Annotated in this window: 50 protein-coding genes, 1 tRNA gene, 2 pseudogenes and 1 riboswitch (2 of these 54 cut by a window edge); of the genes and pseudogenes, 28 read left to right on the top strand and 25 right to left on the bottom strand. The window is 71.3% G+C overall.

The window, feature by feature from the left end; genetic code table 11:
- A protein-coding gene (locus AMYTH_RS0134335) for an amino acid permease (protein ID WP_027934023.1) crosses the window boundary here: on the bottom strand, nt 1-1,032 show its 5' portion. Its footprint begins 348 nt before the window's first position; the window shows 1,032 of its 1,380 coding nt (coding positions 1-1,032); the start codon lies at nt 1,030-1,032; its stop codon lies off the left edge, out of view.
- A 101-nt stretch (nt 1,033-1,133) separates the two neighbouring features.
- Between AMYTH_RS0134335 and AMYTH_RS0134330 the strand changes: the two genes are divergently transcribed.
- Both AMYTH_RS0134330 and AMYTH_RS0134325 read left to right on the top strand, forming a co-directional pair.
- Nucleotides 1,134-1,700 carry a PadR family transcriptional regulator gene (locus tag AMYTH_RS0134330; RefSeq protein WP_027934022.1) on the top strand — a complete coding sequence of 189 codons (567 nt, stop codon included), beginning with the start codon at nt 1,134-1,136 and terminating at the stop codon, nt 1,698-1,700.
- Between the two features lies 1 nt (nt 1,701).
- Nucleotides 1,702-2,643, top strand: coding sequence for a hypothetical protein (locus AMYTH_RS0134325; protein WP_027934021.1), 942 nt, complete (start codon nt 1,702-1,704; stop codon nt 2,641-2,643).
- Here AMYTH_RS0134325 and AMYTH_RS0134320 read toward each other — a convergent pair.
- From AMYTH_RS0134320 to AMYTH_RS0134310, 3 genes are all read right to left on the bottom strand, one after another.
- On the bottom strand, nt 2,633-3,844 hold the full coding sequence (locus AMYTH_RS0134320) for a cytochrome P450 (protein WP_027934020.1): 1,212 nt from the start codon (nt 3,842-3,844) through the stop codon (nt 2,633-2,635). The genes AMYTH_RS0134325 and AMYTH_RS0134320 overlap by 11 nt on opposite strands.
- Before the next feature lie 81 nt (nt 3,845-3,925).
- On the bottom strand, nt 3,926-4,282 hold the full coding sequence (locus AMYTH_RS46290; protein ID WP_037322911.1) for a DMT family transporter: 357 nt from the start codon (nt 4,280-4,282) through the stop codon (nt 3,926-3,928).
- A complete protein-coding gene (locus tag AMYTH_RS0134310; RefSeq protein ID WP_027934019.1) occupies nt 4,282-4,602 on the bottom strand; it encodes a DMT family transporter in 321 nt (106 codons plus the stop codon). The genes AMYTH_RS46290 and AMYTH_RS0134310 overlap by 1 nt, the downstream gene beginning before the upstream one ends.
- A gap of 105 nt (nt 4,603-4,707) precedes the next feature.
- On the opposite strand from AMYTH_RS0134310, the gene AMYTH_RS0134305 reads away from it, so the two are divergent.
- Entirely contained in the window at nt 4,708-5,067 is a 360-nt protein-coding gene (locus AMYTH_RS0134305) for a MerR family transcriptional regulator (protein ID WP_027934018.1), read from the top strand.
- Nucleotides 5,068-5,105: 38 nt separating this feature from the next.
- On the opposite strand, the gene AMYTH_RS0134300 is transcribed toward AMYTH_RS0134305, so the two are convergent.
- From AMYTH_RS0134300 to AMYTH_RS0134290, 3 genes are all read right to left on the bottom strand, one after another.
- Nucleotides 5,106-7,970: an AfsR/SARP family transcriptional regulator gene (locus AMYTH_RS0134300; protein ID WP_027934017.1), complete on the bottom strand. Its 2,865-nt coding sequence runs from the start codon at nt 7,968-7,970 to the stop codon at nt 5,106-5,108.
- 56 nt (nt 7,971-8,026) lie between these two features.
- A complete protein-coding gene (locus tag AMYTH_RS0134295) occupies nt 8,027-8,620 on the bottom strand; it encodes a TetR/AcrR family transcriptional regulator (RefSeq protein WP_017984892.1) in 594 nt (197 codons plus the stop codon).
- Between the two features lie 81 nt (nt 8,621-8,701).
- Nucleotides 8,702-9,628 (bottom strand): acyl-CoA desaturase, encoded by a 927-nt coding sequence (locus AMYTH_RS0134290; RefSeq protein WP_123684849.1) that lies wholly within the window; start codon nt 9,626-9,628, stop codon nt 8,702-8,704.
- A 183-nt stretch (nt 9,629-9,811) separates the two neighbouring features.
- On the opposite strand from AMYTH_RS0134290, the gene AMYTH_RS0134285 reads away from it, so the two are divergent.
- The 5 genes from AMYTH_RS0134285 (at nt 9,812) to AMYTH_RS0134265 (ending at nt 15,084) form a co-directional block, all read left to right on the top strand.
- Nucleotides 9,812-9,883, top strand: a tRNA-Gln gene (locus tag AMYTH_RS0134285).
- A gap of 139 nt (nt 9,884-10,022) precedes the next feature.
- On the top strand, nt 10,023-11,663 hold the full coding sequence (locus tag AMYTH_RS0134280; RefSeq protein ID WP_027934015.1) for a GGDEF domain-containing protein: 1,641 nt from the start codon (nt 10,023-10,025) through the stop codon (nt 11,661-11,663).
- 44 nt (nt 11,664-11,707) lie between these two features.
- Nucleotides 11,708-13,189: a bifunctional UDP-N-acetylglucosamine diphosphorylase/glucosamine-1-phosphate N-acetyltransferase GlmU gene (gene glmU / locus AMYTH_RS0134275; protein WP_027934014.1), complete on the top strand. Its 1,482-nt coding sequence runs from the start codon at nt 11,708-11,710 to the stop codon at nt 13,187-13,189.
- Nucleotides 13,179-14,159: a ribose-phosphate diphosphokinase gene (locus AMYTH_RS0134270; RefSeq protein ID WP_027934013.1), complete on the top strand. Its 981-nt coding sequence runs from the start codon at nt 13,179-13,181 to the stop codon at nt 14,157-14,159. Before glmU ends, AMYTH_RS0134270 begins: the two co-directional genes overlap by 11 nt.
- A 73-nt stretch (nt 14,160-14,232) precedes the next feature.
- A complete protein-coding gene (locus tag AMYTH_RS0134265; protein WP_027934012.1) occupies nt 14,233-15,084 on the top strand; it encodes a TIGR03621 family F420-dependent LLM class oxidoreductase in 852 nt (283 codons plus the stop codon).
- On the opposite strand, the gene AMYTH_RS0134260 is transcribed toward AMYTH_RS0134265, so the two are convergent.
- Nucleotides 15,073-16,062 carry a hypothetical protein gene (locus AMYTH_RS0134260; RefSeq protein ID WP_027934011.1) on the bottom strand — a complete coding sequence of 330 codons (990 nt, stop codon included), beginning with the start codon at nt 16,060-16,062 and terminating at the stop codon, nt 15,073-15,075. The genes AMYTH_RS0134265 and AMYTH_RS0134260 overlap by 12 nt on opposite strands.
- 897 nt (nt 16,063-16,959) lie before the next feature.
- Here AMYTH_RS0134260 and AMYTH_RS0134255 point away from each other — a divergent pair.
- From AMYTH_RS0134255 to AMYTH_RS0134245, 3 genes are all read left to right on the top strand, one after another.
- On the top strand, nt 16,960-17,562 hold the full coding sequence (locus tag AMYTH_RS0134255) for a 50S ribosomal protein L25/general stress protein Ctc (protein WP_027934010.1): 603 nt from the start codon (nt 16,960-16,962) through the stop codon (nt 17,560-17,562).
- The gene (pth, locus tag AMYTH_RS0134250; protein ID WP_027934009.1) at nt 17,563-18,156 is read left to right on the top strand and encodes an aminoacyl-tRNA hydrolase; all 594 of its coding nucleotides are present in this window, start codon (nt 17,563-17,565) and stop codon (nt 18,154-18,156) included.
- Between the two features lie 137 nt (nt 18,157-18,293).
- Entirely contained in the window at nt 18,294-18,653 is a 360-nt protein-coding gene (locus tag AMYTH_RS0134245; RefSeq protein WP_027934008.1) for a DivIVA domain-containing protein, read from the top strand.
- Nucleotides 18,654-18,832: 179 nt separating this feature from the next.
- On the opposite strand, the gene AMYTH_RS0134240 is transcribed toward AMYTH_RS0134245, so the two are convergent.
- Nucleotides 18,833-20,521, bottom strand: a complete 1,689-nt coding sequence (locus AMYTH_RS0134240; RefSeq protein ID WP_027934007.1) for a fatty acyl-AMP ligase — start codon at nt 20,519-20,521, stop codon at nt 18,833-18,835.
- A 111-nt stretch (nt 20,522-20,632) separates the two neighbouring features.
- On the opposite strand from AMYTH_RS0134240, the gene AMYTH_RS0134235 reads away from it, so the two are divergent.
- Nucleotides 20,633-21,001: a YciI family protein gene (locus tag AMYTH_RS0134235; protein WP_027934006.1), complete on the top strand. Its 369-nt coding sequence runs from the start codon at nt 20,633-20,635 to the stop codon at nt 20,999-21,001.
- Nucleotides 21,002-21,041: 40 nt separating this feature from the next.
- Here the strand turns inward: AMYTH_RS0134235 and AMYTH_RS0134230 are convergent, their stop codons facing one another.
- Nucleotides 21,042-21,671 (bottom strand): DUF5701 family protein, encoded by a 630-nt coding sequence (locus AMYTH_RS0134230; RefSeq protein ID WP_027934005.1) that lies wholly within the window; start codon nt 21,669-21,671, stop codon nt 21,042-21,044.
- A complete protein-coding gene (locus AMYTH_RS0134225; protein ID WP_027934004.1) occupies nt 21,668-22,312 on the bottom strand; it encodes a CatB-related O-acetyltransferase in 645 nt (214 codons plus the stop codon). Before AMYTH_RS0134225 ends, AMYTH_RS0134230 begins: the two co-directional genes overlap by 4 nt.
- A gap of 90 nt (nt 22,313-22,402) precedes the next feature.
- On the opposite strand from AMYTH_RS0134225, the gene AMYTH_RS0134220 reads away from it, so the two are divergent.
- A complete protein-coding gene (locus AMYTH_RS0134220) occupies nt 22,403-23,032 on the top strand; it encodes a TetR/AcrR family transcriptional regulator (RefSeq protein ID WP_027934003.1) in 630 nt (209 codons plus the stop codon).
- A gap of 597 nt (nt 23,033-23,629) precedes the next feature.
- Here AMYTH_RS0134220 and AMYTH_RS0134215 read toward each other — a convergent pair.
- The 3 genes from AMYTH_RS0134215 to AMYTH_RS0134205 are packed head-to-tail and all read right to left on the bottom strand — an operon-like array spanning nt 23,630 to nt 26,925.
- A complete protein-coding gene (locus AMYTH_RS0134215) occupies nt 23,630-25,384 on the bottom strand; it encodes an ABC-F family ATP-binding cassette domain-containing protein (RefSeq protein ID WP_027934002.1) in 1,755 nt (584 codons plus the stop codon).
- Nucleotides 25,384-26,346: a 4-(cytidine 5'-diphospho)-2-C-methyl-D-erythritol kinase gene (locus tag AMYTH_RS0134210; RefSeq protein ID WP_027934001.1), complete on the bottom strand. Its 963-nt coding sequence runs from the start codon at nt 26,344-26,346 to the stop codon at nt 25,384-25,386. Before AMYTH_RS0134210 ends, AMYTH_RS0134215 begins: the two co-directional genes overlap by 1 nt.
- 9 nt (nt 26,347-26,355) lie before the next feature.
- Complete coding sequence (locus AMYTH_RS0134205) at nt 26,356-26,925, bottom strand: TetR/AcrR family transcriptional regulator (RefSeq protein WP_027934000.1); 570 nt, start codon at nt 26,923-26,925, stop codon at nt 26,356-26,358.
- A 143-nt stretch (nt 26,926-27,068) separates the two neighbouring features.
- Here AMYTH_RS0134205 and AMYTH_RS0134200 point away from each other — a divergent pair, with 143 nt between their 5' ends.
- Nucleotides 27,069-28,484, top strand: coding sequence for a DHA2 family efflux MFS transporter permease subunit (locus tag AMYTH_RS0134200; RefSeq protein WP_228685070.1), 1,416 nt, complete (start codon nt 27,069-27,071; stop codon nt 28,482-28,484).
- Nucleotides 28,485-28,531: 47 nt separating this feature from the next.
- On the opposite strand, the gene AMYTH_RS0134195 is transcribed toward AMYTH_RS0134200, so the two are convergent.
- From AMYTH_RS0134195 to metG, 5 genes are all read right to left on the bottom strand, one after another.
- On the bottom strand, nt 28,532-29,545 hold the full coding sequence (locus AMYTH_RS0134195; RefSeq protein WP_027933998.1) for a methionine ABC transporter ATP-binding protein: 1,014 nt from the start codon (nt 29,543-29,545) through the stop codon (nt 28,532-28,534).
- Between the two features lie 187 nt (nt 29,546-29,732).
- Nucleotides 29,733-29,824: riboswitch (SAM riboswitch) on the bottom strand.
- A 65-nt stretch (nt 29,825-29,889) separates the two neighbouring features.
- Nucleotides 29,890-30,750: a 16S rRNA (adenine(1518)-N(6)/adenine(1519)-N(6))-dimethyltransferase RsmA gene (gene rsmA, locus AMYTH_RS0134190; protein WP_027933997.1), complete on the bottom strand. Its 861-nt coding sequence runs from the start codon at nt 30,748-30,750 to the stop codon at nt 29,890-29,892.
- 105 nt (nt 30,751-30,855) lie between these two features.
- Entirely contained in the window at nt 30,856-32,256 is a 1,401-nt protein-coding gene (locus tag AMYTH_RS0134185) for a resuscitation-promoting factor (protein WP_037322910.1), read from the bottom strand.
- 273 nt (nt 32,257-32,529) lie between these two features.
- Nucleotides 32,530-33,360 (bottom strand): TatD family hydrolase, encoded by an 831-nt coding sequence (locus AMYTH_RS0134180; protein WP_027933995.1) that lies wholly within the window; start codon nt 33,358-33,360, stop codon nt 32,530-32,532.
- On the bottom strand, nt 33,357-35,150 hold the full coding sequence (gene metG, locus AMYTH_RS0134175) for a methionine--tRNA ligase (protein ID WP_027933994.1): 1,794 nt from the start codon (nt 35,148-35,150) through the stop codon (nt 33,357-33,359). The genes AMYTH_RS0134180 and metG overlap by 4 nt, the downstream gene beginning before the upstream one ends.
- Before the next feature lie 62 nt (nt 35,151-35,212).
- On the opposite strand from metG, the gene AMYTH_RS0134170 reads away from it, so the two are divergent.
- The 3 genes from AMYTH_RS0134170 (at nt 35,213) to AMYTH_RS0134160 (ending at nt 37,646) form a co-directional block, all read left to right on the top strand.
- On the top strand, nt 35,213-35,818 hold the full coding sequence (locus AMYTH_RS0134170; protein ID WP_027933993.1) for a PadR family transcriptional regulator: 606 nt from the start codon (nt 35,213-35,215) through the stop codon (nt 35,816-35,818).
- 84 nt (nt 35,819-35,902) lie between these two features.
- Nucleotides 35,903-36,889 (top strand): daunorubicin resistance protein DrrA family ABC transporter ATP-binding protein, encoded by a 987-nt coding sequence (locus AMYTH_RS0134165; protein WP_027933992.1) that lies wholly within the window; start codon nt 35,903-35,905, stop codon nt 36,887-36,889.
- A complete protein-coding gene (locus AMYTH_RS0134160; RefSeq protein WP_017984917.1) occupies nt 36,879-37,646 on the top strand; it encodes an ABC transporter permease in 768 nt (255 codons plus the stop codon). Before AMYTH_RS0134165 ends, AMYTH_RS0134160 begins: the two co-directional genes overlap by 11 nt.
- A 14-nt stretch (nt 37,647-37,660) precedes the next feature.
- On the opposite strand, the pseudogene AMYTH_RS49695 reads toward AMYTH_RS0134160, so the two are convergent.
- Nucleotides 37,661-38,297: pseudogene (locus AMYTH_RS49695) on the bottom strand (endonuclease/exonuclease/phosphatase family protein); the annotation flags it as partial.
- A gap of 103 nt (nt 38,298-38,400) precedes the next feature.
- On the opposite strand from AMYTH_RS49695, the gene AMYTH_RS0134145 reads away from it, so the two are divergent.
- Complete coding sequence (locus AMYTH_RS0134145; protein WP_228685068.1) at nt 38,401-39,879, top strand: alpha/beta hydrolase domain-containing protein; 1,479 nt, start codon at nt 38,401-38,403, stop codon at nt 39,877-39,879.
- A gap of 8 nt (nt 39,880-39,887) precedes the next feature.
- Here AMYTH_RS0134145 and AMYTH_RS0134140 read toward each other — a convergent pair whose 3' ends face one another.
- The gene (locus AMYTH_RS0134140; RefSeq protein ID WP_228685314.1) at nt 39,888-41,327 is read right to left on the bottom strand and encodes an NF041680 family putative transposase; all 1,440 of its coding nucleotides are present in this window, start codon (nt 41,325-41,327) and stop codon (nt 39,888-39,890) included.
- Nucleotides 41,328-41,763: 436 nt separating this feature from the next.
- On the opposite strand from AMYTH_RS0134140, the gene AMYTH_RS49235 reads away from it, so the two are divergent.
- Both AMYTH_RS49235 and AMYTH_RS0134135 read left to right on the top strand, forming a co-directional pair.
- The gene (locus tag AMYTH_RS49235; RefSeq protein ID WP_157360708.1) at nt 41,764-42,300 is read left to right on the top strand and encodes a transposase; all 537 of its coding nucleotides are present in this window, start codon (nt 41,764-41,766) and stop codon (nt 42,298-42,300) included.
- 10 nt (nt 42,301-42,310) lie between these two features.
- On the top strand, nt 42,311-42,925 hold the full coding sequence (locus tag AMYTH_RS0134135) for a glycoside hydrolase family 25 protein (RefSeq protein ID WP_027933990.1): 615 nt from the start codon (nt 42,311-42,313) through the stop codon (nt 42,923-42,925).
- Here AMYTH_RS0134135 and AMYTH_RS0134130 read toward each other — a convergent pair.
- Nucleotides 42,914-43,897: a DUF4185 domain-containing protein gene (locus AMYTH_RS0134130; RefSeq protein ID WP_027933989.1), complete on the bottom strand. Its 984-nt coding sequence runs from the start codon at nt 43,895-43,897 to the stop codon at nt 42,914-42,916. The two genes, AMYTH_RS0134135 and AMYTH_RS0134130, sit on opposite strands and share 12 nt — an antisense overlap.
- A 76-nt stretch (nt 43,898-43,973) precedes the next feature.
- Here AMYTH_RS0134130 and AMYTH_RS0134125 point away from each other — a divergent pair, with 76 nt between their 5' ends.
- The gene (locus AMYTH_RS0134125; RefSeq protein WP_037322908.1) at nt 43,974-45,167 is read left to right on the top strand and encodes an aminodeoxychorismate synthase component I; all 1,194 of its coding nucleotides are present in this window, start codon (nt 43,974-43,976) and stop codon (nt 45,165-45,167) included.
- Entirely contained in the window at nt 45,125-45,739 is a 615-nt protein-coding gene (locus AMYTH_RS0134120; protein WP_051362904.1) for a GNAT family N-acetyltransferase, read from the top strand. The genes AMYTH_RS0134125 and AMYTH_RS0134120 overlap by 43 nt, the downstream gene beginning before the upstream one ends.
- 9 nt (nt 45,740-45,748) lie before the next feature.
- On the opposite strand, the gene rsmI is transcribed toward AMYTH_RS0134120, so the two are convergent.
- Nucleotides 45,749-46,576 (bottom strand): 16S rRNA (cytidine(1402)-2'-O)-methyltransferase, encoded by an 828-nt coding sequence (rsmI, locus tag AMYTH_RS0134115; RefSeq protein WP_037322906.1) that lies wholly within the window; start codon nt 46,574-46,576, stop codon nt 45,749-45,751.
- 64 nt (nt 46,577-46,640) lie between these two features.
- On the opposite strand from rsmI, the pseudogene AMYTH_RS46285 reads away from it, so the two are divergent.
- Both AMYTH_RS46285 and AMYTH_RS0134105 read left to right on the top strand, forming a co-directional pair.
- Nucleotides 46,641-48,180, top strand: a pseudogene (locus AMYTH_RS46285) (dolichyl-phosphate-mannose--protein mannosyltransferase).
- Complete coding sequence (locus AMYTH_RS0134105) at nt 48,177-48,824, top strand: class I SAM-dependent DNA methyltransferase (RefSeq protein ID WP_027933985.1); 648 nt, start codon at nt 48,177-48,179, stop codon at nt 48,822-48,824. The pseudogene AMYTH_RS46285 and the gene AMYTH_RS0134105 overlap by 4 nt, the downstream one beginning before the upstream one ends.
- 238 nt (nt 48,825-49,062) lie before the next feature.
- Here AMYTH_RS0134105 and AMYTH_RS0134100 read toward each other — a convergent pair whose 3' ends face one another.
- Both AMYTH_RS0134100 and AMYTH_RS0134095 read right to left on the bottom strand, forming a co-directional pair.
- On the bottom strand, nt 49,063-50,784 hold the full coding sequence (locus tag AMYTH_RS0134100) for a serine/threonine-protein kinase (RefSeq protein WP_027933984.1): 1,722 nt from the start codon (nt 50,782-50,784) through the stop codon (nt 49,063-49,065).
- A 110-nt stretch (nt 50,785-50,894) separates the two neighbouring features.
- Nucleotides 50,895-51,401, bottom strand: a complete 507-nt coding sequence (locus AMYTH_RS0134095; protein ID WP_051362903.1) for a hypothetical protein — start codon at nt 51,399-51,401, stop codon at nt 50,895-50,897.
- 90 nt (nt 51,402-51,491) lie between these two features.
- Between AMYTH_RS0134095 and AMYTH_RS46280 the strand changes: the two genes are divergently transcribed.
- From AMYTH_RS46280 to AMYTH_RS0134075, 4 genes are all read left to right on the top strand, one after another.
- Nucleotides 51,492-52,151, top strand: a complete 660-nt coding sequence (locus AMYTH_RS46280) for a hypothetical protein (RefSeq protein WP_228685066.1) — start codon at nt 51,492-51,494, stop codon at nt 52,149-52,151.
- A complete protein-coding gene (locus AMYTH_RS0134085) occupies nt 52,148-53,860 on the top strand; it encodes a hypothetical protein (protein ID WP_027933981.1) in 1,713 nt (570 codons plus the stop codon). Before AMYTH_RS46280 ends, AMYTH_RS0134085 begins: the two co-directional genes overlap by 4 nt.
- Nucleotides 53,861-53,864: 4 nt before the next feature.
- The gene (locus tag AMYTH_RS0134080; RefSeq protein WP_027933980.1) at nt 53,865-54,227 is read left to right on the top strand and encodes a hypothetical protein; all 363 of its coding nucleotides are present in this window, start codon (nt 53,865-53,867) and stop codon (nt 54,225-54,227) included.
- A gap of 933 nt (nt 54,228-55,160) precedes the next feature.
- Nucleotides 55,161-56,829, top strand: partial view of a propionyl-CoA synthetase gene (locus tag AMYTH_RS0134075; RefSeq protein ID WP_027933979.1) — the 5' portion only. 209 nt of this gene lie beyond the right edge of the window; 1,669 of the gene's 1,878 nt are visible here — the first part of the coding sequence; it begins with the start codon at nt 55,161-55,163; its stop codon lies off the right edge, out of view.

Below are 56,829 nucleotides of genomic sequence, written 5' to 3'. Positions count from 1 at the left end.
GACGATCGCCGACGCCGTGATGCTCGCCGCGGGCACCTGCCGCTTCGACAGTTTGCCGAACGCGGCGGGCGCCGACCGGTGCACGGCGAGGGTGCGCAGCATCCGGCCGGTCGAGTAGATGCCCGAGTTGCACGACGACAGCGCCGCGGTCAGCACGACGAACTGGATGATCCCGGCGGCACCGTGGATGCCGACCGCGTCAAAGGCCCGCACGAACGGGCTCTCGCCGTCGTGGAACTCGGTCCACGGCACCAGCGACAGCAGCACCACCAGCGCGCCGACGTAGAACACCCCGATCCGCACCATGACGCTGTTGATCGCCTTCGGCAGCACGACCCGCGGGTTCTCCGCCTCGCCCGCGGTCAGCCCGATCAGCTCGACGCCGAGGTAGGCGAACATGACGCTCTGCAGCGCAAGCAGCGCGCTGCCCGCGCCGTGTGGCAGGAACCCGCCGTCGCTGACCAGGTGCGCGAACGTCGCGTGCTCCCCGGCGGGCCCGATGCCGAACACGATGACCGCGAGGCCGAGCACGATCGCCCCGACGATCGTCACCACCTTGATCATCGAGAACCAGAACTCGAACTCGCCGAACACCTTGACCGAGATCAGGTTGGCCAGGAACAACAGCCCGAGCACAACCGCCGCGGTGACCCACTGCGGGATGTCCGGGAACCAGTACTGCACGTAGATCCCGGCCGCGGTGATCTCGGCCATCGCGGTGACCACCCACATCAGCCAGTAGACCCAGCCGGTGGCGAACCCGGCGAAGCGGCCGACGAACTCCTCGGCGTAGTCGACGAAACTGCGCGACACCGGCCGGTACATCAGCAGCTCGCCGAGCGCGCGCATGATCAGGAAGATGACCACGCCCGCGACGGCGTAGGAGGCGATCAGCGCCGGCCCGGACGTCTCGATCGCCGCACCCGCCCCGAGGAACAGGCCCGTCCCGATCGCGCCGCCGATCGCCATCATGCTGATCTGGCGGTTCTTCAGGCCCCTGGCGTAACCCTCGTCGGTTCCCTGGTCGCTCATACCCCTCCCGTCCACGGCTGGTCCAGACCCTAACGACGGGGTCCGCGGGCGGAAGCTTGGGGCGGTTTGGAATGGTCGAGTTCGGATGGTAGATTTCGACTATGCCACGTCGCGCACTGGAGAACCCGCTGGTCCTGGCGGTACTCGGCCTCCTGCTGGAGTCGCCGATGCACCCGTACCAGGTCTTCACGGAGTTGCGTGCCCGCAGCGCGAGCGCCATCAACCGGGGCACGCTGTACGACGTCGTGGAGGCGGTGGCCGCGGCGGAGTGGATCGCCCCGCAGGGCACCGAACGCAGCGGCAACCGCCCGGAACGGACCGTCTACGCGCTCACCGACTCCGGCCGCGACGAGCTGGTGCGCAGGCTGGACAGCCGGATCCGTGAGCCGAAGCGGGAGTTCCCCGAGTTCCTGGGTGCGATCGCGTACGTCGGGGCGCTCGGACCGGACGGCGCCGTCGCCGCACTGACCGAGCGCGCGCAGCGGTTGTCCGAACGCGCCGACGCCGACCAGGAGCGGCTGACCGCGGTGCTGGAGAGCGGCGTGCCGCGCCTGCACGTCATCGAAGCCGAGTACGCGCTCCACCAGACCCGCGCGGAGATCGCGTGGGTGGAAAGCCTCGTCGCCGAGATCCGTGGCGGCGCCCTGACCTGGCCCGGAAAGGACTGACATGCTCTTCGGCATCTACCCCGGCGGTGTCACCGGGACCGACTCCGGTGAACTGGCGGGCGGACCGCCCGACGACCCGGCGCGGATCCGGGAAGCGCTCACCGCACTGCAGGGCGAAGGCCCGTTCCTCGTCCGCGCCTACCTCGGGTTCGACGACTCCACTTCGGATTGTCCACACGAGACACTGGCGCCGGCGGACGCCGCGCAGTACACCGGCGACGGCCGCGTGCTGGACCTCGTCGCGCAGTACCAGTCCGCGAGCGGCGACGTGGACGGCTACCGCGCGTTCGTGCGGCGGCTGGTGGAGCAGTACGGCGCGGTGACCGGCACGCTGCAGATCGCGGAGGAGCCGAACGTGCCGGGCAACCCGACGCTCGACGGCTACTACCCGCGCGTGATCGAGGCGATCGTGGCCGGGGTCGCCGCGGCCAGGGAGCGGGCGGCCGAACTCGGGCACGATCTGCGGGTCGGCTTCAACACCACACCGCTGTTCGGGCCGGGCGCGTCGTTCATCGCGGACGTGGCGAAGGCGGGCGGCGCGGAGTTCGTGCGCCAGGTGGACTACGTGGGCCTGGACTTCTTCCCGGACGTCTTCCGGCCGGTCGCGGCGGCGGAGCTGCCCGCGGCGGTGGCCGGGCTGCTGCGCCACCACCGCGAGAACGTCCTCGCGCCGGCCGGGTTCGGCGATGTCCCGCTGCACATCACCGAGCACGGCTGGCCGACCGGCCCCGGGCGCTCCGCCGAGCGGCAGGCCGAAGTGGTGGAGGCCGTCGTCCGCGCCGCCGCGGACGCGGGCGTGAGCTGCTACACCCACTTCGCCCTGCGCGACGCGGACAGCGCGAACCCCGGCCTGTTCCACCAGTTCGGCCTGCTGCGGGACGACTACACCGCCAAGCCCGCCTTCGACACCTACCGGAAGCTGATCGCCGAGTTCACCAGGTGACCGGCAGTTCGTGCACGCCGTAGATGTTCATGTCGGTCCGCAGCCGCACCTCGTCCGCCGGGATGGCGAGCCGGAGGTCCGGGAAGCGGCGCAGCAGCCCGGCGAACCCGGCGCGCATCTCCAGCCGGGCCAGCTGCTGGCCGAGGCACTGGTGGACGCCGTGGCCGAAGGCCATGTGCCCGCGGGCGTTGCGGTGCACGTCCAGCGCGTCCGGCTCGTCGAAGCGCCGCGGGTCGCGGTTGGCGGACAGCAGCGAGACGACGACGGTGGACCCCTTGGGGATCGTTTCGCCGCCGACTTCGATGTCCTCGGTGGCGTAGCGGTAAAAGACGTCGGCGACGGTCAGGTAGCGCAGGAGTTCCTCGACCGCGCCCGGCACCAGCTCCGGGTTCGCACGCAGCTCGGCCATCTGCTCGGGGTGCTCCAGCAGCGCGAACGTGCCCAGCCCCAGCATGTTCGCCGTGGTCTCGTGCCCGGCGAGCAGCAGCAGGAAGGCGATCCCGGTCAGCTCCTCGATGCTGAGGTCGTCCTGGCGGGCCAGGTCGGACAGGATGTCCTCGCCCGGTTCGGCGCGCTTGCGGGTGACCAGCTCGGCCAGGTACCCGTTGAGCGCGCCGACGACGGCGATCTTCTCCTCCAGTTCGATGTCCTTGAGCATGAACCGCGCGGCGTTGTGCTGGAAGGTTTCCCGGTCCTCGTACGGGACGCCGAGCAGCTCGCAGATCACCAGCGACGGCACCGGCAGCGCGAACTCCTTGACCAGGTCGACCGGCGGGGTGAGCCGCGCCATCTCGGCCAGGTGCCGCTCGGCGATCTCGTTGATGTGCTCTTCGAGCTGCTTCATGCGCTTGACCGTGAAGGCGCCGGTGAGCCTGCGCCGCAGCCGCGTGTGGTCCGGCGGGTCCATCGAGATGAACAGGCCGGGCATCTGCGGGGACGGCTCGGTGGGGGCAGGCATGCCCGGGGTCAGGTACGGCACGTGGATGATGTCGAGGTCGAGGCGGGAGCTGAACCGGGTGTCGGCCAGCACCTGCCGGACCTCGTCGTAGCCGGTGACCAGCCGGCCCTCGTGGCCGTCGGGGAAGACCAGCGGGCAGACCGGGCGGGACTCGCGCAGCCGGGTGAACCCGGTGGGCGGGTCGAAGGGACCGGCGTCGCGGTCGGTGGGGAGTCCGTTCGGGATGGGAACCGTCTGAGTCACCGGAGATCCTTTCGTGGCGGTCGCTGGACCCACCATCACGGCCGGCGCTGACACCCGGCTGACACGGCTCTGACACGACCATCACGTGCGCGGGCGGTCGGCGAGCTTGAGCCACACGACGCCGGCGATGATCACCGCGAGCCATAGCGCCTTGGCCGGGGTGAGGGTCTCGTCGAAGAACACCGGACCGAGCACGGCGGCTCCGGCGGCGCCGATGCCGGCCCAGACCGCGTAACCGATGCCCACGTCGATGGTGCGCAGGGCGAGGCTGAGCGCGAAGAGCGTGAGCAGGAAGAAGACGACCGCGACGAGCGACCAGGAGAGCACGGTGAAGCCCCGGCTGCCGCCGACGGACAGGGCGTAGCCGACTTCGAAGGCGCCGGCGAGCAGGAGGACGGGCCAGGCGGCGGCGGGTGCGGTGGACGTGCGGCGCGCCATCACGCGGCTCCGCTCAGCTGGAGGCCGACGACGCCGGCGATGACGGCGGCGATGCCGAGCACCTTGCGCCAGTCGAGGCGCTGGCCGAACAGGACGACGCCGAGGACGACGATCCCGACGCCTGCGACGGAGGTCCAGATCGCGTAGCCGACACCGACGTCGAAGGTCAGCAGCGCCAGGCTGAGGAGGTAGGTGGCGATGCCCCCGCTGACCAGCGTGGCGGCGGTCCAGGCGGGCCGGGTGAAGCCCTGGGCCTTGCCAGCGGAGACGGCTACCGTGATCTCGAAGACGACGGCGATGCCGAGGTAGAGCCAATGCACGGAAGTCCCTTTCACGGAGTTTGGCTGGTGCACCGCACATCGTGAAACTTCACACCGGTGTCAATTGCAAGAATGGGGAGCGGCGGAGCGTCTGGAGGAGGGCTCATGCGCATCGGTGAGCTGGCGGAAGCCACCGGGGTCAGCACGCGGTCCCTGCGGTACTACGAGGAACAGGGGCTCATCCGATCGTCACGCACGCCCGGCGGGTGGCGCGACTTCGACAGCTCGATGGTCGAGCGGGTCGTCCTGATCCAGCACCTGTTCGCCGCCGGCCTGTGCAGCGCCACGATCAACGAACTGCTCCCCTGCCTGGAAGCCCCACCCGAGGAGCGCACGGGCGTGCTGGAGGAGCTGCTCGCCCAGCAAGCCGAGCGCCTGGAGGCCAAACGGCGCGACATCGAGCGCGAGCTGGACATCCTGCGGGCGCTGCGCAAGGAGACGTCCCTGCCCGGCCACGCCGCCTGATCAGCGGCTCGGCGTGCCGCCCCGCCCGCGCCACCCGATCAACGACCCGGCACCCCACACGCCGCCAAACCCGCACCCGCCCGCGCCCGTTCCACGTGATCACCGGACGTCCTGGCCAGCACCACCTCGAACTGCTCCCGCGCCGCCGACACGTCCGCGACCGCGAGCAGGCTCGCGCCCAGCCGGTTGCGGATCTCCAGCTCCAGCTGCGGCCGGGTCCGCTCGCTGACCAGCGCGAACGCGCGCCGCTGCAGTTCCAGCGCCGCCTCCGCGTTGCCGAGCCCGGACTCGGCCGCGCCCCACATCGACAGGCAGTCGGCGGTCAACGCGATGTCGCCGGCCTCCTCGGCGGCGCCGGCGGCCCGGCGCAGCGCGCCGACGGCGTCCGCGTACCGCCCGACCGCCAGGTGGAACTTCCCCAGGCTGCCCACCGCCATCGCCACCGCCCGCGGCCGCCCGATCTTCTCGCCGAACGCGACCCCCTGCTCCAGGCAGGCGCGGGCCTCGTCGAACCGGCCGAGCCGCAGGTGGGTCAGCCCGATGTTGGCGATCGCCATCCCGCACAGGAACGGGTCGTCCAGCCTGCGCCCCAGCTCGTGCGCCTCGTGCAGCAGGGCGAGCGCCTCGCCGGTGTCGCCGCACGCCACCGCTAGCGTGCCGAGGCCGCCGAGCGCGCGGGCCTCCTCCCGGCGGTCGCCGGCCTGCCTGCTGATCCGCAGCGCCTCGTGCAGCCACGGACGGCATCGCTCGTAGTGGCCCTGCATCCCCTCCGCGACCCCGAACCCGAACCGCAGCGCGGACCGCATCCGCCGGTCGGAGCACTGCTCGGCGGGCGGGAGCGCGATCTCCAGCGCCGCGCGGCACTCGTCGTAGCGGCCCTGCCGGACCAGGTACTCGACGAGCCCCTCGGCGATCCAGCACGCGTAGTCCGCTTCCCCGGATTCCGCCGCATAGCGGACGACGTCCGGCAGCTCGCCGCCTGCCGAGTCGAGCCAGCCCGCCGCGTCCGCCCAGCCGGTGAACGACACGTCGTCCACCGGCGGGCCGCTCGACGGGTCGTGAACGCCCCAGTCGCTCGCGATCCGCGCGGCGACCGCGTACAGCCGCAGCACTCCGGCCCTGGCCGCGGGCTCGTCCGCGCCCAGCCGCCGCGCGTACACCGCGACCAGGTCGTGCAAGCGGTAGCGGCCCGGGGCCGGCTGCTGCAGTAGGCTCGCGTCCACCAGGCGTTCCAGCGAATCCTCGACCATCGGTTCGGGGAGCCCGAGCATCGCGGCCACCGCCCGCGCGTCGAACTCGACCGTCGGCACCAGCCCGAGCACCCGGAACGTGCGCTGCTCCGCCGCCGCGAGCTGGTGAACGGACAACCGCAGCGCCGCCTCGACGCCGTGGTCCTCGGCGGTGAGCTCGCCCAGCCTGCGCTCGTCGTCGGCGAGCCGCCCCACCAGGTACTCGAAGGTCCACATCGGACGGTTCTGCATCCGGGCGCCCGCGATCCGCAGCGCCAGCGGCAACCCGCCACACAACCGGACCAGCTCGCGCACCGCGCCGGGCTCCCGGCCGACTCGCTCGGCGCCGACGACCAGGCGCAGGAGTTCTTCCGCGGCAACGGCGTCGAGCACGTCGAGCGACACCCGGCGGTCGGCGGGCAACCCGGTCAGCCGCTGCCTGCTCGTCACCAGCACCGTGCTGCCCGCGCCGGAAGGCAGCAGCGGCCGCACCTGCTCGGCGCTCTTCGCGTCGTCGAGCACCAGCAGCAGCCGCGACGACGCGGTCGCCGACCGCCAGGTCGCGGCGAGCTCGTCCACGTCCGGCCCGATCGGACCGGTGTCGACGCCGATCGCGCGCAGCAGCCGGGCCAGCGCGTGCGCCGGGCGCAGCGGCTCGTGCCCCTCGGTGTGCCCGTGCAGGTCCAGGTGCAGGCAGCCGTCCGGGAAGCCGGGGCGCAGCACGTGCGCGGCGCGGAGGGCGAGCGCGCTCTTGCCCGCGCCCGCGACGCCGTCGACCGCGATGACGGTCACCAGCTCCGGGTCGCCCGGTTCGACGAGCCGCGCCAGTTCTTCCGCACGCCCGGCGAGTTCGCCGCTGTCCGCGGGCAACTCGTTGCGGGGCGGGCGTTTGCGGGTGACACCGAGCGCGGCGTCATCACCCCGCAGCACCGCCTGCTGCACCCGGCGCGGTTCGGCGCCCGGCTCCACGCCGAGGTCGTCGACGAGGCGGCGGCGCAGCCCGGTGAACACGGCCAACGCGTCCGCCCGCCGCCCCGCCGCGTACAGCGCACGCATCAGCAGCGCGGCCAGCTCCTCGTGGTGCGGGTGGACCCCGGCGAGCGCGGACAGCTCGTCGATCACCTCGCCGTGCCGTCCCAGGCGCAGCTGCCACCCGGCCTTCCCGAGCTGCAGCGCGATGCGGCGTTCGGTGAGCCGCAGCCGGTGCCCGTCGAGGAAGGGGCCGGGCAACCCGGTGAGCGGCTCACCGTCGAACAGGTCCAGCGCGTCCGCGGCGGCGCGCACCGCGACGGCGAGGTCACCGGCGCGCGCGGCGGCCGCGGCCTCGGCCGCGATCCGGTCCAGGGGCCCGGCGTCCACCTCGGCGGCGGCGCCGACGAACCGGTAGCCGCTGCTGTCGCGGGCGATCACGGCGTCCGCGGGCTCGTCTTCACCCGCACGCAGGCACTTGCGCAACCGGTGGACGTAGACCGGCACCACGCGACGGCCGGTGCCCGGCGGTTCGAGGCCCCACACGTCGTCGAGGAGCTCACCGGCGCCGACCACCACGTCCGGGCGCAACACGAGCGCGGCGAGCAGGGCCTTCTGCCGGACCGGGCCCAGGTCGAGGGGCTGATCGCCGCGCCAGGCCCGGAGCGGGCCGAGCACACTCAGCCGGAGTCGGCCCCCACTCACCACACCGCCCCCAACGCCGTGCTGTCGACTCGTGGCGCAGTGTAGCGGGAATCCGGTCAGTTCAGGCGCAGTTTCGGCTTGTGCTCCAGGTGCGAGAGCCCGTTCCAAGCCAGGTTGACCAGGTGCGCGGCCACCTCGTCGCGCTTGGGGCGGCGGGCGTCGAGCCACCACTGCCCGGTCAGCGCGACCATCCCGACCAGCGCCTGGGCGTAGAGCGGCGCGAGCTTGTCGTCGTACCCGCGTGCGTCGAACTGCTGCGCGAGGATGTGCTCGACCTGCATCGCGATGTCGTTGAGCAGCGTGGAGAACGTCCCGGAGGCGCTGGCCACCGGCGAGTCGCGGACGAGGATGCGGAAGCCGTCGTGCGACTCCTCGACGTAGGCCAGCAGCGCGCTGGCCGCCTGCTCGAGCATCGCCCTGGGGTGCCCACCGTGCAAAGTGGACACCATTCGGTCGAGCAGGGACTGGGTCTCGCGGTCGACGACGACGGCGTAGATGCCTTCCTTGCCGCCGAAGTGCTCGTAGACCACGGGTTTGGAGACGTTCGCCCGGTGGGCGATCTCCTCGATGGAGGTGCCGTCGAAGCCCTTTTCGGCGAAGAGCTTGCGGGCGACGTCGAGCAGTTGCTGCCGGCGTTCCGCGCCCGTCATCCGGACGCGGGGCACCGGCCCCGGAGGCCGCACCCCGGTGGCCTCACGTTTCGCTCGACGTCGTCCCGCCACCCGGAGAGACTATTCGGACGTCAGTCGGGCGAGCCGCTGCGGGGTGGGCCAGCGCACGTTGTGCACCCACCCGAGCTTCTCGAACGCCCAGATCACGCGGGCCGAGATGTCGATCTGCCCGCGCTTGACACCGTGCCGCGCCGAGGTCGGGTCGGCGTGGTGCAGGTTGTGCCAGGACTCGCCGAAGGACAGGATCGCCAGCGGCCAGAAGTTGGCCGACTTGTCGCGCGCGGCGAACGGCCGCTCACCGATCATGTGGCACACCGAGTTGACCGACCACGTCACGTGGTGCAGCACGCAGACCCGGACCAGCCCGGCCCAGAAGAACGCGGTGACCGCGCCCCAGAACGACCAGGTGATCAGGCCGCCGAGCACGGCGGGCAGGACCAGGGTGAGCAGGGTCCACAGCCAGAACAGCTCGTCGACCTTCTTGATCGCCGGGTCCTTCAGCAGGTCCGGGGCGAACCGCTCGGCGTTGCTCTTGTCGCGCTCGAACAGCCAGCCCATGTGCGCGTGCCAGAAGCCCTTGGCGATGGCCAGCGGCGAGGTGCCGAACGCCCACGGCGAGTGCGGGTCGCCGTCGCGGTCGGAGAAGGCGTGGTGGCGCCGGTGGTCGGCGACCCAGGTGATGACCGGGCCCTGCACCGCGAAGCTGCCGGCGATGGCCAGCGCGACCCGCAGCCACGGCTTGGCCTTGAACGAGCCGTGCGTGAAGTACCGGTGGTACGAAACCGTGATCCCCAGACCGCTGATGACGTAGAAGCCGATGAACAGGCCGACGTCCACCCAGCTCAAGCCCCATCCCCAGGCGAACGGCACGGACACGATGAGCGCGAGCAGCGGCAGGATCACGCCCAGGTAGACGGAGAACTGGACGCCGGGCCCCCGCTGCCCGTCGATGACCGGCTTCGGTCCCTTGGCCTTGGGTGGTTCCATGACCTGAGTGGATGTCATGCGCAACACTTCTTCCTACCTGGGAAAACCTGACAAAGGTCTGCCTTACCTACGTTGCCGTAAGTTACGGTACAGGAGGTTTGCCCCGCTGGGGAGACGCTGAAACGCGGACACAACCCCTGCACTGGCGCGGTTTTTCGACGTCGCTATCCTGACCAGGCACGATCCGCCGTGGTGTAATTGGCAGCACCTCAGATTTTGGTTCTGATAGTTCAGGTTCGAGTCCTGGCGGCGGAGCTGCCGTGCCCTACCCCGACGTGCCCGAAGGGGGTGCGCCACGCTGCAAGGCGAGAGCAGACCGAAGACCAGGCGGCCGGCACTGGCCGAGCTCTCCGATGCCTGGCTGGCCGGGCGCGCCCGGGAACTGATCGCCGCCGTGCAGCACACGGAGCACGGCGAGCAGCTCGAGATCGTCCGGACGATGGACGAGCTACTCGACGAGGCCCAGCGCCGGGGTGAGCCGGTCCTGGTCTCCCAGCTCCTCCGCGCGGCGTCGCTGGGCAGGCTTGTCACCCGCGGTCTCGCCGCCGAGGCGGAGCCGCTGCTCGACGAGATGCTGGCCCACACCCGCCGCCACGGCCTCGCCTTGTTCCGCGCCGACGCCCACGCGCTGCGCGGCCGCCGCCTGGTGCTGGCCAAGCAGGAGGACGCGGCGCTGACCGAGATCGCCCGCGCGCTGGCGATCCTGGACGATTCGAACACCCCGGATATGCACATGTCGCGCCGGGAGTGGGCCAAGGCCCAGTCCAGCGCGCTGCTGGACTGCTGGATCGTGCTCAACCAGCTGGGCGTGTACGAGGCGGCCGAGGAGGTCATCGCCAGGGCCCACCAGGCCATCCGGGAGACCGCGGGCCCGCACGAGATCACGCTGCAGCTGATGAACCGCATCAAGATGCTGCTGGGCTGGGGCCTGCGGCTGGAGCGGGTCGCGCGGCACGAGGAGGCGGCCGCGAAGTTCAGCACGGCGGCCTCGATGGCCGTCGCGGTCGAGGCCCCCTTCGCCGAGTCGCTGTTCCCGCGGAAGATCGGCGTGGCCGCGGTCGACCAGGTGGGCGTGCTGGCGGCCGCCCTCGCGCTGGCCGCGCCGGAACCGGCGCACGTGGACCGGCTGCGGCGGCTGCTGATCGAGCCGGGCTACCCGCACGAGCAGGTCATCGTCACGATCGCGCTGGCCCGTTGCCTGGAGCAGGGAGGCCAGCACGACGACGCGCTCAAGGCGCTGCACGCAACCAAGCTCACCCTCGCCGAGGACAACTCGATGCCGTCGATGAACCTGCACCTGATGCGGGAGATCGCGCGGCTGGACAGCGACGCCGACAGCGAGTCGTCTCGGGCGCTGGCGGAGTACTCGGCCGCGCTTGAGGTCGAGCTGTGGCACATGCGGGAGTCGCAGCTGGCGACCCTGGACACGCGCCGTGAGCACGAGCGGCTGTCCGCGCAGCACGGCGCGATCAGCCAGCAGGCGCTGCAGGACCCGCTGACCGGCCTGCCCAACCGCCGCGCGCTGGACGAGCACCTGCGCACGCTGTCCGCCTCGACCACGGCCCAGCCGCTCGCGGTCGCGCTGATCGACCTGGACGGCTTCAAGGGCGTCAACGACCAGCACTCGCACGCCGAGGGCGACGACGTGCTGCGCGTGGTCGCCTCGACGCTGCGGGACGCGTTGCGCGGTGACGACATCGTGGCCCGCTACGGCGGGGACGAGTTCGTCGCGTTGCTGCCCGGCGCGCCGGTGTCCGCGGCCAAGCAGGCGCTGGGGAGGGCGGTCACCGCGGTCGACTCGCTGCCCCACCACCTGTCGCACGGGGTCACCCTGTCGGTGGGGCTGGTGTCGCTGCGCCCGCAGGAGCGGGCCGACCAGGTGCTCGCCCGCGCCGACGCCGCGATGTACCAGGCGAAACGCGGCGGCGGGAACCAGGTCGCGACCGCCCAGTCGACGGCGGGCGAGTCCCTTATCGCAGAGGCGGAACCCGGCTCCGAGGGCGACCCGCAGCCGGCTGCCAGGCAGGACACGTAGGATCGGGCCCCGCCACCACCCGTCCCGTATTCGTTGGGAGTGCCGTGACCGGCCCGCTGAGCACTGTCATCCTCGCCGCGGGCGAGGGCACCCGGATGCGTTCGAACACCCCGAAGGTCCTGCACCCGCTGGCCGGGAGGCCGCTGGTCGAGCACGCCGTCCGGGCCGCAGCCGGGCTTTCGCCGGACCACCTGGTCGTCGTCGTCGGGCACGGCCGGGAGGCCGTCGCCGAGCACCTCGGCAAGGTCGGCGAGGCGCTCGGGCGGCCCGTCGCGACCGCGGTGCAGGAGAAGCAGAACGGCACCGGCGACGCCGTTTCGTGCGCCTTGTCCGTTCTGCCGGAAGGACTTCCGGGCACGGTTCTCGTCAGCTACGGCGACGTCCCGTTGCTGGACACCGAGACGATGGCCGCGCTGCTGGCCGAGCACCGCGAGAACGGCCACGCGGTCACGGTTCTGACGTCCGTGGTCGCCGACCCGACCGGTTACGGCCGGATCGTGCGCGACGCGGCCGGCGCGGTCACCGCGATCGTCGAGCAGAAGGACGCGACGCCGGAGCAGCTGGAGATCGACGAGATCAACTCCGGTGTCTACGCGTTCGACGCGGCCGTGCTGGCCGACGCGCTGACCCGGCTGTCCACCGACAACGCCCAGGGCGAGCTGTACCTGACCGACGTGCTGGCGATCGCCCGCGGTGACGGCCGCGGCGTGGGCGCGCTCGTGGTGGACGACCCGTGGCTGACCGAGGGCGTCAACGACCGCGTCCAGCTCGCCGCGATCGGCGCCGAGCTGAACCGCCGCCTCGTGCAGCGCTGGCAGCGCGAGGGGGTTACCGTCGTCGACCCGGCGTCGGTGTGGCTGGACGTGGACGTCGAACTGGCCCGTGACGTCGTGATCGAGCCGGGTGTGCAGCTCAAGGGCGGCACGAAGGTCGGCGAGGGCGCGGTGATCGGGCCGGACACGACGCTCACCGGCGTCACGGTCGGCGCCGGCGCCCAGGTGGTCCGCGCGCACGGCTACGACGCCGAGATCGGCGCGGGCGCGAGCGTCGGCCCGTTCGCCTACCTGCGGCCGGGCACCAAGCTCGGCGACAAGGGCAAGATCGGCACGTTCGTCGAGACCAAGAACGCCGACATCGGCACCGGCACGAAGGTGCCGCACCTGACCTACGTCGGGGACGCGACGATCGGCGAGTACAGCAACATCGGCGCGTCCAGCGTGTTCGTCAATTACGACGGTGTGCGCAAGCACCACACCACCATCGGTTCGCATGTCAAGACCGGGTCGGACAACATGTTCGTCGCGCCGGTCACCGTTGGTGACGGTGCGTACTCGGGCGCTGGCACTGTGATCAGGCGGAACGTCCCGCCGGGGGCGCTGGCGGTGTCGACTGGACCACAGCGCAATATTGAAGGCTGGGTGCCCCGGCGCAGGCCGGGTACTCCAGCGGCGGAGGCGGCCCAGGCTGCGCTCGCCGCGCAGGAAAACAAGGAAGAGACCGAGCGGGAGTCGTCTGATGAGTCCTAAGTCCGGCACGCCGAAGAAGAACCTGATGCTCTTCTCCGGCCGCGCACACCGGGAACTCGCGGAGGAGGTCGCGCAGCACCTCAACGTGACGATCACCCCGCAGACGGCGCACACGTTCGCCAACGGCGAGCTGTTCGTGCGCTTCGAGGAATCGGTCCGGGGCACGGACGCCTTCGTCATCCAGAGCCACACCAACCCGATCAACGAGTGGGTGATGGAGCAGCTGATCATGGTGGACGCGCTCAAGCGCGCCAGCGCCAAGCGCATCACCGTGGTCATGCCGTTCTACCCGTACGCGCGGCAGGACAAGAAGCACAAGGGCCGCGAGCCGATCTCGGCCCGGCTGATCGCCGACCTGTTCAAGACTGCGGGCGCCGACCGGATCATGACGGTCGACCTGCACACCGCGCAGATCCAGGGCTTCTTCGACGGACCGGTGGACCACCTGTTCGCGCAGACGCTGCTCGCCGACCACATCAAGAAGACCTACGGCAGCGCCGACATCGCCGTGGTCTCGCCGGACTCCGGCCGCGTGCGGCTGGCCGAGAAGTGGGCCGCGCAGCTGGGCGACCGGCCGATCGCGTTCATCCACAAGACGCGTGACCCCGACAAGCCGAACCAGGCGGTGGCCAACCGGGTCGTCGGCCAGGTCGAGGGCAAGCTGTGCATCCTGGTGGACGACATGATCGACACCGGCGGCACGATCGTGAAGGCCACCGACGCGCTGCTCGCCGAGGGCGCCGCGGACGTCGTCATCGCGACCACGCACGGCATCCTGTCCGACCCGGCCACCGAGCGGCTGTCCAACTGCAAGGCGCGCGAGGTCATCGTCACGAACTCGCTGCCGATCGCGCCGGAGAAGCACTTCGCGAACCTGACGGTCCTGTCCATCGCGCCGCTGCTGGCGGAGGCGATCCAGCAGGTGTTCGAGGACGGCTCGGTCACCAGCCTGTTCGACGGCAACGCCTGAGTTCTCCTCACGGGCCCTTCCGCCGCTGGCGAAACCGGCGGCGGAAGGGCCTTTTCGTGCCTAGCGTCAAGGCATGAACGACTACCGCTTCGGTGTTTCCCTGCGGTTCCTGACCGGGCGCGACGACTGGGCGGCCAAGTGCCGTCGCGCCGAGGAGCTGGGCTACGACACCATCACCATCCCCGACCACCTCGGCATGCCCGCGCCGTTCCCGGCGCTGGTCGCCGCCGCGCAGGCGACCGAGCGGGTGCGGGTGGGGCACCTGGTGCTCAACGCGCCCTTCTACAACCCGGTGCTGCTGGCCCGGGAGGTCGAATCGACCGCGCTGCTCACCGGCGGGCGGCTGGACGTCGGGCTCGGATCCGGGCACATGAAGTCCGAGTTCGACGACGCCGGGCTGCGGTTCGCGCCGCCTGCCGAGCGGATCAAGCACCTGGCCCGGACGATCGAGGTGCTGCGGGACCGCCTGGACGACGCGCCGCCGCTGCTGGTCGCGGGCAACAGCGACGGGGTGCTGCGGCTGGCGACGGAGCACGCGGACATCGTCGGGTTCGCCGGGTTGAAGCACGCGCGCGGCTACCCGCCGGGGACGTTCGACCTGGCCTCCGCCGCGGAGCTGGACGACCGGGTGGGCTTCGTGCGGTCCGCGACCGCTCGGCAGGTGGAGTTCAACATGCTGATCCAGAACGTCGTGGTGGCCGACGATCCGGTGCCCGCGCTGGAGGAGTGGCTGGCCGGGGTGCCGTCGGAACTGGGCTGGTCGGCCGCCCGGCTGGTGGATGCGCCGCAGATGCTGGCCGGGACGCCGGAGCAGATCGCGGCGAAGATCCGGGCGATGCGCGAGCGGTACGGGTTCACGTACTTCACGGTGTTCGAGATGGCGATGGAGGAGTTCGCGCCGGTGATCCCGCTGCTACGGGCCTAGCTCGGCGGCGACGTCGCGGTTGAGCGCGCCGGGGTCGACGAGGGCGACGGGTTCGGCGGTCACCGACGGCGCGGCCTGCACCCTGGTCGCGCCGTCGGTGCGGGGCAGCGTGAACTTGACCGAGCAGGAGACGTCGGCGGCGGTGTCCAGCGGGAGGACGACGTCTCGTGCGCAGGTGCGGGTGCCGAGGGCGTCGGAGGTGACGGCCGAGGTGAGGCTGACGCGCGCGGCCGCCCCGGGAGCCGCGCCGAGCAGGCGGTTGTCGATGCGGACGGTGTCCGTGCAGGCGCCGTTGGCCGTGCAGCGGAGTTCGTGGTCGGTGACCCTGGCGGCGACGACCGGGCCGGCGATGAGGGGCTGGCCGAGTTCGGCCACGCCTTCGTCGAGGCGTTCACGCAGGCCGGGCAGGTGCACGTCGCCGAGGGCGATCTCGTGCGGCCCGAGCTGGCCTGCGACGGGCCCGAGGAAGGCGGGCGGGAAGCTGAGCACGCGGTGGGGCGAGGTGGCAGTGACCCGCAGACCGCCGAGGTCGAAGGCCCCGTCCGCCTGGACGGGCAGCACACCCACCGGCAAGGCGGCCCGCAGCGCGGCGGCCACCACCTGGGGCGCCATGAGCCGTCCGGGGTCGAACGGCACCCCGCGGTCCGCCCTGGTCCACTGGGAGCCGAACCGCTCGGCGCGGGGCGCGGACATGCCCTGCCGCTGCCAGTAGGCCGGGGAGGCGCGGACGTAGAGCGAGCCCCCCACCCGGAGGGCCCGCATGGTGTCGTCCTGCACTGGAACCTGCCCCTCGACGAGCCCGCCCTTGGTGACGGTGAGGGTCGCACCAGGAACCCGATACGCGACGGCGGTCTCCCCGGCGAGGGCCGTGAGCGCCTCGTCGACGGCGGAGCGGGGATCCGGCGAGGCGGGCCGCTGGGGAGCCTCACAGGCGACGAGCAGGACGAGGACGAGCACCGCGAGACCGCGCAGGCGCATCCGGACCCCTCGCTCACCGCTGGAACGGCCAGTTCGTGAATGAGACGAACTTTCAGGTTCCGGAGTTCCTAGCGGCGCGGCCTGTCATCCGATCGGTTTACACAGAAGCCCCAACCGCAAGCCGGCAACGCAAGAAGACCGACCAATGCACCAGACCTCCCCCGCCCCCAAACGCAAGCCGGCAACGCAAGTAGACCGACCAACGCTCCAGACCTCCCCCGCCCCCAAACGCAAGCCGGCAACGCAAGTAGACCGACCAACGCTCCAGACCTCCCCCGCCCCCGATCCACAGCCGATCTTTAGTCGCCGACCAGGCGTGTCAAGGCACGCTTTCCCGCCTTGACACGCCTGCTCGGCGACTGAAACACAATCAGGCATCGGGGGCGGGGGTGGTCGGAAGGTGACCATTTGGCGCCGTGAGGCGCCCCTGCGCGAAGCGCAGGAAAAAGATCAAAAGAGTCCTCGCCGGACGGGCAGGCTCCGGGATGACCAGGGGTTGGGTGCCTCGTCCCACCTCGGGCGGGTGGTCGCTGGGTGGTCATCCCGTCGCCTTCCGGTTTGTGCATATCACCTTGATCCAGGGCCGCAAGCTTTGCGTTTTCGGCCGCCGGACCCAGCGAGGGTTGCGGCCCTGGCTCAAGGTGATCGTCCAGTGTCAGGCGACGGGATGACCACCCAGCTCCGGTGGGGTTGGACCCCACGTGTCTCTTGTGGTTTCGGCCGATTACACTGAACAGGTTGTCTCGGCGAGGCGGGCTCCATGCTGCACCCGGTGCCCGACGTGATCGACGCGGCGGCTTGAGGTCCGCTGCTCGAGCATGTCCGTGGAACTCGCCGCCGATGCGACCACCCGCCATCTGCGCCGCCACGCAAAATTGTTTGAAGGAGTGCTACACCGTGTCCGAGGTACGTCTGTCCGCCGAGCCCCGCACCGAGTTCGGCAAGGGCGCCGCGCGCCGCACCCGTCGCGCCGGCAAGGTTCCCGCCGTGCTGTACGGCCACGGTACCGACCCCCGCCACCTGGCCCTGCCCGCTCTGGAGTTCGCCCGCGTCATCCGTGAGAACGGCAGCAACGCGGTCCTCACCCTCAGCCTCAACGGCGACACCGAGCTGGCCCTGACCAAGACGGTCACCGTGCACCCGATCAAGAACTACATCGAGCACGTCGACCTGCTGGTCGTCCAGCGCGGCGAGAAGGTCACCGTGGACGTCCCGGTCGTGCTGACCGGCGAGCCGGCCCCGGGCACCCTGCAGGTGCAGGAGATCGACACCCTGTCGATCGAGGTCGAGGCGCTGCACATCCCGGAGCAGTTCGAGGTGTCCATCGAGGGCGCCGAGGCCGGCACCCAGATCCTCGCCTCGCAGGTCACCCTGCCTGCCGGCGCGGTCCTGCTGACCGACCCGGAGAGCCTGGTCGTCGCCGTGAACGAGGCGCAGGCCACCTCCGCGGAGCCCGCCGAGGAGACCGGCGAGGAGCCGGCCGAGAGCCCCGCCGAGTAAGTGAGTTCGGACGTTCCCGGGGCCGGCGAGCTGGTTCTGCTCGTCGGCCTCGGCAATCCCGGCCCGCGTTACGCCGGCAACCGGCACAACGTGGGTTTCATGGTGCTCGACGAGCTCGCCGCCCGCGTCGGCGGCAAGTTCAAGACCCACAAGTCCGGCGGTGAGGTCCTGGAAGGGCGTCTCGCCGGGCGTCGCGTCGTGCTGGTCAAGCCGCGGTCGTTCATGAACGTCTCCGGCGGCCCGGTCGCGGGCGCGGCGAAGTTCTACAAGGTCGACCCGAGCGGTGTCGTCGTCGTGCACGACGAGCTGGACGTGCCGTTCGGCAGGCTGAAGCTCAAGCTCGGCGGCGGCGAAGGCGGCCACAACGGGCTGCGGTCCATCAGCAAGTCCCTCGGCACGCGTGACTACTACCGCGTGCGGTTCGGCATCGGGCGGCCCCCTGGCCGGATGGACCCCGCCGATTTCGTGCTCAAGGACTTCTCCACGGTCGAGCGCAAGGACCTCCCGCTGGAGCTGGACCGGTGCGCGGACGCCGTCGAAGCGCTGATCGGCAAAGGGCTGACAGCGGCTCAGAACGACTTCCACGCTGGGTGACCATCGGTCACCCACAGGTGTTCCTCTCACCGCTCCATGGAGTTCCAGGGGCATAAATGCTCTTCCGGAGGTTTGATCCGGCGGCTAGGACGGGATTAGGGAAGTTGTCCCGTCCACGCTGAACTGGAGCACTCCACATGTCCCTTTCCGCCGAAGACGTTTATCGAGTCGAGTTCGGTAACGCCCCCATCGGCCGGCGCGGGTACGCCAAGCACGAGGTCGACGAGTTCGTCGAGCGCATCGCCAAGACCCTGGTGGGCGAGGACGACCTGACGGCCGCCGAGGTGCACCACGTCATGTTCAGCAAGCCCCTGCTCGGCAAGCGGGGCTACGACGAGCGCGAGGTCGACGAGTTCCTCGACCAGGTCGAAGACGAGTTCGCCCGCCGCGGCGGCCGCCCCTACCCGGTGCCCGAGGCCCGGACGGTCACGCAGGCGACCACGCCGCGCGCGGAAGGCGACCCGGCCGAGATCCCCAAGGTGACCCTCACGGAGTAACCGCCGAACTCGCGCCTGAGCGCAGACCACACTCCCTGGAACGTGGGGCTCGCGTACACCCGGCGAGCCCCACGCCCAGCAAGTTCCGCGCCCGTGCGCGAGCCCCGCCCGGCCCCGCGAACCTCACACCCCAGCAAATGAACTCCGCACCCAGCCAGGTGGGAGTGCGCTCGCCGCGGTCAGGAGGCCGCGTTCTTCGCGATCGCGTCGGCGTACTGGACCGCCGTCGCGGCGCGTTTGACCTTGCCGGACGGCGTCTTGGGCAAGCTGCCGGCAGGCAGGACGACCACCGCGTACGGCCGGGCGTCCACCGCGTCCCGCACCCGGGCCGCGACCTCCTTCTGCAGCCGCCGCTCGGCCTCGGCGTCGCCGGCCAGCTTGGACTCCAGCACCACCGCGAACCGCTCCCGCCGCGTCCCCGCGTCGATCCGCACGGCCACCGCGTTGCCTGCCCGCACCCCCTCCACGGAGGTCGCGGCGCGCTCGATGTCCGTCGGGTAGATGTTGCGGCCGCCCATGATGATGACGTCCTTGCGGCGCCCGCAGATCACGATCTGGCCGTCGACGAGGTACCCGAGGTCGCCGGTCGCGAGCCAGCCCTCGTCGTCCTGCGTCGGCTTCGGGCCCTCCATCGTCAGGTAACCGGGCGTCACGGCCGGACCGGTCAGCTGGATCTCCCCGACCTCGCGGTCGCCGAGCACCTTTCCGGAGTCGTCGACGATCCGCGCCTCCAGCCCGTCCAGCGGGCGGCCCAGCACGGCGAACGAGCGGACCTCCTCGGTCCCGCGCCGGGGGTCGCCGTCGGGCACCGGCACCGCGCGGTTGTCCGCCTCGAGCGCGTCGGCCTCGATGACGTCCAGCGTCAGGCCGGTGAACAGCGGCGCGAACGACACCGCGAGCGTCGCCTCGGCCATGCCGTACGCCGGGAACACGCACTCCGCGGGCATCTTGAACCGGGCGCCGCCGTCCACGAACGCCTGCACGGCCGACTCGTCGATCGGCTCGGCGCCGTTCAGCGCGATCCGCAGCGTGGAAAGGTCGTAAGCGTTTTCGTCCTCCACCCGCTGCAGGCGCTTGCCGACGATGGCGTAGGCGAAGTTGGGGGCCGCGGTGGTGGTGGCGCGGTACTTGCTGATCAGCTCGGGCCAGATCAGCGGCCCGGTGAGGAACTCGGCCGGGGTGATCTTGATCAGCTCCACGCCGAACGTCATCGGCACGGTCAGGAACCCGACCATCCCCATGTCGTGGAAGGTGGGCAGCCAGGACACCATGATGTCCTTCGCGAAGTCGAACTCCGCCCGCTCCACCATGGCCTTGACGTTGGTGTAGAGGTTGCCGTGGGTGATCCGCACGGCCTTCGGGTCGGCGGTCGAGCCGCTGGTGAGCTGCAGCAGCGCCAGGTCGTCCTCGCCGCGCGCCACCGGCTCGGCGATCGGCTCGCCGTCGAACAGGTCGGTGATCATCCGGAACCCGATGTTGTGCTCGGTGAGCACCGGCGCGAGCGCGTCGAACGGCTCGCCGAGCACAACCAGCTTCGCGTCGATCATGCCCAGCACCTTGACGGTGTCCTCGGCCCACAGCGCGAGGTCGGTGCGCGGGGTGGGCTGGTGCAGCATCGTCACGCTGCCCCCGGCGAGCCACACCGCCTGCACCGTCGGCGCGATCAGGGCAGGCGCCCCGGCCAGGACGGCGACGGCGCTGCCCGGCTCCAGCCCGCCGGCGACGAGCGCGCCTGCCATCCGCCGCGCCTGCTCGTGGACTTCGGCCCAGGTCCGGCGGACCGGCTCCTTCGGCTCCCCGGTGACCATGCCACGCAACTGACCACCCTCCGCAGCGGTGCGGACGAGCGTCTCCACGAACCGACTCATGGCGCTCACCTTATCCGGCGACGAAGTTCCCCGGATCGTCCCGGCGGCGGTGTCGAAACCCGCCCCCGGGCTCCGACCTCCTGGTAAGACAGCCCTTTGAGGAGGCACCCTGTGAAGTACTTGCTGATCATGCACATGAACCCCGCCGTGTGGGAGTCGCTCACGGAGGAGGAGCGCAACGCGATCATGAGCGGGCACGGACCGTTCATGGACGCCATCCGCGAGTCCGGCGAGTTCATCGGCACGACCGCGCTGGCCGACCCGTCGAACAGCGCGGTCGTGCGGGTGCGGGACGGCGCGCCCGTGGTGACCGACGGCCCGTACCTGGAGGCGAAGGAGTACCTCGGCGGCTACTACCTGGTGGACGTCGAAAGCCGGGAACGCGCCCTGGAACTGGCCGCGATGATCCCGGACGCGAAGGTCGACGGCCTCGGCATCGAGGTCCGGCCGGTCATGTTCTCGGCGGGCACGGAAATGTGAGACCCGGTGCCGGGCGGGGCGGCCCGCCCGGCGCCGGCGGTCACCCCGCGCGGGATCCGGCCGAGGCCATGCCCAGCCACGTGTGCGGGTTGCCCTGCCAGCACCAGCCGAGCTTCGGCGCCCGCTTGCTGATCCAGATCGCCGGCACGCGCCGGTCGCCGCAGCGCGAACCGCCCAGCGAGAAGCACTTGTTCTTGACCAGCAGCTCCGGGAAGTGCGTGATCAGGGCGATGCCCTCCTCGATCGTGAGCAGGGTGCGGCCCCGGCCGGCGATCACCTCCATGGCGTCGTTCGGGACGGCGCCGCAGAACTCCTCGCCGCGCTCGACGTCGAACAGCAGGTAGGCGTCCGGGGCGGGCAAGTCCACCGTGGACACGAAGCGGTCGAGCGATCCGGGTTCGAAGGAGTGGTCGACGAACCCGGGCAGCTTCCCGCGATACAGCGTGGTGCGCGGCATCGCCTCCTCGACCGGAGCGACCTTCCGGGTCACGACCAGCAGGAACGGCACGCGGCCCGCCTCCGGGTCGAGGTCGCCTGCGCGGGCTACGGCGCGCAGCGGCTCGACCATGGCCCGGAAGCCGTCCTCGTCGAGCCCGGCGAGGGCCGGGTAGCCGCGGTCCACCAGGTTCGCGACCTGACGGTCGAGTTCGGCTGTCACGTTCAACGTCAAGCCGGCACCTCCTTGATCGCGGCGATGTCGGCGGGCGTGCCGGACATGATCGTTCGCACGTGCCGGGTGACCAGCTCGACCGGCCAGTCCCACCAGGCGGCGCGTTCGAGCCGTTCGACGTCCTCCGGCTCGTAGCGAGCGCGGATCGGCCGGGCCGGGTTGCCGCCGACGATCGTGTACGGCGGCACGTCGGCGGTGACGACCGCGCCCGCGGCGATGATCGCGCCGTTGCCGATCGTCATGCCGGGCATGACGATCGCGCCGTAGCCGAACCAGACGTCGTTGCCCACCACCGTGTCGCCCCGGCTGGGCATGTTCGTGACGAGGTCCAGTGTGGACTCCGCCCACGCGCCGCCGAACATCGTGAACGGGTAGGTCGACACCCCCATCGTCGGGTGTTCCGCCCCAGCCATCAGGAACCGCGTGCCGGAGGCGATCGCGCAGTACTTGCCGATGATCAGCTTCTCCGGCCCGTAGGCGTAGAGGACGTTGCGGGTCTCGAACTCGGCGGCGGCGTCCGGGTCGTCGTAGTAGGTGAACTCGCCGACCTGGATGCGCGGATCGGTGACCAGCGGTTTCAGGAACACCACGCGCGGGTGCTCGGCGAGTGGGTGGAGCACGGTGGGGTCTGGCACGAACACCTCACAGAAGTAAACTTACGACCGACGTAAACTTATCCTGAGGGCAGCCTGGTTGTCAACGTAAAAGTACGACGAGGGTAAGATTCGCTCATGACCGTCACCGGCCTCCGGGAGGCCAAGAAGCAAGAGACGCGGCAGTTGATCTCCGACCAGGCGACCCGGCTCTTCATGGCGAAGGGTTTCGAGCAGACGACGATCGCGGAGATCGCGGAGGCCGCCCGGGTCGCCAAGAAGACCGTGACCAACTACTTCCCGCGCAAGGAGGACCTGGCGTTCGACCACCAGGACCAGTTCGTCGCGAGCCTGGCCCGCACGGTCGCGGCTCGCGAGCCGGGTGAGTCGGCGCTGTCCGCGCTGCGCCGGGACTTCCTGGACGCGGTCGAGCGGCAGGACCCGGTGGCGGGGTTCGCCGGCCCGGAGTTCAGCCGGATGATCGCGGACAGCCCGACGCTGTCGGTGTGCCTGCGCGGCCTGCACGACCAGCGCGAGGAGGCACTGGCCGCCGCCCTCGCCGCCGCGACCGACGCCGAGCCCGGCGACATCACCCCCCGCGCGGCGGCGGCGGTTCTCGGTGGGGTGCACCGGGTGTTGTTCGCGCGCATCCAGGAGCTGACACTGGCGGGCCGGGACAACCCGGAGATCGCCGCCGTGGTGGGTCCGGAGGCGGAGCAGGCGTTCGCCCTGCTGGAACCCTCACTCGGGGGCTACGCCCGCGCCTGACCGGCGACCCGGCCGCCCCGGGGCAACGGAAGCCAGGAACCACGGCACGCGAGGTGGGCCGGCTTGGCAGCCGCGCATCCCCGACGGCCAGCACACCGCCGGGGCGGCAACGCGGTCCCTAAGGCGGCACATATGGCGCCTGGGCGGCAAACGCGCAGCCACGGCGCGGCCGACTCCCCGGCGGCGGCCATCTAGCTCGCGGGGTGGTGCACACCGCGCGCCCGCAGCAGCACGCCACCCGCAACGGCCACCTCCCCAGCGGCTGCGGCCACTACGGCGCACGGAGCTGGCGCACAAGGTGCGTGCGCACCGGGAACAGCCACGACGGTGCCCGCAACGGCAAAACACGCCGCCCACAGCGGCGAACCCAGTGCCCGCCGCGACCAAGACAGTGCCCGGGGGGGTGATAAACCCGGTCCCTGGGATGGCAAGAACGGCCCCGGCGCGGCCAACTCCCCGGGCGGCGGCCATCTAGCGCGCGGATTGGCGCACACCGCGCCCGCAGCAGCACGCCACCCGCAACGGCCAGCTCGGCAGCGACGGCGATCCGGCACGCGGAGCAGCGCACGGAGCGCCCGCAGCAGCAGGCGCCGCGAATTACTCCACCAGTTCGGAGGTTTCCAGCCAGCGCGCCTCGACGTCCTCGATCTCCGCGCGCACCGTCTTCAGCTCCGTGTTCAGCTCGACCAGCTTGTCCGGCTCGGTGGCGTGCTCGGCGAGCTTCTCGTGCAGCTTGGTCTCCCGCGCGTGGAGCTGGTCCAGCCGTCGCTCCAACCGGGACAGTTCCTTCTGCGCCGCCCGGAACTCCGCCGCGCTGGACGTCTTCTGCGCAGGCTTCGGCGCCGACACCGAAGCACGGGCGGACGCACGACGCGCCAGGTACTCGTCGATGCCACCGGGCAGGTGCGTGATCCGGCCGTCGCCGAACAGGGCGTACACCGCGTCCGTCACGCGTTCCACCAGGTAGCGGTCGTGCGAGACCACGACCATCGTGCCCGGCCAGGAGTCCAGCAGATCTTCCAGCTGCTGCAGGGTGTCGATGTCCAGGTCGTTCGTGGGCTCGTCGAGCAGCAGCACGTTCGGCTCGGCCATCAGCAACCGGGCCAGCTGCAGCCGCCGCCGCTCGCCGCCGGACAGGTCCTCCACCGGCGTCCACTGCCGCGCCGGCGGGAACCCGAGCTTCTCCGCCAGCTGCGACGCCGACAGCTCCTGCTTGCCCAGCACGACCCGCGCCGAGACCTCCTCGACGGCCTCCAGCACCCGCAACTGCCCCGGCAGCTCGTCCAGCTCCTGCGACAGGTGCGCGAGCCGCACCGTCTTGCCCTGGATCCGCCGCCCCGCGACCGGCTCGCGCTCCCCGGCCAGCAGCTTCAGCAGCGTCGTCTTGCCCGACCCGTTCACGCCGACCAGCCCGAACCGGTCACCGGGACCGATCCGCCAAGTGAGCCCTTCGACGACCGTCTTGTCGCCGGCCTTGAGGGTCACGTCCTCCAGCTCCAGCACGGTCTTGCCGAGCCGCCGCTTCGCGAACGACATCAGCTCCGCGGTGTCGCGCGGCTCCGGCACGTCCGCGATCAGCGCCTCGGCCGCCTCGATCCGGTACCGCGGCTTCGACGTGCGGGCCTTCGCGCCGCGCTGCAGCCAGGCCAGCTCCTTGCGCGCGAGGTTGCGCCGCTTCTCCTCCATCGACGCCGCGAGCCGCGCCCGCTCGGCGCGCGCGAAGATCCAGTCCGCGTACCCGCCCTCGTACTGCTCGACCCGGCCGTCGGCGACCTCCCAGGTCCGCCCGCACACCGTGTCCAGGAACCATCGGTCGTGGGTGACGACCACGAGCGCGGACCGCCGCGCCAGCAGGTGGTCGGCGAGCCAGCGCACGCCTTCGACGTCGAGGTGGTTGGTCGGCTCGTCGAGCACCAGCAGGTCCAGGTCGCCGATCAGCGCGGCGGCCAGCGCGACCCGGCGACGCTCCCCACCGGACAGTGTCGCGGTCGGGTTGTCCAGCCCCAGCCCGGTGATCCCGAGGCCCTCCACAATGGACCGGACCCGGGCGTCGGCCGCCCACTCGTGCTCGGCGTCGAAACCGGCGAGCACGGCGTCGCGGATCGTGCTGCCCTCGGCCAGCTCGGTGCGCTGGGTGACGACCGCGAGCCGCAGCCCGCGGACCTGGCTCACCCGGCCGGAATCCGGCTCGGCGAGTCCGGAGAGGACCTCCAGCAGTGTGGTCTTGCCACCGCCGTTGAGGCCGACGACACCGATGCGCTCGCCTTCGCCGACGCCGAGGGAGACGTTGTCCAGCAGGGGGCGGACCCCGAAGGACTTGGAGACCGCCTCGAGGTTGATCAAGTTAGCCACTACGCGTGCACCTGCGGAGGAGTGGGCCGGTGTTCGTCGCCGCCGACGAGCCGCGCGCCCGGCACCGGGCCGTGCGCGACCCGGACCGTCCGGCACACCCCGGCCCCGGCCAGCTCGGCCGCGACCTCGAGCGCGGACTCCGCGTCGGCGCACAGGAACGCGCACGTCGGGCCGGAACCGGACACGGTGCCGGCGAGCGCGCCGGCGTTCACCCCGGCGCGCAGCGTGCGGCGCAGGCCGGGCCGCAGGGACACCGCGGCGGCCTGCAGGTCGTTGCCGAGCAGCAGGGCCAGCTGGCGCGGGTCGCCGGAGGCCAGCGCCTCGACGACCGGCGCGTGCGAGCCGACGCGCGGCGGGTTGCCGGTCTCGCGGAGCCGGTCGAGTTCCTTGTAGACGCGCTCCGTGGACAGCCCGCGCTGGTCGAACGCGAGCACCCAGTGGAAGGTGTGCCGCGACAGGACCGGCACCAGCTGCTCGCCGCGGCCGGTGCCCAGCGCGGTGCCGCCGTAGAGCCCGAACGGCACGTCCGAACCGAGCTTCGCGGCGATCCCGGCGAGCTCGTCGCGCCCGATGTCCAGCTTCCACAGCGCGGCGAGGGCGACCAGCGTGCCGGCGGCGTCGGCGCTGCCGCCCGCCATTCCACCCGCGACGGGGATCCCCTTGCGGAGGACCACCCGGACGTTCGCGGCCCCGTCGGTCTTGCCGACGTGCGCTGCCAGCGCCTCGACCGCGCGCCACGCGAGGTTGCTGGCGCCGGTGGGCACGACCTGCTCACCTTCGCCGTAGACCTCGACACCCGGCTCCTCGGCCAGCGCGACGGTGACCTCGTCGGTCAGCGAAAGCGCGTGAAAGACGGTCGTCAGGTCGTGGAAACCGTCCGGGCGCAGGTCGCCGACCGACAGGTGCAGGTTGATCTTCGAAGGCACCCTGACGGTGACAGGTGGCGGTACGACGGCGAGCACCAGTCAAGCCTACGTGCCCGCCGGAGAGCGCGGAGAGGCAAGCTCCAGTGCGACGCGCAGCGCCACGTCGGCCGACTCCTTGCTCGGGTTCTCGTCCAGGAACTGCGGGTTGTTGCCGGCCATCAGCGCGACCAGCGCGAGCCGGGAGCGCAACTTGTCCTCCGCGCTGGCGTCGGCGGGGACGAGGAACGTGAACAGACCCTTCAGCCGCGCGGCCAGCACATGCCCGGCGTGCAGGTCCTTCAGCGCGGGCTGGTTGTCCTGCATGAACCGCATGATCGGGCCGAACCGGCCCTGGATCAGGTCGGAGAGCCTGCGCAGCAGCTCCTCGCGGGTCTGCGCGGGGTCGTCCTGGGCCCGCGCCCACTCGATGATCTCGTCGAGCGAGGAGCCGATGTCCTCGATCAGGCTGTGGACGATGTCTTCCTTCGTGCGGAAGTGGTAGTAGAGCGCGGCTTTGGTCACGCCGAGCGCCTCCGCGATCTCCCGCAACGACGTCTTCTCGTAGCCCTGCTCGACGAACAGGTCCAGCGCGATCTGCTGGATGCGCTCGCGCGTGTCGGTCCGCCGCCCCGCCATGACCGTCCTTCCTGAGGAACTCTCAAACTTGCTTGACGCCCGGCTAGCAATAGGCCTAGCCTGTCCACAGCGCCATTACTTGTCGGCCGACTAGTAATGCTTGCTCTCAGTCTAACCCAGTTCTCCACCAGGGGGTTTCCACCATGACGACAACCACTCCGGCGCCGGTGACGGCACCGGCCGACTCGAGAAAGTGGTGGGCGCTCGCGGTCGTCGGGCTCGCCCAGCTTCTGGTCATCATCGACACCACCATCGTCAACATCGCGCTGCCCACCGCGCAGGCCGACCTCGGCATGTCCGACGTGGCCCGCCAGTGGGCGATCACCGCCTACACGCTGGCCTTCGGTGGCCTGCTGCTGCTCGGCGGGCGGCTGGCCGACCGGCTGGGCCGCAAGAACACGCTCATCGTGGGCGCGCTCGGGTTCGCCGCCGCGTCCGCGCTCGGCGGGATGGCCGCCGGTCCAGGCCTGCTCATCGGCGCCCGCGCGGCCCAGGGGGTCTTCGCCGCGCTGCTGGCGCCGTCCACGCTCTCGCTGCTGACCATCACCTTCACCGAGGCGAAGGAACGGGCGAAGGCGTTCGGGATCTTCAGCGCCATCATGATGTCCGGCGGCGCGGTCGGCCTGGTTGCCGGTGGCGCGCTGGCCGAGTACGCGTCCTGGCGCTGGTGCCTCTACGTGAACCTGCCGATCGCGATCGCCGCCGCGATCGCGGGCTGGTTCGTCCTGCCGAACGTGCGTGGTCACCGCGAGACGCGGCTCGACTGGCTCAGCGGAGTGCTCGGCAGCGCGGGGATCGCCGGGCTCGTCTACGGGTTCTCCGAGGCGGCGACCCGCGGCTGGGGGTCGGCCGTGGTGCTCGGCACGCTGATCGCGGCGGTCGTGCTGCTGGCCGGGTTCGTGTTCCGGCAGGCCCGGGTCCGGAACCCGCTGCTGCCGCTGCACATCCTGGCCGACCGCGCCCGCTCGTCGGGCTTCCTGACCATCGCCGTCGCGGCGTTCGGGATGTTCGGGATGTTCCTGTTCCTCACCTACCAGCTGCAGGCGATCATGGGCTTCGGCGCGCTCGGCGCCGGCCTGGCGTTCCTGCCGTTCCTGCTGGGCAACGTCACGGTCTCGACGCTGCTGACCCGGCGGCTGATCCCGCGGACCGGGCCGCGCCCGCTGCTGGTCATCGGGCTCCTGCTGATGGCCGCCGGGCTCGCCGGGCTGACCCAGCTGTCGGTCGACACGTCCTACTGGGGCCTGGTCCTGCCGGTGGAACTGGTGATGGGCGCAGGCGCCGGACTGGCGATGCCGACGGTCATGAACATCGCGACCGCCGGGGTGGAGCCGAAGGACGCCGGGGTGGCGTCGGCGTTCATCACGACGTCCCAGCAGGTCGGCGCGTCGATCGGCACGGCGTCGCTGAACACGATCGCCGCGAGCGCGACCGCCTCGGTCGCCGGGCTGGCCCTGCCCGCGGCGACCGTGCACGGCTACGCGGTGGCGAACGGCTGGGCCGCGGCGATCGTGGCCGCAGGCGCGATCGCGGTCGGGGTCCTGGTCCGGGGGAAGTGAGACGAGGAGGGGCGCCCCGGCCGGGACGCCCCTCCTCTCGCGCCTGGTCAGGCCGCGACGACGCTCTTCGGGCCTTCCTTCGGGTGCACGACGTGCGCGCCGCGGTCGGCGATCCACGCCAGCGCCGCGTCGGCCTGGCTGCCGTTGACTCCGACCCGGAACCGGGCCACCGGGGTGTCCCCGACGCGGGTCAGGCCGCCGCCGATGGTGGCGAGCTCGACCTCGAACCGGGCGGAGGCCTCGGGCAGCAGCGCGCCGACGGCCGCGAAGCCGATCAGCACCACGTCGACGGACCGGTCGTAGCTCGACGACTGGCTGCGCGGCGTGTCGATCGGGGGCAGCAGGCTCTGCGCGACCTTGCTGGCCGGGTTCGCCAGCAACTCCAGGACGGTGCCCTGCTCGACGAGCCGCCCGTCCTCCAGCACCGCGACCCCGTCGCAGACGCGCCGCACCGCGGCACCGTCCTGGGTGGTCAGCAGCACCGTCACGCCCAGCTCCGCGCGGGCGCGGTCGAGGACAGTCAGCACCGCGCCGGTCTCCTCGGCGCCGACACCGGCGGTCGGGTCGTCGGCGAGCAGCACGGCCGGGCCCGCGGCCAGCGACCGGGCGAGCGCGACGCGGCGACGCTGGCCCGGGGTGAGTTCACTCGGGCGCAGCGCGGCGCGCTGGGTCAGGCCGGCCAGGTCGAGCAGGCGGCCGACACGGCTGCGCCGCTGCGGGCCCTCCAGGCCGAGCTGCTCCAGCGGGGCCGCGACGTTGCCCGCCACGGTGCGCTCGGCGTGCAGCACCGGCTGCGCGTCCAGCACCGCGACCTGGCGGCGCACCTCGCGCAGCTTCCGCCCGTCGAGACCGGTGGTGTTCAGGCCGTCCAGCCGCACGACGCCACGGTCGGGCTTCTCCTGCAGGGCGATGCACCGGGTCAGGGTGGACTTGCCGGAGCCGGCCGGGCCGACGACGCCGAACAGGGCGCCGGCGGGCACCTCGACGCTCACGTCCCGCAGGGCGTGGACGGGCTTGGCGGCACCGGGGAAGGACTTGGTCAGGTTTTCGACAGTGATCACGAATGGCTCCAGCACAACGGGCGCGAACGCGCCGACCGCACACCAAGTAGACCGTCTACAGAGGACGGTCAGGCGAAATCAGGAAATGGTGGTGAAGGGAAAGCGGTCAGCGACGACACGCGCAGACCGTGCGACGACATTCGTCGACGACGCGGCGCCTCGTGAGCATCGTGCGGTACACAGGAATCCTCCATCGGTCCTGGCGTTAGCACCTGCGCCCGGGTGGGGTGGTTGCTGCGGCTTCGGCGAGCCAGGTCTCTCAGCCGCTCGGGATGGATACCTCAAAGAGTAGAACGGACTTCACATCTTTTTGGCAAGTCCCTGGTCCGGATCAGGGTGCGAGATCACACAAACGGTGGTAAGGACTTGCTCTTGGCGATCTTGGCGAAGTCCCTTACCCCCAGTTGCTCGCCCCGCGCGCGAGGGTCGACGCCGGCCGCGCGGAGGATCGCCTCGGCCTTCTCCCCCGAGCCCGCCCACGACGACAACGCGGCGCGCAGGGTCTTGCGACGCTGGGCGAAGGCGGCGTCGACGACGGCGAAGACCTCGTCCCGGTCCGCGTCCGACACCGGTTCCGCGGCGCGCTCGAAGCCGACGAGCGCGGAGTCGACGTTCGGCACCGGCCAGAACACCGCGCGCGGCACGGGCGCGACCTTGCGGGCCGGGCCGTACCAGGCGAGCTTCACGCTCGGGACGCCATAGATGCGGCTGCCGGGGCCCGCGGCCATCCGGTCGGCGACCTCCGTCTGCACCATCACCAGGCCGTGCGCCAGCGACGGCAGCTCGGCGAGCAGGTGCAGGACCACCGGGACGGCGACGTTGTAGGGCAGGTTGGCCACGAGGTGCGTGGGCTCCTGCGCCAGGTCCGCGCGCTGGAGCTTGAGGGCGTCCTGGATGTGCACGGTGAACCGGGCGGCGGCCTCGGGGGCGCGCTCGGTGATCGTGGCCGGCAGGCGCTCGCCGAGGACCGGGTCGATTTCGACGGCGGTGACCCGTGCGCCCGAGTCCAGGAGGCCGAGGGTCAGGGAGCCGAGGCCCGGACCGACTTCCAGGACGTGGTCGCCGTCGCCCACTCCGGAGAGGTCGACGATGCGGCGGACCGTGTTCGGGTCGTGCACGAAGTTCTGGCCGAGCTTCTTCGTGGGACGGACGTCCAGCTCGGCGGCCAAGCCACGGATCTCGGCTGGTCCGAGCAGTGCGGTCACGCCGGGAATGCTACTGGCCCGCGAGTACCGCACTCGTGGAAGGTGACCCGGAAAAGAAGATGACCCCGGCCGCTGGCCGGGGTCATGATGTGTGTGCGGTGGGGGTCAGCTGGTGGCCTTGGCGCCGCACACGGGCCAGGCGCCGTAGCCGCCGCGGTCGTCGCGCACCTTGGTCGCCACCGCGATCTGCTGCTCACGGGTGGCCTGGTGCGGGTAGGCCGCGTACTGGTCGCCGCCGTAGGCGTCCCACGTGCTCTTGTTGAACTGCAGGCCGCCGTAGTAGCCGTTGCCCGTGTTGATCGACCAGTTGCCGCCGGACTCGCACTTCGCGATCGCGTCCCAGATGGCGCTGTCGCTGATCACCGGCTGCTTCGTGCCGACCCGGACGATCTTCGGCTTGGCCTCGACGATCACCTTCGTCGAGAGCTCCTCGCGGGCGGTCTCCTTGCCGTTGCGCTTGGTGATCCGGTAGGTCACCAGCTTCTTGCCCGCGGTGCCCGGGTCCTGGACGACCTCGTCGCCCGCGTCGAGCGTCGCGTCCTTGATCTCCTGGACCGGAGGATCGATGTCCTCTTCCTGGTTGATCACGGTGACCCCGGTGCGCGAGATGTGCATCTCGGCGCCGTTGGTCAGCTTGAGGGCCAGGCCGCCCTCGATCTCGTCGTCCGGGCCGAGCGACATGCCCTGCTCCGCCAGGAACTCCTCCGCGGTGATCGCGGTGGTGCTGATCTGGCGCGGGGCGGCGTCGCCGTCGTAGACGGTGATGTTCTTGAGGGTCTTGACCTCGACGGTCGCGCCGTCGAGGGGCAGCTCCGCGTCCAGCGGCATCGAGAACGCGGTGCCCGGGCCGAACTGGCCGCTCAGGCCCAGCTGCGTGATGGCTTCCTGCAGGCTCGTCGCGCGGACCCAGGACTCGCGGGCGACCCCGTCGACGACCAGGTTCAGCTTGCGGCCGCGCTCCAGCTTGATGACGCCACCGTCACCGACCGGCGCCTGCGGCGAGGGGGACAGCGCGTCGTGCTCACCGACGGTGAGACCGGCGTCCTCGAGGACCTCGCCGACCGTCTTGCCGAAGCTGTGCACGGTCTGTGTGTGGCCGTCGACGTCGACGGTCACGCTCTTGTTCATGGCCAGCGCGGCCGCGCCGCCACCGGTGAGGCTGATCAGGAGGGCCAGGACCGAGCCGCGGAGGAACCGCCGCTTCCAGGTCTTGACCGCGGAGACGAGGGCCTTCTCCGGCTCCTCCTCGGCCTCCACGGCGGCCGTGCGGTCCTGCGCGGCCGCGTCCGGGATGGCGAGGGCCGGGAGCATCGTGGTCTCGGCGTTGATCAGCCGGATCAGCTCGTCGACGTCGATCTCGGCCTCGGCCATGAGATCGTCCGCGTCGTTGCCGAGCACCGTGCGGATGTCGTGCTCGGTGACAGCCAGGTCGTCCGAGAACGCGTCGGCGTCGGGCCAGTCGAGGGTGCCCACGGCGCCACCACGGCTGGACTCGAACCAGTCCATCGCCTCAGTCGGGCGCGCGTCGGCCCATCTACTACCAGTCACAGCAGGTCGATCCCTTTCGCACTACGGCTCCCGAAGTCTTCGCCATCCCCGATCCCGACCTGCACTGGCTTGACTCCGGGTGTCCCGCTCTTCGCCCGGTTGGAGCGATCATGCGGCACGGTCACGGGACAGTAACGGACCCCGCGAGGTTGCGCAAACACCGGGCGGAATGTCGTGGCGTTCGTCACTCCTCCAGGTGGATGGTTGATTTCCACGGATGTCGCAGTCCGTTCAACCCGCTGTGACGGACGGCAGCCGGAAGACGCGTTCGGCCGTCGCCGACACCGCCGAACAGACCTGTTCCAGCCCCTCCGAACGGAGGTCGGCGAGGAAGGCGACCGTATAAGCGGTGCAGTACGGCTCGTTCGGCCGTCCGCGGAACGGGTGCGGCGTCAGGAACGGCGCGTCGGTCTCGACGAGGAACTGCCCGGACGGCACGAGCCGCGCCGCGGCCTGCAGCGCCCGGGCGTTGCGGAACGTGACCGTGCCGGCGAACGACAGCACGTAACCGGCGTCCACGCAGCGGCGCGCGATGTCCTCGTCGCCGGAGAAGCAGTGGAACACCACGGTCTCCGGCGCGCCCTCCTCGTCCAGGATCCGCAGCACGTCCTCATGCGCGTCCCGGTCGTGGATCATCAGCGGCTTGCCGACCCGCTTGGCGAGGTCGATGTGCCAGCGGAACGCCTCCTGCTGGGCGTCCGGCGGCGAGTAGTCCCAGTAGTAGTCCAGACCCGTCTCACCGACGGCGACCACCCGGTCCTGACGCGCCAGACGCTCTATTTCGGACTGTTCCGCCTCGCCGAAGTCCTTGGTGCGGGTGGGGTGGATCGCCACCGCGGCCCACACCCGCTCGTCCCAAGTGGACGCTTCCGCGGCCCAGCGGGCGGCGTCCAGGTCGTCGGCGACGGTCACCATCCTCGTCACCCCGGCCGCCGCGGCGCGGTCGGCCAGCTCGGCCACGTCGGCCGCCGTGACCGCACCGCAGGCGTCCAGGTGCGTGTGCGAGTCGACCACCGGCGCCGGCAGGCGCTCCGGCACCGGTGGCCGTTCCTTCTTGCTCACTGCGCGATCGGAGCCCACTCCGGACCGGTCTCGCCGAGCTTCGGGTCGAGCTTGGCGAACAGCGGCGTCGGCTTGGCCAGCGGACGGCCGACCTCGATCGGGATCGACTCCCAGCGCGCCTGCTCGGCCGCGTAATCGCCGGTCAGGATCGGGTTGATCCGGCCGGGGATGTCCAGGTCCTCGACGTCCTGCAGCTCCGGCTGCGCGGCCCACACGCCGGTGCCGCCCAGCGCCTCGTGCACCTTCTGCGCCGAGTGCGGCAGGAACGGGGTGAGCAGCGTGTTCGCGTCCGACACCACCTGCAGCGCGGTGTGCAGCACCGCGTCGCGGCGCTCCGGGTCGTCCTTGAGCTTCCACGGCTCCTGGTCGGACAGGTACCGGTTGGCCGCGGACACGACCCGCATCGCCTCGGTGGCCGCCAGCTTGAACCGCGACCGCTGCAGGTGCCCGCCGACGGTCTCGAACGCCTTGCGGGACAGCGCCTTCAGCTCCTCGTCCGCGGGCGCCGGCTTGACCGGGGCCGGGATCGCGCCGTTGTTCTTGTGCGCCATCGAGATGGAGCGGTTGACCAGGTTGCCCCACTCGTTGGCCAGCTCGAAGTTGGTCCGGCGGACGAACTCGTCCCAGGTGAAGTCGGTGTCCTGGGTCTCCGGGCCGGCCACCGCGATGAAGTAGCGCAGGGTGTCCGGGCCGAACTCGCGCAGGAAGTCATTGACGTAGATGACCGTGCCGCGCGAGGTGGAGAACTTCGACCCGCTCATGGTCAGGAACTCCGACGACACGATCTCGTCCGGCAGGTTCAGCTTGCCGTACGGGCCGACCTGGCCGCCCTTGTCCCCGGCCCCGTTGTGGCCGAGCAGCAGCGCGGGCCAGATCTGGGCGTGGAAGGTGATGTTGTCCTTGCCCATGAAGTAGTAGCCGCGCGCGTCCGGGTTGGTCCAGAACTCCTGCCACGCGTCCGGGTTCCCGCTGCGCCGGGCCCACTCGACGCTGGCCGAGAAGTAGCCGATCACCGCGTCGAACCACACGTAGAACCGCTTGAGCGGCTGGTCGCGCCAGCCGTCCAGCGGGATCTTCACGCCCCAGTCCAGGTCGCGGGTGATCGGGCGGGGCCGCATGTCGTCGAGCAGGTTCTTGGTGAAGTTGACGACGTTGGGCCGCCAGTCGGTCTTGGTCGACAGCCACTTGCCGAGACTCTCGGTGAACGCGGGCAGGTCGAGGAACAGGTGCTCGGTCTCGACGAACTTCGGCGTCTCACCGTTGATCCGCGACTTCGGGTTGATCAGCTCTTCGGCATCCAGCTGGTTGCCGCAGTTGTCGCACTGGTCGCCGCGCGCGCCGTCGTAACCGCAGATCGGGCAGGTGCCCTCGATGTAGCGGTCCGGCAGCGTCCGGCCGGTGGACGGGCTGATCGCGCCGGTCGTGGTCTTGGGCACGACGTAGCCGTTGCGGTGCAGCGCGAGGAAGATCTGCTGCGTGACCTCGGCGTGGTTGCCGGTGCTGGTGCGGGTGAACAGGTCGTAGGTCAGCCCGAGGCCCTGCAGGTCCTGGCCGATCTGGCGGGTGTACTTGTCGGCGGTCTGCTGGGAGGTGAGGCCCTCCTTGTCCGCCTGGACCGTGATCGGCGTGCCGTGCTCGTCGGTCCCGGACACCATGAGCACCCGGTTGCCGGCCATTCGCTGGTAGCGCGAGAACACGTCCGACGGGACGCCGAAGCCGGAGACGTGGCCGATGTGACGGGGCCCGTTGGCATAAGGCCAGGCCACCGCCGTCAACACAGGGATGCTCATGCCTGTTTAGCGTACGGATGCCGTCTCGTGCATTGTTACCTGGGAAGGCTTAAGGAGGTCGGGTGTCGCCGACGCGGCTGCTGGTGCTGGGCGTCGTACGCATGTACGGCCGGGCGCACGGCTATCAGGTGCGGCGTGAGCTGCTGACCTGGTCGGCCGACCGCTGGGCGAACGTCCAGCCCGGGTCGATCTACCACGCGCTGAAGAAGATGGCGGCCGAAGGCCTGCTGGAGGCGGTGCCGGACGAGCCGGAGGGACGCGGCCCGGACCGGGTCGCCTACCGGCTGACCGACGACGGCGAGACCGAGTTCCAGGTCCGGCTGGCCCAGATGATCGCGGAGACCGAGGGCGACGGGGCGCAGGACGCGTTCGCCTTCGCCGCCGCGCTGACCTTCCTGCCCGCCCTGTCCCGCGACCGGGCACTGTCCCTGCTGCGGCACCGGCTGACGCGGCTGGAGGGCCAGCTCGCGACCACCCGGAGCGTATTGGACGGCGGCGCCGACTGGGGCCACCCGGACCACGTCGGCGAGCTGTACCGGCTGTGGGGCACGAACGTCGAGGCGACCATCGAGTGGCTGCGGGGCCTGATCAAGCGCCTGCAGGACGGCGAGTACGTCATGGCCGACGACCCGGGGCGCCACTTCGGCGCTCCTCCCGAGATCAAGTAATCAAATTTGACTACGGCGCGATAGTGGGGGCAGAGTGGCCGCCATCACTAGTCAAATTTGACTACTGAATCAAGGGGGATTCTCATGATCAAGGCACGCGGTCTCGCGCGGACGTTCACCGCGCGCGGCCGCAGCGTCGAGGCCGTGAAGGGCGTCGACATCGACGTCGCCGAGGGTGAACTGGTGGGGTTCCTCGGCCCGAACGGCGCAGGCAAGACCACGACGCTGCGAATGCTGACCACGCTGCTGCGCCCGACCGCGGGCGAGGCGCAGGTGGCCGGGCGCGACCTGGTCGCCGACCCGGTCGGCGTGCGCAGGCAGATCGGGTACGTCGCACAGGGCGGCGGCGTCACCCCGGAGATGAAGGTGCTCGAGGAGATCGAGCTGCAGGGCCGGCTGTACGGGATGTCGAAGGAGGAGTCGCTGCGGCGGGGCCGGGAGCTGATCGAGCAGCTCGACCTCGTGAGCCTGGACGACCGGCTGACGAAGACGCTGTCCGGTGGCCAGCGGCGGCGGCTGGACATCGCGCTGAGCCTGATCCACGACCCGAAGCTGATCTTCTTCGACGAGCCGACCACCGGGCTGGACCCGCAGAGCCGCGCCAACCTCTGGGAGCACATCCGGCGGCTGCGCGCGGACCATGGCGTGACGCTGTTCCTCACCACGCACTACCTGGACGAGGCCGACTCGCTGTGCGACCGGATCCTGGTGATCGACAACGGCGAGATCGTGGCCGAGGGGTCGCCGGACTCGCTCAAGGCGCGGGTGTCCGGCGACGGCGTGACGATCGGCGTGGCCCCGGAGTTCGTGGACGCCGCGGCCGAGGTCGCGGGGCGCCTGGCGGGCGCGCACGAGGTGACCACCGGTGAAGCCGAGGTGCGGTTCCGCGTGCCGCGCGGGGACACCGCGCTGCCGGAACTGTTGCGGCGCCTGGACGCCGACGGCATCGCGATGACCTCGATGCAGGTGAACCGGCCGACGCTGGACGACGTGTTCCTCACGCTCACCGGCCGGTCGCTGCGCGACGCCGAGCAGTCCCAGCACCACGAGGAGGCCGCCCATGTTGCGTGACACGTGGCTGATCTTCAAGCGGGACTGGACGTTGTCCATGCGCAACCCGGCGTGGGTGATGATCGGCATCATGCAGCCGGTGCTGTACCTGGTGCTGTTCGGGCCGCTGATGGAAAAGGTCGTCAGCAGCACGCCGGGCTTCCCGCCGGGCACCAGCTGGACCATCCTGACGCCGGCGCTGATCATCCAGCTGGCGCTGTTCAGCTCGTCGTTCGCCGGGTTCTCGCTGCTGATGGACTACCGCAGCGGCGTGCTGGAACGGCTGCGGGTGACGCCGGCCAGCCGGGTGGGGCTGTTGCTGGGCAAGGTCGTGAACAACGTGATCCAGGCGGTCATCCAGGCCGTGCTGATCACCGTGCTCGCGTATGTCGCCTTTGGACTGGACGCGCCGATCGGCGGGGTGCTGCTGAGCCTGGTGATCGTCGGCCTCGTCGCGGCGACACTGGCTTCGGCGTCCTACGCGGTGGCGCTGACGCTGAAGAGCGAGCAGGCCTTCCCGGCGCTGCTGAACGCCGTGCTGATGCCGGTGCTGCTGCTGTCCGGCATCCTGCTGCCGATCACCAGCATCCTCGCGCCGGACTGGCTCTACGCCATCTCGCGGATCAACCCGTTCACCCACGTCGTCGACGCGGAGCGGGCCACCTTCCGCGGCGACCTCACGATGGACGCGCTGATGACCGGCTCGATCATCCTCGTGGTGATGACGGTCCTCGCGGTGTTCTGGGGCACGCGGACCTTCCAGAAGGAGAACGCCTGACGTCGCGGCCGCGGCACGTCCACGCGCACCAGGTGGTGGTCGGAGGCGTCCTTGAGCCGGGCCAGCGGCGAGTCCGGCGCAGACCAGAACACCGCGCCGCCGGCGGGGACCAGGCCGCGTGAGGGCAGCACGTAGTCCACGCGCAGGTTGCCGGGCGCGCTGTAGTCCGCCGTGTCGAAGTACGGGTCCGTCTCGTGGGTCAGGTTCGCGCCACCCTGTGCCTGGGCCGCGAGACGGCCACCCGTGCTGCCCGGCCAGGTGTCCCACACGCGCGGCGCGCCGAGCAGATGGTCGATCGTGCCCGGCACGCTGTCGCCGTCGTTCGGGTCGGAGTTGTTGTCGCCGGCGACGACGAACCCCTCGCCCGGCTTCAGCCCGCCGCGGCGGCCGGCGTCGTCGTAGAGGTAGCCGCCCCTTGCCGGGCGTCACGTAGTCGGCCCACAGGCGGATCTCGTCGTGGTTGAGGGTGCCGTTGCGGTCCTCCGCGCCGTCGAACGTGGGCGGCGTCGGGTGGGAGACCAGGAAGTGCACGGTCGCCCCGTCGCGGTTGATGTCGAAGCCCGTCGGCACGCCTGTGTTCGACGGCGCCAGGAACGCGTACGGGTAGTCGATCGGCGCGGCGCCGTTCTGGCCGGTGACCAGCTGGCCCGCGGTGCTCCGTTGAGCGAGGCGTCGAATGCACCGGTGATTTCGCCGATGCCCAGGCAACCGCGGCCGCCCCACACTGGCCCTCCCCACACCTCGGAGGTGACCAGTGCGCACAGCCGTTCTCGCGACACTACTGGCGGTGTTCACCGCGCTCCTGCCCGCCACGGCCGCGGCCGCGAACCCGACGATCACCACACCACCCGCGGGAAGCCACGGGTTCCCGTTCCTCGCCGCGGCCGAGGACCTCGGCTCGTTCGGCTACACCGAGAGCGAGTTCTTCATCTCGGGCACCGCCACCGCGTACGCCAAGTCGGGGCTGTGGACCTCGTCCGGCCGGTGGGACGTCCGGCCGACCACCCAGGCCGAGTACCGGACGCGGCTGCTGGTCCGGCGGCCGAGCGACCCGGCGCGCTTCAACGGCACGGTCGTCGTGGAGTGGCTCAACGTCAGCGCCCAGCTGGAACTGTCGCCCGACTACTGGTTCATGCGGGACGAGCTGCTCCGCCAGGGCTACGCGTGGGTCGGCGTGTCGGCGCAGTCCGTCGGCGTCAACGGCGGGCTCGGCGACATCGCGGGCCTGCGCGGCTGGGACCCGGCGCGCTACGGCAGCCTCGTGCACCCCGGCGACGCCTACGCCTATGACATCTTCTCCCAGGCGGGACAGGCGTTGCGCACGCCGAACGGGCCGGACCCGCTGGGCGGCCTGGAGATCCGGACGCTGCTCGCCGACGGGGAATCGCAGTCGGCCGGGTTCATGACCACCTACGCCAACGCCGTCCAGCCGGTCGCGCGCGTCTACGACGGCCTGATGATCCACAGCAACAGCGCGGTCGCGGCCCCGATCAGCGGCAGGCTCGTCGACGTGCTGACGATGCCGAACCCGAGCCGCATCCGGACCGACACCGCGGTTCCGGTGTTCGTGGTGCTCACCGAGACCGACGTGCCGGGCGCGGCGGTGGCACGGCAACCGGACACCGACCGCGTCGTGCACTGGGAGCTGGCCGGCACCGCCCACGGCGACCAGTGGGCCTTCGACCTCGGCGGCCCGACGGTGCAGAAGTCCGCCGGATCGGCCGCGCCGGAACCGGGTTGCGCCGCCGGGTCCGCGCCCTACAACGACGGGCCCGGCCACTACTCGATGAACGCCGCGCTGCGGGCGCTGACCACGTGGGCGCAGGGCGGACCGCGCCCGGCGAGCGGCGCGCTGCTCGACGCCGACCGCCGCGACCTGGCCACCGGCCTGGCCACCGGCGGCATCCGGCTGCCCGACGTCGCGGTGCCGACGCGCACGCTGAGCGGCGAGCGGGACACCACGGACAGCGGCGTCTTCTGCGGCCTCTACGGCGCGCGGGACCCGTGGAACGGCGACGCGGACCCGTGGGACCAGCACGACGACGGCGACCCGTCCGACCCGTCGTTCCCGCCCACGGCGGAGCCGGTGCTGAGCCGCCTGTACCCGACCAACGCGGACTACGTGGCCAAGGTGCAGGCGGCCGCCCAGTCCTCGGTCACGGCGGGCCACCTGCTGCCCGAGGACGCGGCCACGATCGTCGAAGCCGCCCGGAATTCCGGCATCGGGGGTTAGCTTGAGTTTTAACCTGTTCGGCGTGGTCGAGGCGTGCTCGACTTGTATTTCTTGGATGTTGTTGAGGTGATGACGTGCACGTCATGGCGGGTGGCTGGGCGGTCGTTGCGACGGCCGGTTGGCCGCCCTGGGCCGGCGCGTGTTGGTTTCGGTGCACTCGCGGGACAGCCGGCCTGTGCGCGTAGGTGCCGAAACCCGCGACGTACTCGAGCTGGGGTGAGCCGGCCCGGTGGTGCGGGTTTCTCCCAGGGGCGCCGTAGATCTGCGGCCAGCCGGCGGGCCAGTCGGAGTTGGGTGTAGGCGGCCAGCATCAGCCAGCCCCACCGATCGGCCTGCTCGGGAGTGCGCAGCTTCGGGCGGGTCCAACCGAGTGTCTGTTTGAACAGTCGGAACGTGTGCTCGATGTCGAATCTGCGCAGGAACGCCTGCCAGAGCAGATCGACCATCTCAATGTCCAGATCGACGCGGGAATACCATAACCACACCGGTTTCGGGATCGCCCCGGACGGTAACCGGTCCACCTGCAAACGCACCACGGTGCCCTCCAGAATCGGCAGGTGTCCGACATGCGTGGTCCAGGCGGTGCGGTGTGTCAGCCGGGGATGCAGCCGGTTCCAGGCCCGGACGATGGCCGGACCGTAGAGACGGGTGTCGGCGTCGATAGCGACATCGGGTTGACCCCAGGTGGCCGGATCACCGAAGACGAACTCGCTGCCGTGACGGCGCGGTCGGCCCACCGTGTGCGGTGTGTGGGGCGGGGCCGAGCGGCGCAGGACCCGGTCTGAGCGCATCCGCACCAGCACCGCCACGGGCAGGTCGGCTAACTGGAAGGCCAAGCGTGGTCCGTCGTAGCCGGCGTCGGCCACGATCAGGATCTCGCGATCCCCGGGCTGCCAGTGCCCGTGGGTGATCAGTCCGGTGACCACCCGGCGGAGTTGGTGTGCGGTGACCGTGGCGGCATCGACCCCGGGTGCCAGGCGTTGGATGTCCACGGGCGCGGTCCAGGAGCTACGGCCGCTTTCCAGCGCGACCACGACCGAGTAAGGCCAGCCGGGAATCGCCAGGTGCTGGTTACGGTTGCGGCCGTAGGCGTGGCACATGACCCGTTCTGGCGCGGTGTGCGCCTCGGGCCGCAACCAGCAGGTGATGTCCACGGCCAGCACCAGCCGGCCGTCGGCCGCTTGCGGCAGCGGTCCGGCCAGGATCGCGTCGCGGAGCCGATCGACATCGATCCGGCCGTGAGCCAGACCCGCATACAGCCCACCATGACCGCGGCGATGCTCCGCGAGCAGAGACAACTCCGGCAGCGACCGCACCGGTCCCTCGGCACACAACACCGCCTCGGCCAGCTCGAACAACGCGTCCGCCCGGCGGGTCAGGCACCGATAGAACTCGTGCCGGAAACGGACAAGGTCCCCGGACGCGCCACCCGCATCCGGATCGTGCACACTGATCAACTGAAGCCCTTGGTGTGATCGTCTTTCTGTCGCAAGAAGAATGATCAACCAAGGGCTTCATCCATGATCAACTGGGTCCTCGCCACCACCCCAAACGTTAAAACTCAAGTTAGGTCCTGTCCTGTAATTGATCTAGCTGTGGTTTTGGTTTGATCTTGGGTTGCGGTGGGTCGGGGTGAGGTGAGGGATCGGGCGTGGGCGCGGATTGAGCCGCTGCTGCCGGTGTCGGGTCGGGGTCGGCGGTGGCGGGAACACCGGCAGGTGCTCCCGAACGGTATGGGCCGTGGAAGACCGCACACGAGCGGTTGCGGTTTGTGGACCGCCGACGGCACCTGGCAGAAGATCCTGGACAAGGTGATCGTCAAAGACGACTCCGTCGGCGAGGTCGAGTGGATCATTTCGGTCGTTTCGAGCGTGGTGCGGGCGCATGCTGCTGGCGCCCGGAAAAGGGGGCTGCGCGCCCGGCGTCGAGACCCTCGCGGTCGACAGGGAAGGACTCGGACGCTCCCGCGGCGGACTGAACACCAAAATCCACCTCGCCGTCGACGGCCGCGGGCTGCCACTGCGGGTGCTGCTCACCGGCGGCCACGCCGGCGACAACCCACAACCATTGCCACTGCTCGACGGCATCGCGGTCGCCCGGATCGGACCAGGCAGACCGCGATGCCGACCCGAGCTGGTGGTCGCGGACAAGGCCTGCTCGCACCCCTCAACCCGGCAAGCGACTTACAGGACACTTCCTAGCAGACCCGGCCGCCGGTCCGCGGGCCGGCGGCCGGGTTCCTCCGGCCGCCGCCTCCACTGTGGACTCCCCGACGGTGACCGTGCCGTCACCCCGTGCCGTCACGCCCGGTACTTGCTGTGGGTCACACCCTTTTCGGGTGGTGCGTCGATACGGCAACCGGGGCTTTTCGCGCTTATGGTGACTACGCAGTGTCCTGGCGAACGCATTTGCGCGGAATGAAGGCGGCGGTTTGACGGAGGGCAGCACGGAGCGCGGGATCAACCTCGCGCTGCACGCGACCGTGGCGGACTGGGACGCGGTCCGGTCCGGCGCGGTCTCGTTCGCCTCCATCACCGTCACCGAGAACACGAACTGGCTCGACCGCGGCGCCGGGAAACAGATCGAAGCGGCGCAGCGGGCCGGCATCCGCACCGGCATCCGCCACTACGCGCGCCCCGGCGCGCCCCACGACCAGGCCGAGCTGTGCGTGCGCGCGGGGCGCGGGCTCGGGGTGTTCGGGCCGGGTTCGCTCGCGCCGACGCTCGAAGTCGAGGCGGAGGGTGTCGACGACCGGTTCGTGAAGGCGTGGATCAAGACCGTGCGGCAGTCCGCGGGCATCGAGCGGGTCGTGATCTACGCCGACTACGGGCTCTGGTTGCGCCGGTTGCACCCGCAGAAGTGGGCCGACCGCGAAGTCGTGCTGTGGGTGGCGCGGCACAACGACATCCCGGGCCGCCCCGGCTGGTTCCACCCGCGCCTTGCGCTGCACGAGCACAGCTCGGTGCCGCCGATGCCCGGCGTGTCCGGCCCCATCGGCATGGACGCCCTGGTCTACCCGTTCACGCTGGCCGACCTACTGCTCTAGCCCGCTCCGCATCAGGAACACGTTGTACGGGCCCCACTGCGACATGAGGTAGTAGACGTCCGGGCCGTCCAGCGCCCACGGGTGCAGGTAACCGCCGTAGAGGCCGGGGTACTGGTGCCCGGGCACGGCGACCTGGCCGGGCGACCACGGACCGGTGAGCCGGTCGGCGGAGCGCAGCAGGATCGCGCCGCCCGGGTCGTCCAGGTGCATCGCCAGCCACTGCCCGAGGTGGACGTCGTAGGCGACGGACAGCTCCCCGACCGGGCCCGGGATGACCGGCGCGGCGGCGAACTCGTCCCGCGTCCAGCCGCGGCCGTCGAAGTACTCGTAGGACGACGCGTCCAGCAGGTGCGGGATCGCCGTGCGGGCCAGGTAGGCGTCGCCGTGCCGCCCGTTGGTCGTGCCGAAGAGGTAAACGTGGTCGCCCTCGCGGGCCAGCGCACACATCTGGAACGGGTCGTCCCGCTCGGCGCGGTTGATCCAGCGCGCGCTCCACGGCTTGGCCCAGGTGACCCCGCCGTCGTCGGAGACGGCGAGGCCGGAGTAGTTGGTGGTCCACTTCCCCGGCGGGCCCCACTGCCGCACGGACATGTAGTGCACGACCTGGAGCCCGTCGACCGCCAGGCCCGAGTTCGGGATGACGGTCACCTCGTCCCGGCGCTCGTCCCGCGCGATGACCTGGGCTGCGGTGCCGTCCGGGCGCGTGACGACGCCGTCGAGCGTGAGACCGGCGGCCAGGTCCCTGCTGGCCGAGTAGGCGAGGACGTTGCTGCGCCAGTCGGCGCTGTTCGGGCCGCCGCCGTCGCCGCCCCAGCCCTCGCCGAAGGTGTCGCCGAACAACACGAAGACCCGCCCGTCACCGCCGTCCCACAGGATGCCGAGATCCGTGCCGTGGATGGCGAACCGGTCGGTCCGGTTGATCGAATCGGCGCCCGTCACCTTGCAGATCTGCTCCGTCTCGACCACACGCATGCGTCCGACGGTAGGTCACAATGTCCCCGTGCGGGCGACACGAACGAGGCTGAGCCGGGGAAGAACACCGGATGAGGTGCTGCTCCTCCTCGACGAGCGCGCCCGCAACCGGGGGATCGGCACGGCGGCCGGTCTGTGCGGCGAGTGGTTCGGCTCCCAGGCGGTGCTGGCGCCCGAGGTCCAGCTCCGCCCGGTCACCGACCCGTTCGAGGTGCCGGACCGGCAACCGCGGGTCGAGGCTCCGGAGGGGGTCGTCGGCGGTGGCTGGTTCGGATATCTCTCCTACGACCTGACCGACCCGTCCGGCCGCCGCACGGCGCTGCCCGAGGCGGTGTGGGGCTGGGCCGACCACGTCCTGCGGCTGGACGCGGACGGCTGGTGGTGGTTCGAATCGCTCGGGGGCCCGGACCTGGCGGCGGAGTTCGCGGACCTGCTGAGCCGGGCGGCGCCGTCCCCGGCCTGGCAGGCGGGGCCGTTACACCGTCCGCTGCCCGCCGAACACGGCGACGCGGTGAAGGCGTGCGTGCACGCCATCGAGGCCGGCGAGCTGTTCCAGGCCAACATCTGCACACGCTTCGAGGGCACGTTCGAGGGCTCGCCCGCCGCGTTGTTCGCGCAGGGAGTGCGCGGGTTGCAGCCGCGCCGGGCCGCGTTCCTCACCGGCGAGTGGGGCAGTGTCGTGTCGTTGTCGCCCGAGCTGTTCCTCGCCCGCCACGGCGACCAGGTCCGTTCGACGCCGATCAAGGGCACGCTGCCCCGGCGCGGCCCGGCGGACGACGTGCTGGCGCGACGGCTGCGCGAGTCGGTCAAGGACGTGGCCGAGAACGTGATGATCACCGACCTGGTGCGCAACGACCTCGGCCGGGTGTGCGCGGTGGGCAGCGTGCGGGTGCCCGAGCTGCTGCGGGTGCGGCCGGCGCCCGGCGTGTGGCACCTGGAGTCGACCGTGGCGGGGCGGGTGGTCACGTCGGACGCGGAGTTGCTGGCCGCGACCTTCCCGCCCGGCTCGGTGACGGGCGCGCCGAAGATCCGGGCGCTGGAGCTGATCGCGGAGCTGGAGCCGCGGCCGCGCGGGGTCTACACGGGCGCGGTCGGTCTGGCGTCGCCGGTGGCCGGGCTGGAGCTGAACGTCGCGATCCGCACTTTCGAGGTGCACGGCGGTTCGATCGCGCTCGGGGTCGGCGGCGGCATCACCGCGGATTCGGACGCGGAGGCAGAATGGCAGGAATGCCTGCACAAAGCCGCCCCGCTGGAAGCGCTGCTCACCTGATCCGCCTCGGCACCGCAGCCGACCTCGACGCCGCGGCGGCGACCCTGGGCGCGGCCTTCGCGGACTACCCGTTCACGCGGCACACCGTCGCGGCGGCGGACCACGTCGCACGGGTGACTGAGCTGCAACGGCTGTTCCTGGAACACGTCGGGCTGCCGTGTGGGCGGGTCTGGGTGAGCGACGACGTAGCGGCGGTGGCGGTGTGGACGACGCCCACCTCAAGCAAGCCCGACCTGGACGCACTGGCCCCGCGGCTCCGCGAGCTGGCCGGTGACCGGGCGGCGGCCGCGGCGGCCGCGGAGGAGGCGATGGTCCCGCACCGGCCGACCGGGCCCGTGTGGTTCCTCGCCACGGTCGGTGTGGCGCCCGGCCGTCAGGGCGAGGGCCTCGGCCGGGCGGTCCTCGCGCCCGGGTTGCGCGCCGCCGCCGCGGAAGGGCACCCGGCCTACCTGGAGACCTCGCTGGAGTCGAATGTGGGCTTCTACCAGGGGCTGGGCTTCCAGGTGACCGCGCAGGTCGCCCTTCCCGACGGCGGTCCGACCACCTGGGCGATGCGGAAGGACCCCGCCTGACGCACCTGCTCAGGCGCGCCGCGCCGCCAGCACCGCGTCGTACAGCTCCTTCTTCGACACCCCGGTCGCCTCGGCGACCTCGGCCGCCGCGGACTTGAGCCGCTCGCCTGCCGCCACGCGGGCCGACACCTCCGCCACCAGGTCCGTCACCGACACCGCCCGTGGCCGGGCGCCCTCCAGCACCACCGTGATCTCGCCGCGCACGCCGTCCGCCGCCCAGGCCGCCAGCTCGGGCAGCGTCCCGCGCCGCACCTCCTCGTACGTCTTCGTCAGCTCCCGGCACACCGCCGCCCGCCGCTCGTCACCCAGGGCGGCGGCCGCTTCGGTCAGCGTCGCGGCCAGCCGGTGCGGCGACTCGAAGAACACGACCGTCCGCGGCTCGGCCGCCAGCTCGCGGAACCAGCGCCCCTTCTCACCCGGCTTGCGCGGCGCGAAGCCCTCGAAGCAGAACCGGTCGCTGGGCAGCCCGGACAGCGCCAGCGCGGTCGTCACCGCCGACGGACCGGGCAGGCAGGTGACCGGCAGGTCCTCCTCGACGCACGCGGCGACCAGGCGGTACCCCGGATCGGACACGCTGGGCATGCCGGCGTCGGTGACCAGCACGACCGTCTCCCCGGCCCGCAGCGCCTCCAGCAGCTTCGGCAGCCGGGACGTCTCGACGTCCTCGTAGAAGCTGACCACCCGCCCGCGCGGCGTCACGTCCAGCGCGGTGGCCAGCGACCGCAGCCGCCGGGTGTCCTCGGCGGCGATCACGTCCGCCTCGGCCAGTGCGGTGACCAGGCGCGGCGAAGCGTCGCGGGAGTCACCGAGGGGGGTCGCGGCGAGGACGAGTGGCATGGCCTTCACCCTATTAGCCGCGCGGGAACTCCGAGTTCACCCGTGGGTCCCTAGGATCACCCCCGTGACCGCTCTGCTGACGCGACCGGACCAGGTGGACCACCTCCGCCCGCCGACGGACCGTGCCGCCACCCTGCTCGGACGGCCGATGCCGGCCGACCGGCTGGGTGGTCACGATCGTCCTGACGCTGGTCGCGGCGGTCACCCGCTTCCAGAACCTCGGCTCCCCCACCGACAAGGGCACCCCGGTCTTCGACGAGAAGCACTACGTGCCGCAGGCGTGGCAGATGCTGCGCAACGGCGGGTTCGAGGACAACGCGGGCTACGAGCTGGTGGTGCACCCGCCGCTGGCGAAGCAGCTGATCGCGCTCGGCGAGTGGATGTTCGGGTACAACGGCTGGGGCTGGCGCTTCAGCGCGGCCGTGGCGGGCACGATCATCGTGCTGCTGACCATCCGCATCGCGCGACGGCTGACCCGCTCGACGCTGCTCGGCGGCATCGCCGGGATACTCGTGATCTGCGACGGCGTGCTGTTCCTGCAGGCCAGGATGGGCATGCTGGACATCTTCATCGCCGTGTTCGCGCTGTCCGCGTTCGCGTGCCTGCTGTGCGACCGTGACCAGGTGCGGCGGCGGCTGGCGGTGGCGGTCGCCGAGGGCTGGGCGGACGAGTCGCCGTGGGGGCCGCGGCTGGGCTTCCGCTGGTGGCGGTTCGCGGCCGGGGTGTGCCTCGGCCTGACGTTCGCGGTCAAGTGGTCGGGCCTGTACTACATGGCGTTCTTCGGGCTGCTGTGCGTCGGGTTCGACGTGGCCGCTCGCCGGGCGGCGGGGGTGCCGCGGCCGTGGGCCGGGACGCTGCGCCGGGACGTGCTGCCCGCGTTGTGGGCCATCCTCGCCATCCCCGCGCTGATGTACGTGGCGAGCTGGTGGGCGTGGTTCGCGAGCGAGTCCGGCACCGACCGGCACTACACCGAACTGCAGGGCATCGACCCCGGGTTCTGGAGCTGGGTGCCGCCCGCGCTGCGGTCGCTGGGCGACTACTCGATGAACGTGCTGCACTTCCACGAAAGCCTGGTCACGCCGAAGGACGACCCGCACCCGTGGGAGTCGAAGCCGTGGACGTGGCCGATGGGCCTGCGGCCGATGCTCTACTACTACGAGTCGGGCAACGGCACGTGCGGCGCGTCGGACTGCATCCGGGCGACGATGCTGATCGGCACGCCCGCGACGTGGTGGCTCGCGATCCCGATGCTCGGGTGGGGCCTGTGGCGCTGGCTGTTCCGGTTCGACTGGCGCTACGCCGCCGTGCTGGTCGGCTACCTCGCCGGGTTCCTGCCGTGGTTCACGAACATCGACCGGCAGATGTACTTCTTCTACGCCACGCCGATGGCGCCGTTCCTGGCGCTCGGGCTGACCCTCGCGCTGGGCCAGATCCTGGGCAGCGCACGGCGCGGGTTCGAACGCCGCGGGACGGGGCTGCTGGTGGTGGCGCTGTACGTCGGCCTGGTAGTGGCGAACTTCGCGTGGCTGTGGCCCATCCTGAACGGCGACCCGATCAGCAACGCCCGCTGGCAGGCGGAGCTCTGGCTGCCGTCCTGGCGATGACCGGGTACCTCGACCGCGCCCGGGAGTCGTACGACCGGGTGGCGGAGGACTACGCCGAGTTCGTCCGCCCGCGGTTCGCGGCGGACGCGGTGGGCCGAGGGATGCTGAGCGCCTTCGCCGAGCTGGTGACCGGCCCGGTCGCCGACGTCGGCTGCGGACCCGGCCACGTGACGGCGCACCTCGCGGGACTCGGCACGCAAGCGTTTGGCGTCGACTTGTCACCCGGGATGGTCGAGATCGCCCGCCGGTCGTACCCGCAGCTGCGGTTCGAGGTGGGCTCGATGACGGCGCTCGAAGTGGCGGACGGGTCCCTGGGCGGGATCGTCGCGTGGTGGTCGATCTTCCACGTCCCGCCCGCCGTGCTGCCGAGCGTGTTCGCCGGCTTCGCCCGCGCGCTGGCGCCCGAAGGTCACGTGGTGATCGGCTTCCACGCCGGAAACGCCCAGCTGCAACCCGAGACGGCCTACGGCCACCCGGTGGACTACGACGCGTACCTGCTGCCGCCCGACCACGTCGCGAAGCTGCTGAAACGGGCCGGTTTCGACATCGCCGCCCGGGTGGAGCTGGAAGGCGCGAAGCACCCGCAGGCGATCCTGCTGGGCCGGAAGCACACCAGCCGGCGCTCCGCGCTACCCCACCGATAGCGACGCCACGACTCGGGGCGACGCACCGCCGCACACCCGGTCCCACGGAACCCGAGATCAGTGCGGCGGCACCGCCGCAGCGCACCAGCGCGATCCGCTTCGCTGGCCCGCCCAGAAGGACCCGCAGACAGCCGCTCGACGACAAGCGCACCACCGGCGCACCCCGCGTCACCGGCTAGTCCTGGGCACCCCCTGACCGGAAGCGCCCCATGCCCCATCCGGCACGACAAACCCCGGGTCAGCGCGGCGGCATCGCCCGCGTCGTGCCGCCGTGCCGTGGCACGATCCGCGTCACCGGCCCGTCCATCGACTTGCCCGCCCGGGACAGGAAGCCCTCCACCTCACGCACCACCGTGTGCAGCGTCGGGCGGCGGCGGGGTTCGTTGTCGAGCGAGGCGATCAGCAGCCGGGCGTGCGCGGACCGCTGCGGCAGCTTCGACACGGGCTCGGCGCGGGCCGCCGCCATCAGGGCCGCCATCGGCGTCTCGCGGGTGCCGCGCGGCGGGTAGCCGGACAGCGCGTAGCTCACGGTCGCCGCCAGCTGCCACGCGTCCGAGGCCGGGGACGCCGCCGCACCCGCGGCCTGCTCCGGGGCGACGAAGTCGGGCGTGCCGATCATCATCCCGGTCGCGGTCATCGTCGAGTCGCCGCGGCTGCGGGCGATGCCGAAATCGATCAGGTGCGGCATGCCCTGCGGGTCCAGGATCACGTTCGACGGCTTCACGTCGCGGTGCAGCACGCCCTTCTCGTGCGCGGCGGCCAGCGCGCCTGCCATCGTCGCCCACAGGCGGCCCGCCGCGACGTCGTCCAGCGGCCCCATCGTGTCCACCGCGGTGGCCAGCGACTGGCCCTCCAGGTACTCCATGACCAGGGCGAGCCCGTCCGGCTCCTCGACCAGGTCGTAGACCCGCACGCAGTTCGGGTGGTCGACCATCGCGAGCGCCCTCGCCTCGCGGCGCATGCGCTCCTCGGTGTCCCGGTCCGGCGCGTGGGCGATCTTCAGCGCGACCGTCCGGCCCAGCTGGTTGTCCACGGCCTGCCACACCGTGCCGAACCCGCCGTGGCCGAGGCGCTTGATCCGCCGGTACCGGCCGCCGCCGTTGGCCGTCGACCCGGGCGGCATCGGGACCGGACCGGGCGCCGCGGCCAGTTCCTGCGCGGCGGGCGCGACGGCCGTCGGCGCGTACTGCTTCGGCGGCTGTTGCTGTGGCGGCGGAGGTGGCGGCACCTGGGGCGGGGGCTCGCGCCGCGGCTCCGGGCGCGGCCGCTCCGGCTTGTTGATGACCGACCACGGCGGCGGCCCGACCAGGGCGATGGGGATGATTCCGAGCATCGCGATCGGGATGAACCCGAGCCACAGGAACACGCCCGCGTTGGCCGAGACGCCCACCGAGAACACCACGAACATCACGAACCCGACCCACAGCAGGCGGCCAGGCCACTTCGGCCCGCGGCGCATCGCGGTGCGGGCCTGGAGGATCATGAACAGCAGCGCGAGCAGCGGCAGCCCGACCAGCGCACCCAGGTAGTAGCCGTAGGCAAGCACGTTGCCGGAGGGGTAGAAGATCGTCTCGAAGATGTTCTGCCCGCCGCCGAGGTACTCGCTCTGCGTGCCGATGAACGAGCAGTACTCGCGGTTCAGCGTCGCCAGGTCGGCCTTCGACAGCGACGACGTGCCCTCGGCCGCGGCCCGGTAGATGCCCGAGATGCCGTTGAACGCCATCCACGGCAGCCCGAACGAGAACACGAACGCGATCACGCCGATGGCCGCGATCGTGCCGGTGTCGTACCGGTTGCCGGTGAACTTCCGCATGAGCGCGACGAGGACCGCGCCGACCACCGGGAACAAGGCGGTCAGCGCCCCCGCGGCCACCGTGGCCCACACCCAGTCACCGGGGCAGAACCCCGGGTTGAACAGGGCATGCGCGAGGGACAGCAGCCAGTCCGCGAACGCGTTCACCGCCCGGGTCCCTTCGTGTTCGGGGTCTTCTTCTGGTCTCCCACCCTATTCGCACCTTGGACGCGGCAGGTGCCGGGCGGGTTGCGGTCGCCCTGCGGAGTGAGACTTCCTCAGATGCCGGGCCGCCAGATGACCGGCGCCAGCCGCTCCGCTTCGACGCGCCACCGCTCCCGCCGGAAGCGCAGGACCAGCACCGACAGCAGAACGCTGCTGAGCACCGCGCCGGCGACGACGACCGCGACGACGCCGGTCAGCCCGCCCAGCACGACCGCGAGCAGGCCCAGCACCACCACCGCGGCGATGGCGACCTGGCCCTGGCTGTGCCACACCCACCGGCGTCCGGCGTCGAGCTCGGTCAGCAGCGCCTGTGCGCCGGTGGTGAGCCGGGCGTCGGGCACGTTCAGTTCGAGGATCCGGCGGGCCGCCCACGCGCACAAATCACGCTGGCGCGTCGAAGTCACCACGGGTAGCCCCTCTCTGGTCACGCTGCGTGCGGAAACAGTCAACGCTTCGAGCGCGTGCGCGAGCCGCAGACGCAGGTCCGCATCCGCCGGAGCGGCGGCGAGCTGCTGTTCGAGCGCTTGAACAGCGGACATCGGGTCGGTCTGTTCGGTCACGTGAATCTCCCAAAAGGAGTAACCCGGGCGGGGCGCCCAATGCTACCCTCAGTGCTCACTTCTGCACGAGCGGTTGATGAGGGGACAGTGATGCCGCCTCCTGGGGGCCAGCCGAGCTCGGCGCGTCTGGCGCTGCTCGCGGGCGTGGCGAACCTCGTCGTGCTCGGCGCGGTCGGCACCGCGCTGCTGCTCGTCCGCGACAGCGGCGACGGCGGTACGACCCAGCTGGCCACGGCCACGTCGAGCTCGGCCACGACGACCGCGAGCACGTCGAGCAGCCGCCGCACCTCGACGACGACCACGACGAGCAGTTCGGTGGCGCCGGGGAGCGAGGTGACCGGCCCGGCCGGGATCCGCACGGTCATCCCGGAGGGCTGGACCGTCGCGCCGACCCGGTCCGCGGGCAGCGTGCAGGCCACCGACCCCGCCGACAGCTCCCGCTACGTCCGCTACGGCGGCTCGGCCGTGCCGAACGCTTCGATCCTGGACTCCCACCTCGAAGCCGAAAGCGACTTCGCCGCCGCCCGGCCCGGCTACTCCCGTGTGGAGCTCGCCCAGACGACCATCCGCGGGTACGAGGCGATCGTGTGGGAGTTCGAGTGGACGGCGCCGGAGGGCAAGCGGCACGTGAAGGCCGAGTACTGGCGCGCCTCCGGCACCGAGTACTTCGTGTACGCCTCGTCGAAGGCCGCCGACTGGCCCGAGATGGTCCCGATCCTCACCGCCATGACGGAGAACGCGATCCCGTGACCGGAACGACGATGACCGCCTGGGCCGTCCCGGACCAGGTGCGGCCCCAGGATGACACGACGCGGTACCTGTGCGCGGCCGCGCACCTCGACTCCGGATACGCCGACCGGGCGATCCGCGAGTTCCTCACCGAACCGACCCGGCCGCTGCCGCATTCGCCCGGGTTCGACCCGGCGCGCGTGCTGGTGGAGGCGATCGCGTCGCGTGGCCGCCGCAAGCTGCGCGACGGCATCCTGGCGGTGCTGTTCGGCTTGTTCGTCTGGGCCTCGGGCCCGAGCGTGGTGCTGTTCACGTGGCTCCTGCTCGCGGTGGCGCTGGTGATCCCGTCGATCTGGCGCAGGGCGATCAACGTGGCGCTCAAGGCGGCGATCGTTGTCGTGCTCGGCACGTTCGCGCTGGCCGGTCTGCTGATCTACTTGATCGGGGCGATCGATCCGGAGGCCACCGAGGACTTCACCGGTGGCTACTACGGGGACTACTACGGTCCGCCCGCCGGCGACGAGGAGGTGTGGACCTACGTCTCGATAGCGCTGGTCGTGCTGATGCTCGCGGTCCTGGTGACCGACCGGCTGGTGGTGCGGTCGCTGCTGGTCGACCGGTTCGGCTACCGCGCCCGCAACCGGCCGCCAGCCGACCCGTTCACCACCGAGCGCCCGCTGCTCGGCCTGTGCCCGCCGCGGTTCGTGCGACAGCTGCACCGGTACCGGGACGCCGAGCAGACCCCGCAGGGCGCGGTGCCGTTGTTCGTGCACCGCGGGTACAACCCGTTCGTCGGCGCCGGGTTGCACCGCGAGTCCTGGTCGATGGCGTTGCCGCTGGACCGGCTGCCGGAGGACCACAAGCCGGACGGCACGCCGTTCGACGAGCTGACCACGCCGTTGCTGTACGAACGGGTCCGCGCGGCGATGGCTGTGCTGCAGGAGAGCGAGTCGCTGTCGCCGGACCGGCGGTTGCGTGAGCTGTCGATCCGGGAGGCCGTGTTCGCGTCGTCCGCGGAGCTGATCGACCACGTGACCCAGCCGGAGTCGGTGGTCTACCTGCGGGGCCTGGACCGGGCGCCGGAGCGGTACCTGCCGCCGGGCGAGGTCGCGGCGCTGCGCCAGCAGCCGCGTGAGTGGGCGCGCTACTACCTGTGTTTCCAGGTCGAGACGTGGGACCGGGACCTGGTGATGTCGAGCTACCTGCACGCGGCTGTCGACGCCAGCACCCTGTACCTGGAGTGGACGCCGTGCGTGCTGCCGCCGGTGCGGGACCGGTACCGCGCCGTGGACAAGCTGCCTGCCGGGGTGGCCGCCCCGATCGGGCAGGCGTTGCTGCGGTTGCTGCGGTTGCCGGTGACGATCTGGGGTCGCGCCAAGCACACGCTGCAGTGGATCCGGCCGCTGCGGCAGGACCACGGCCTGATCAACCCGGACGCGTACGGCTCGCTGCGGACGTTGCGTGAGATGGCGGCGGCCGACGATGTCGACAGTTATTTTCAGCTGGTCGACGTGGAGCGCTACGAGAAGATCCTGCACAGCAGGCTGATGCCCGCGATCAGCAGCATCCTGCGCGACTGCGGCTATTCGCCGGCCAGCTTCGAGCGCCAGGCCGCGACCGTGATCCACAAGGAGATCACCATCCACGGCGACAACTACGCACCCATCAACACCGGCGCCAACACCGGTTCGATGGACGGCGCGAACGTCCAGACGGCCAAGGGGGATTGAGAACATGACCGGCATCAACATCAGCGGCGGGAACTTCGGCCCGATCAACACGGGAACGAACAGCGGCTCGATGAGCGGCGCGAACATCAACCAGCAGCAGGCGCCGCTGGTCACGCTGCTGGAGCAGCTGCGTGCCGAGACGGCCGCGCTGGAGATCGCGGACCGGAAGGCGCTGGACCGGAACCTGACCGGCCTGCTGGAGGACGCGCGGAAGGCGCAGGATCCGGACACGGCCGAGGACGTGGAGCCCGAGGTGGTCCGCACCCGGTGGGAGAAGGTGAAGGGTCTGCTGTCCCAGGCGTCCGAGGTGAGCGGGACAGTGGCGCAGATCGGTGGGCATATTTCGGAACTCATCGGGGCCTTCTGAGGGGTTTGGCGGGGTTCTGGGGCGGCCTTCTGAGGCGGGGGTGTCTGAGGCCGGGCTTTTGAAGCGGCGCTTTCTGGGGCAGGGCCTCCCGGTGCGGGGTTGAGGCAGGACCCGCAGGGGCCGGGGTTTGAGGCGCGGCCATCAGGGGCGGGTTTGATGGCTGTCGGGCTATCTCGGCGGTCGAGCCTCTCTTGGCCGCCGGGGTCCCTTGGTCGTCGACGGGCTTCGCGCGGCACTCGTGACCGGCCCGACTCTGCTGGCGCCAGGCTGCCGGGCCGCGGCTGCGCATGAGCGCGGTGGTGCGAGCTGCGCGGGTGACGATTGAGCGTGGTGGAGCGCGCCAGGACGGCTGAGCGCTGGGCGCGGCGGGGGGGCCGGTTAAGCGCGGCCAGCTGTGATTGAGCGTAACGGCGCGGTCGTAGCGATCGCGGCAGCGCTGGCGCGGCGGGCGGCGCGGGGCGCTCGGGCACTCGGACTACTCGCCGCAGCGCGCGGCGGTCGGGCCCGCGCGAGGCGGTCGAGCACGCGGGCCCCTGAATCCAGCGCTGGACGCCTGGGCGCGCGGGGGTGGCACTCGGACCACTCGGCGCAACACGGGGAGTCGGGCACGTTGGCCTCTGGGTCCAACGCTGGGCTCCCGGGCCCACGCAGGGCGCTCGGGCACGCAGCCCCTTCTCGACGCAGAGCGGGGCGATCGCGCACGCGGACCACTCGGCGCAGCGCGGCTCCCGCGCGCGCAGGCCTCTAGGCCCGGTGCTGGGCGGTCGAGCGCGCGCACCGCTCGGTGCGGCGAGGGGCGGTCGGGCTGCACGGGCGCGGCGCGGGGTGGTCGGGCGGCGCTGGCCCAGCGAGGCGGGTGGCGTTGGGGCGGTCGGGGCGCTTGGATTGCGTCATGATGTGGGGCACGAGCTCGACGACGAGGAGGTCTGCCCCATGGGCCGTCACGTGGAGGAACACCAGCGCAGCCTTACCGATCCGGAAGGGTTCTGGCTCGCCGCGGCGAAAGCGATCGATTGGACCCGTGAGCCGTCGCGGGCGTTGGACTCCTCGGGGGCTCCCCTGTTCCGCTGGTTCCCGGACGGGGAGCTCAACACCGCCTACAACGCCCTCGACCGGCACGTCGAACGCGGGCGTGGGGAGCAGCCCGCCCTGATCTGGGACTCGCCGGTCACCGGGGGCAAACGGACCTACACCTACGCCCAGCTGCGGGACGAGGTCGCCCTGTTCGCCGGGGCCCTGCGGTCCCTCGGCGTCGGCAAGGGCGACCGGGTCATCGTCTACCTGCCGATGGTTCCCGAGGCCGCCGTGGCGATGCTCGCGTGTGCCCGGATCGGCGCCGTGCACTCCGTGGTCTTCGGCGGCTTCGCGCCCAAGGAACTCGCCGCCCGCATCGAGGACGCCAAGCCGAAGGTGATCGTCGCCGCGTCCTGCGGCATCGAACCGAACCGCGTGGTCGAGTACAAGCCGATCATCGACGAGGCGCTCGCCGCCACCGAGCACCAGCCGGACAAGGTCGTGGTGCTGCAACGCGACGCGGCGCAGGCGACGCTCGGCGAACGGGACGTCGACTGGCGGGAACTGGTCGCCGGGGCGAGCCCGGTCGACCCGGTGCCGGTCGCGGCCACCGACCCGCTCTACATCCTCTACACCTCCGGCACGACCGGGAAACCGAAGGGCGTCGTGCGTGACGCGGGCGGCCACGCGGTCGCGCTGGCGTACTCGATGCACGCGATCTACGACATCCAGCCCGGCGACATCTGGTGGACCGCCTCCGACGTCGGCTGGGTGGTCGGCCACTCCTACATCGTGTACGCGCCACTGCTGATCGGCGCCACGACCGTGATGTACGAGGGCAAGCCGGTCGGCACCCCGGACGCCGGCGCGTTCTGGCGCGTCATCAGCGAGCACAAGGTGAAGGCCCTGTTCACCGCTCCGACCGCGCTGCGGGCCATCAAACGCGTCGACCCGGACGCCACCGAGCTCGCGAAATACGACCTGTCGTCGTTCCGCACCCTGTTCATGGCCGGTGAGCGGCTCGACCCGGAGACCCTGAACTGGGCCGCCGACAAGCTGGGCGTGCCGGTGATCGACCACTGGTGGCAGACCGAGACCGGCTGGCCGATCGCGGCGAACCCGCGCGGGCTGGAACCGATGCCGGTGAAGCCGGGCTCGGCGACCGTCCCGGTGCCCGGCTACGACGTGCGGATCCTCGACCAGGCCGGCGACCCGCTGCCCGCCGGGCAGGAAGGCGCCATCTGCATCAAGCTGCCGATGCCGCCGGGCACCCTGCCGACCCTGTGGGGCGACGACGAGCGCTACGTGGAGGCGTACCTGTCGCGCTACGAGGGCTACTACCTCACCGGCGACTCGGGCTACTTCGACGAGGACGGGTACCTGTTCGTCATGGGCCGCACCGACGACGTCATCAACGTGGCCGGGCACCGGTTGTCGACCGGGTCGATGGAGGCCGTGCTGGCGGCGCACCCCGCGGTCGCCGAATGCGCGGTGATCGGCGTGCACGACTCGCTCAAGGGCCAGCTGCCGCGCGGCCTGGTGGTGCTCAAGTCCGGTGTGGACGTCGACGAGGAGACGCTGAAGGCGG

It is taken from the genome of Amycolatopsis thermoflava N1165, assembly GCF_000473265.1.
In the GTDB taxonomy this organism is placed as follows: Bacteria; Actinomycetota; Actinomycetes; order Mycobacteriales; family Pseudonocardiaceae; genus Amycolatopsis_E; species Amycolatopsis_E thermoflava.
This window is presented reverse-complemented; position numbering and strand designations above follow the sequence as displayed.

Excerpts from the sequence above, each read along its gene's own strand:
- AMYTH_RS0134205 (WP_027934000.1), bottom strand. The coding sequence starts at position 26,925 with ATGGCGGGGCGGCGGACCGACACGCGCGAGCGCATCCAGCAGATCGCG.
- AMYTH_RS0134270 (WP_027934013.1), top strand. The coding sequence starts at position 13,179 with ATGAGTCCTAAGTCCGGCACGCCGAAGAAGAACCTGATGCTCTTCTCC.
- AMYTH_RS0134265 (WP_027934012.1), top strand. The coding sequence starts at position 14,233 with ATGAACGACTACCGCTTCGGTGTTTCCCTGCGGTTCCTGACCGGGCGC.
- AMYTH_RS46280 (WP_228685066.1), top strand. The coding sequence starts at position 51,492 with ATGCCGCCTCCTGGGGGCCAGCCGAGCTCGGCGCGTCTGGCGCTGCTC.
- AMYTH_RS0134105 (WP_027933985.1), top strand. The coding sequence starts at position 48,177 with ATGACCGGGTACCTCGACCGCGCCCGGGAGTCGTACGACCGGGTGGCG.
- AMYTH_RS0134260 (WP_027934011.1), bottom strand. The coding sequence starts at position 16,062 with ATGCGCCTGCGCGGTCTCGCGGTGCTCGTCCTCGTCCTGCTCGTCGCC.
- AMYTH_RS0134080 (WP_027933980.1), top strand. The coding sequence starts at position 53,865 with ATGACCGGCATCAACATCAGCGGCGGGAACTTCGGCCCGATCAACACG.
- metG (WP_027933994.1), bottom strand. The coding sequence starts at position 35,150 with ATGAGCATCCCTGTGTTGACGGCGGTGGCCTGGCCTTATGCCAACGGG.
- AMYTH_RS0134130 (WP_027933989.1), bottom strand. The coding sequence starts at position 43,897 with ATGCGTGTGGTCGAGACGGAGCAGATCTGCAAGGTGACGGGCGCCGAT.
- AMYTH_RS0134305 (WP_027934018.1), top strand. The coding sequence starts at position 4,708 with ATGCGCATCGGTGAGCTGGCGGAAGCCACCGGGGTCAGCACGCGGTCC.
- AMYTH_RS0134290 (WP_123684849.1), bottom strand. The coding sequence starts at position 9,628 with ATGGAACCACCCAAGGCCAAGGGACCGAAGCCGGTCATCGACGGGCAG.
- AMYTH_RS0134200 (WP_228685070.1), top strand. The coding sequence starts at position 27,069 with ATGACGACAACCACTCCGGCGCCGGTGACGGCACCGGCCGACTCGAGA.
- AMYTH_RS0134220 (WP_027934003.1), top strand. The coding sequence starts at position 22,403 with ATGACCGTCACCGGCCTCCGGGAGGCCAAGAAGCAAGAGACGCGGCAG.
- rsmI (WP_037322906.1), bottom strand. The coding sequence starts at position 46,576 with ATGCCACTCGTCCTCGCCGCGACCCCCCTCGGTGACTCCCGCGACGCT.
- AMYTH_RS0134295 (WP_017984892.1), bottom strand. The coding sequence starts at position 8,620 with ATGACGGGCGCGGAACGCCGGCAGCAACTGCTCGACGTCGCCCGCAAG.
- AMYTH_RS0134165 (WP_027933992.1), top strand. The coding sequence starts at position 35,903 with ATGATCAAGGCACGCGGTCTCGCGCGGACGTTCACCGCGCGCGGCCGC.
- AMYTH_RS0134245 (WP_027934008.1), top strand. The coding sequence starts at position 18,294 with ATGTCCCTTTCCGCCGAAGACGTTTATCGAGTCGAGTTCGGTAACGCC.
- AMYTH_RS0134185 (WP_037322910.1), bottom strand. The coding sequence starts at position 32,256 with ATGGACTGGTTCGAGTCCAGCCGTGGTGGCGCCGTGGGCACCCTCGAC.
- AMYTH_RS0134325 (WP_027934021.1), top strand. The coding sequence starts at position 1,702 with ATGCTCTTCGGCATCTACCCCGGCGGTGTCACCGGGACCGACTCCGGT.
- AMYTH_RS46290 (WP_037322911.1), bottom strand. The coding sequence starts at position 4,282 with ATGGCGCGCCGCACGTCCACCGCACCCGCCGCCGCCTGGCCCGTCCTC.
- AMYTH_RS49235 (WP_157360708.1), top strand. The coding sequence starts at position 41,764 with ATGCTGCTGGCGCCCGGAAAAGGGGGCTGCGCGCCCGGCGTCGAGACC.
- AMYTH_RS0134120 (WP_051362904.1), top strand. The coding sequence starts at position 45,125 with ATGCCTGCACAAAGCCGCCCCGCTGGAAGCGCTGCTCACCTGATCCGC.
- AMYTH_RS0134330 (WP_027934022.1), top strand. The coding sequence starts at position 1,134 with ATGCCACGTCGCGCACTGGAGAACCCGCTGGTCCTGGCGGTACTCGGC.
- AMYTH_RS0134240 (WP_027934007.1), bottom strand. The coding sequence starts at position 20,521 with ATGAGTCGGTTCGTGGAGACGCTCGTCCGCACCGCTGCGGAGGGTGGT.
- AMYTH_RS0134160 (WP_017984917.1), top strand. The coding sequence starts at position 36,879 with ATGTTGCGTGACACGTGGCTGATCTTCAAGCGGGACTGGACGTTGTCC.